Source organism: Sphaerisporangium sp. NPDC088356 (genome assembly GCF_040685555.1).
Lineage (GTDB): Bacteria > Actinomycetota > Actinomycetes > Streptosporangiales > Streptosporangiaceae > Sphaerisporangium.
Genome location: NZ_JBFBIK010000036.1, coordinates 1 through 57250 on the forward strand (window position 1 = coordinate 1; position 57250 = coordinate 57250).

Consider the following 57250-nt stretch of genomic DNA (forward strand, 5'->3'; position numbering starts at 1 on the left):
CGGTCGGCACCGGCGAGCCAGATAACGAGCCACTTCCCGGGTGACGAGCCACATCCCGGGTGACGATCCGCTCCCCAGGTGGGGGGTCAGAAGACCGGGCAGGGGGCCCCGGGCGTGGTCAGAGAGGCCCTGGCGTGGCTGACGATGACGTCGACCCCCGCCAGCGTGCGGACGTGGATGGCGTTGACGGCGATGCCGCCGGGGGCGGTCACCCGCTCGTTGATCACGACCTTGGCGACCTGCGGGAGGTCGATCGTCAGGCCGATCTCGGGGTCGGCGATCGGTACGCCGCTGACCTTGAGGCTGGTGAGGTCCACCCCGCCCGTGGTGGTCACGTGGCCGGACTCGTCATCACGGGCCCGCGCCGTGGAGGTGATCTCGTCGGCGGTGACCAGGCCACCGAGCAGGCTGACGCGAGCCGTCTTGGCCGTGGCCGTGGCGGTGCGGAGCCCGGCCGCGTCCACCTCACCCGACGCCTTGGTCGTGATCACCCCGAGCGAGCCGAGGGCGCCCAGCGTGGCGCGGGTAGGACGAGCACGGCGACGCCGGTCACCACCAAGGTCTTCGGGGCGCGAGGCGTCAGGCCGTGGCGGTGACCAGCCACGCGATGCCGAGCAGCACGACGACCGGGATCAGCCACATCACGGCCTCGACTGCGAAATCCTTGTACATCGTGAACTTCTCCCTCTGAGTGCCTGTCACGCCGCGAATGGCGCGCCATGCAGCTTAACGGGCTCCGAAGGCAGCCTTGACCAGTTAGAGAGTCCGCAAAGCGCTTCCCGGTCTACGCCTCGAACAGGTGCGCGTTGACCTCGCGCACCCGGGCGGCCAGGTCGGGGATCTCGACGACCTCGACGCCCGCCTCGCGCAGCGTCTCGGCGCCGGTGCAGTCGACGAAGACGTCCGGCTCGCGCCAGGCGAACACGACGCGGCGGATGCCGGCGGCCAGGATCAGCTCGGTGCAGCTGCGAGGACGCGACGCCCGCGTGGTGCAGGGTTCGAGGGAGCTGTAGATCGTCGCCGAGGCGAGCCGGGGTTCGTCGCGGGAGACCTTGGCCAGGGCCGCCTCTTCGGCGTGGTCGTGGGGATCACCCTCCCGCGAGTAGCCGGTCGCGAGGACCTGGCCACCGGCGTCCACGAGGACGGCGCCCACGGCGAACGCGGTGGCCGAGGTGGGGGAGAGGCGCGAGAGTTCGACGGTCCTGTCCAGCCACCGGCGGTCGACGTCAGTCATGGGACTCCTCCCTCCTCAGGCTCGCCCCGGGGAAGATAGCGCAGTAGCACCACATCACCGATCTGGCGGGCCTCGGCGAGGCGCATCGGGCTGGCCGGGCCGTACGGGAAGGCGCCCTCGCCGACGAATCGGGGGGCGGATGGGTCGCCGACGAAGAACGGGGCGACCACGAGGTGGAGCTCGTCGACGAGCCCGGAGGTGAGGAAGAGCGTATGGACGGCACCGCCGCCCTCGACCATGAGCCGCCGTACCCCGCGCGCCGAAAGGTCGGCGAGGACGCCGGGGAGGTCGAGCGGGTCACCGGCGTCGACCACGGTGGCCACCTCGGAAAGGCTCTTGCGAGCCCTGTCCGCGCAGGGGGCCGCCGCGTACACGATCTTCTCGACGTCGCCCAGGGTGAAGAAACGGGCGCTCGGATCGAGGTCGCCGCCGCTGGTCAGCGTGACCTTGAGCGGGGTCTCGCCGAGCCCGCGCCGCACGCGCTCCGCACGGCGGGTCGCGGAACGGACCAGGAGCCGAGGATCGTCCGCGCGGACGGTGCCCGCGCCGACCAGGATGGCGTCGCACCCGGCGCGCACCTCGTCGACACGGTCGAAGTCGGCCGCGTTGGACAGCGCGAGCGGTTCGCCGGAGGCGTCGTCAATGAAACCGTCGATCGACGTCGCGACCGACAGCAAGATGTACGGGCGCTCAGGCACGGAGGATCTCCATGACGTCAATCATGGACCCTCGACGCCCGGGCGCCGAGTTCGACCGGCGTCCGCCTCACGCGAAGAGCGAGAGGGGTTCCCCCGGGGTGGAACGGGCAGCCTGAGGCGGGGGCCGGGTTCACCTGGAGTCCGGGCCGCCTCGGGGGCCGCCCTGTCCGACCTCGGTTTCGGGCCGCCCGAGGGGGCGGTCCTGTTCATCCGCGGTTCAGGCCGCCTGCGGGGCGGCCTGTCGATCCGCGGTTCAGGCCGCCTGCGGGGCGGCCTTGTCGATCCAGACCTGTACGAGGCGCACGACCAGCGCCTCGACGAACATCACGGCCGCCTTGGCCAGCACAGAGGCAAAGAAGTTGTACACCGGAACCTCACAGTAGGGGTGTTTCGACTGATTTATACAGCATTGATGACCGATGTGACTATATGTCCAGATTGAAGTGTCCAAACAGTGAACGGTCAGTGACCGTTCCCTTCGGGCGGATTGATCAGCCGGCCCGCCACCCCGGCCGCGGTTCCGCTGCCCAGCCCGATGGTCCAGCCGAACGGCCCCACCGGTCGGCATCCGAAGAGCTGGCTGAGCCCCGGAGTGGAGACGACGACGAACAGGCACGCCAGTGACACCGAGGCGGCGGCCATGACCGTGCGGTCCCTGCCGCCGACCATCAGGGTCTGCACCAGCTGCGCCGACACCAGGCCGATCAGGCCCACGGTGTCCGCACGCGCCTGCGTGCCGGTGGAGCGCGCGAGCACCCAGGCGAGGGAGGCCGCCGCCGCCGTGGTGGCGGCGCGCCCGTAGATGTCCCTGGTCAGGGCATCGCCGAGCGACGCCTCCGGCCCCTCCGTCAGCAGCTTCTCCGGGCTCGTGGCGCTCGGCGGCCGGATGGCGATGGCCAGGGCGGGCAGCATGTCGGTGAGCAGGTTGACCAGCAGGAGCTGTCGTGCGTTCAGGGTGTTGCGGCCGGCGAACAAATTGGATCCGACCGTAAACACGATCTCCCCGAGGTTGCCGCCCAGCAGGATGCCGAGCGAGTCGCGGACGGAGCTCCACATCGCCCGTCCCTCGACGATGGCTTCGACGATGGTCTCGATGCGGTCGTCGGTCACCACCACGTCGGCCGCCGCGCGTGCCGCCGGGGTGGCCCGCGAGCCCAGCGCGACGCCTACGTCGGCGAGCCTGATGGCCGGGGCGTCGTTGGCGCCGTCACCGGTCACGGCCACCACCTTCCCCGCCCGCTGGAGGCCCGCGACGATGCGCGCCTTGTGCGCAGGGGTGACGCGTGCGAACACCGATACCTCCGGCAGCATGCCGGTCAGCGCCGCGTCGTCGATCGCGTCCAGCTCCGCCCCGGTCATGACCCGCAGGCCGTCGAGCACGTTCAGCTCGGCGGCGATGGCCTCGGCCGTGCTGGGATGGTCACCGGTGATCATGACGACCCGGACGCCCGCTCGTACGAGCCGGTCCACGCTGTGCGCCGCCGTGGGCCTGACCGAATCGGCCAGCCCGAGGAAGCCCAGGAAGCACAGCCCCTCGACGCGGGACTCGTCGAGGTCGCGCTGGCTCGCCGCCGAGCGCTCGGCCACGGCCAGCACGCGGAAACCCTGCTGGGCGAGCCGGTCGACCTCCTTGGTGAGCGCCTGGGCGGCGTCCTCGTCCAGGGGCGCGACCTCGCCGTCGTTCAGCATGGTGGTGCACCGGGTGAGCACCACCTCGGGAGCCCCCTTCACGCTGAGCAGGTGAGGGCCCCCGCCCCCGGGTACGGTCGTGACCGGCGTCCCCGGCGTGCCGAGCACCGCGTGGTAACCCCGGGCCGACTCGAAGGGCATCTCGTCGATCCGCAGCCAGGAGCCGAGCCCCTCGGAGGGGACCACCCCGAGCCTCTCGGCGCCCTCCACCACCGCGCGGTCGGTGAGGTGCGGGACGGCCCGCTCGCCGTCGAGCTGGGGGCCCGCCCGCAGCGCCGCCGCGAGGATCGGCCGGAAGTCCGCGGGCAGGCCCTCGACGGGATGCTCCAGGCGGCCGTCGGAGATCCGGCCCAGGCTGATGTGCCCCTCGGTGAGGGTGCCGGTCTTGTCGAAGCAGAGCACGTCGACCCGTCCGAGCGCCTCGATGGTCGACGGGTTGCGCACCAGCGTCTCGCGCGTGGAGAGCCGCCTGGCCGCCGCCAGCTCGGCCACCGTGGCGATGAACGGCAGGCCCTCGGGTACGGCGGCCACGGCGAGGCTCACGGCCGGGGCCAGCGCCGAGGCGAGCGTGGAGCGGCGCAGCAGGTTGGTGACCATCAGCATCGCGCCTGAGCCGAGGGCGACCGGCATGATCTGGCGGCTCAGGGCGCGCAGCCGCAGCTCCACACCGGTCGGCGGCGCCTCCCGCTTCCCGAGCTCGGCCGTTCGGCCCGCCTCGGTGGCCGTTCCGGTCGCCACCACCACGGCCAGGCAGTGGCCCGCCGCGATGGTGGTGCCCTGGTAGACCATGGAGGTGCGGTCGGCCACCGCCGGGGCGGCGGTGGGCTTGGGTGACTTGGTGACCAGCTGCGACTCGCCGGTGAGGGGCGCCTCGTCGACTTCCAGGGCACGTGCCTTGAGCACCCGGCAGTCGGCCGGCACGGCGTCTCCCGCCCGCAGCTCGATGATGTCTCCTCGTACGAGGTCGTCGGCGGTGGCGTCCACCGGCCCCTGCGGGCGGCGCAGCCGTACGGGGACGGCGGTGGCGTCGGTCAGCCGGGTGAGCGCCTGGTCGGCGTTGGTCCGCTGCGCCCCGCCGATGAGCCCGTTGACGACCAGGACCCCGCCGATCAAAACGGCGTCCAGGGCGGACCCCATGGCGGCGGACACGCCCGCGGCGGCGGCCAGCACCGGCGTGAGCGGGTTGGCCAGCTCCTCGGCCGTCGCCCGGAGCAGCGAGGCGCCCCTGGTCTCCCGCGGGCTCGCGACGGTCCTGCGGCGGGCGGCCTCCGCCTCGCTGAGCCCGGCCACCGTCGAGGACAGGCGGGCCAGGACGTCCTGTGTCGGCAGCGCGTGCCAGGGTGTGCGGTCGACCCGCTCGGGCAGCTCGCCGCGGCCGACGTCGCGGCCCGACCACGCTCCCGTGGCCAGCGTGACCAGCGACGTGCAGTCGCCGACGAGCTGCACCCGGCGCACCGAGCCCTCGGCGGGCCCGAAGACGGTGAGCGCGCCTCCGAGTACGGCCCCGGCGGCGGAGACCTTCACGCTGCGACCGCTGGTGGTCCTGGCCATGCGAAGGGACCTCAGCAGCAGGTGTGCCGCGTCGGGGCCGCCGATCACGTCCGCGTCCCACGGCGGCCGCCCCGAGCGGGTCAGCACGCCGATGCCCAGGTCCGCCTCGCGCAGCCCGCGACGGGAGCGCTGCGTCACCACGGCCACCGCACGCCCGTCGGCCTGCAGGGCCCTCACGGCCTGGGGGAGCCGGGCGCCCCCCGCGACCAGCCGCTCGGCGCCGAGCCGCCAGGCGAGGTCCGGGTCGCCGCCGGCCATGATCACCTCGCAGGCGTCACCGGCGGCTCCGACGAGCGCCTCGGCGAACGGATGCACCTCGCGGACGACGCCGACCAGCGCGACCGTCTCGCCCCGGTAGGTGACGGCGATGGGCCGGATCCCCTTCTCCCGCCAGTGCGCCGCCTGGACGGGGACGGCCGCCGGCGATTCGGCCGCCCATTCGCCGAGCTCGCGGCGTACGGTCGCGTCCGCGCCCTCAAGCAGGGCGTAGACGTGGGCGTGCAGGTCGCCGGGGTTCAGATCGGCGGCCGGGGCCAGGGCGACCACCTCGTGGACGGTCCAGGTGCCCATGGTCAGGGTGTCGGCGTCGAACACCACCGTGTCGACGCGGTCCATGCAGCGCATCGCGTCGCGGTCCAGGACCAAAGCGCCCCGTCGCGCGACGGCGATGCCCACGGCGCTGACGAAGGCGTCCCGTCCGAGCCTGGCCGCCTTGGGCGTCCCGGCGACGAGCATCGCGAGCCCCCGCTCCTGGTCGGGGCTGATGATCGAGGTCACGCCGTACGAGGCGAGCGCGCCGACGCTGACGGTGTCCGCGTAGCGCTCGATCGGCCCGTACGGCATGGGGCGCGGGCGCTCGGTGACGGCCGCCCTGATGTGCCGGTAGCCGCCCTTCCTCTCGGCGAACTCCTCTTCCCTCGCCGTCCACGCCCGGCGTGCCGCCGTGGCCTCGGCGAGGCGGCCGGCCGCCGCGAGCGAGTCGATGAACAGCCCAAGGGGGCGCAGCGCGAGCGTCTGGGCGGCGAAGCGCGTCGTGGCGAACACCATGTTGGCGGTCGGCCGCCCGACACGGCGCTCCACCTCGTGCCGCACCCGGGGGGTGGACTCCGCCAGCTGGAGGAGGGCGGGCAGCGCCGCCGGCGCCCTGGTCACGCGCGTCACCCGGCCGACCAGCGTCACGCCGGCGCCCACGAGCCCGGCGCCCAGCTCCACGAGCGCGCGGGCCTGGTTCTCCACCGCGTGACGGGCCACCTGTCCGTCGCCGGGCCGCTCCGCGACGTCGAGCTCGTCCACGATCCTGAGCAGCTTGCCGACGTCGACGGTGCCGGCGTCGCACTCGATGAAGACGAAGCCGAGCGCGCCGTTCACCTCCGCCCGGTCGACCCCGCCGAGGTCGACCAGACCCCGTTCGAGCGCACGGGCCTCGGGCGAGGTCGCCGGGCCGCCGATGTTCCACAGCTGGACGCGGACCCCTCCCGCGAACGTGTGGACCTGCCGGGGGCAGGGAAGCAGGCCGCGGACCGTCTCGGGCAGCAAGGACGTGATCAGGCCTACCGGTCCCCTGAGGTCGCGTAGCGAGAACAAAACGCCTCCAGGGAACCGGGTGCCGACAAGATGATCAGACCGCGCGGCGTGCGGTCTGATCATTCGACCCTAAGTATGCCCAGGTCAGGCGGTTGAACGCCTCTCTGCCGTAGTTGCCGCCGTCTGCGCCGATCCAGTCCGTGCGGGCGAGGATCCGGCGGCGCGTGACGTCGACCGCGTGGACGAGCTTCCGGCCGCGCGTGACGTCGACCGTGCGGGCGTCCGGGTGGACGTGGACGAGGTCGATCGCGCTGTCCGGGACGTCCTGGCGGACGCCGGAGTGGACGCACGTGATGTCGAGGCCCGTGGTGTCGCCGCCCGTGATGTCGACGCCCTGGAAGCGCGGGGCGTGGCCCTGCCGGTCGTGGCGGTGGACGCCCGCGCCCGCGACGGCCGCTCGGTGGCCCTGGACTCCTGCTCGGACTTCTGGGCGGAGGCGCAGGCCCGTGCCGCCAGCATGGTCCCGGCTCCGATGGCCGCGGCCACCGGCCACTCCATCAGCCCGATGGCCGCGAGCAGACCCAGCCCGCCGTAGTAGGCGATGCGCTCGGGCGGAGGGAGGAACGTCCTGGCGGTCTCCACCGCCCTGCCCATCTCCTGTCCCCGACTGCTGGACGTGCCGGGCATACGAGACATACCCGGCATGCGAGACATGCTTGGCATGCGAGGCATCCTTGGCATGTGCGGGCGGTGGACGTGGAGGCTGACGACAGGAGTGTCGAGCTGGATCAGATCGCCGTCGGAACTGGATGTCGGTCGTGTGCGATCTCGGCTCACGCGCGACGCCTGGGTCACGGTCATGGCCCCTCCTCGGGTGCGAAACAAGTCCTCATTTCACCCTTTGCCCACTTCAGAGGTCTCCGCTAGGGCCTTTCGTCCCGTCCTGACATGTCGTCTCGTGGCCACCGGACCGGTCCACCTCGCCGCTCATGGCGTGCGGGGGATGGTCACGCTGTCACGTTCGGGGACATGGGCGTAGGCTCACGGGGCGTGAGCATGGATCTGGACTTCGTCAGCGAGCACGCGGGCCGGCCCGCGGCCAGCCTGACCCGTCGGGATGTCGCCCGGGCATTGCTCGCGCTGCCGAGTGGCCAAGCGCTGGTGGCGATCCCCGATCTGCGCCGGGCGATGCTGGCGGCGGGCAACCCCCTGTCGGCCGCCTTCTGGGACTCCGCCAAGGCCACGCTCACCGGCATCGAGGCCGGCGTGGCGACGGTCGGGGACGTCCAGCGGTGGCTGGAGTCGACCGGCACCGAGCCGATCCTCATCACCCGCAGCTACTTCGTCTGGCCTGAGGAAGGCGAGCGCGGCCCGGTCGCGGCGGAGCTGTACGAGCGGCTCGTGACCCACCTGGAGCAGCACGTGACCGGCGGCGAGATCGACCCCGACCGGCTCGTGGCCGGCGACTCCGAGGCCCGCGAGGTGTACGAGGGGATCCAGGACCGCTGGCTCTCCACGGCGCTTCCTGACGGGCGGGTGCCCAGCATCGCGGTGGGCGACGAGCTCGACGAGGGCCTGTTCGCCTCCTGGGACGAGGAGGAGGCGTTCGCGCTCAGCGAGCTCCACCGCGTGCTCGCCGACCTGCCGGAGCCTCCGTGCCCCGAGGACGACCTGGAGACCGCCGTCCTGCGACTCCGCGCGGTCCTGGCGGAGCCCGGATATCCGGGCAGCGTGCTCAAGGCCTGCGCGGGCCTCGACGACGGCCCGTTTCCCGAGAGCGACACCGAGCTGTGGCTCATGGTGGCGGCGGGCATCGCCTCGCCGGTCTCCGACCTGCAGGACGAGGACGAGCACCAGTTCTGGGACCTGGAAGGCGAGCTCAGCCAGGAGGACGCCGCGCTGGCCGCCATCTGCACCATCCACCACGCCGACTGGCTCGCCGCGGTCATAGCGCTCGCCCGGCGCGGCCCCGGAGTGCTGGCCTCGCCCGAGCGCATCGCGAGGTTCGTCGCCGAGTCCGAGGACATCGACGTCGAGATGGACGACCCCGAAGACCTCGAGACCACCGAGGCGCTGTTCACGTCGGTCACGCCGTTGTGGCAGCGGCTCGGCATCGTGGACGAGAAGGCGATCCTCACCCCGCTCGGCTGGTGGGGCCTGCCGAAGGCGCTGGAGCGCGCGTGGGCGCCTGAGTGAGGCGTCAGCTGGAGGGTTGCGCCACGCCCGTGTGGTCGCCGGCGACGAGGTCGCGGTATTCGGGGTGGCGCTCGATGTAGCGGGCGACGAAGGGGCAGCGGGGGACGACCGGCACACCTTCGGCACGTGCCGCGTCGAGCGCGTCGTGGATCAGGCGACTGGCGAGCCCCTGACCCTCGAACTCCTCGCCCACCTCGGTGTGCGTGAAGACGAGCCGGCCGGTGAGCCGGTGGTACTCCGCGAACCCGGCGAGCCGGCCGTCGGCCGTGATCTCGAAGCGCTTGGCGTCCGGGTTGTCGGTCACCTCGACCTTGTGGTCCATGGGGGATTCCTCTCGTGGACCACAGCGCTCAGCGGGTCCCGTTGGGTCGTGGGTGGGCTTCCTGCTCACCGGCTCCAGGCTTGTCCAGATCGGCCTCGGGCCTGTCGAGAGGGGCTCCGGGCCTGTCCAGCTCGGCTTCGCGGGGAACCTCGATCTTGGAGATCTGCCTGTTCATCGACTTCACCAGGAAGTACAGCGCGACGCCGATCGCGGCGACCACGATGAAGCCGAGCAGGCCGGGGCCGACCGGAGTGGGCGGAGCGGCGGCTCCCGGCAGGGAGGCAACGGCGTGTGCGGTGAAATCAGTCACCTGTCAAGTCTGCCACCTGGGGGCCTCACCCCCTGCGGCGGCAGGCTGGTGGTCTGCCGCCCGGGGCGTCGCGTCAGTTGCGGGCGTGAGAGACCTCGCCCGCGTGGATCCCCGTGAACAGGTCGTCCTCGGGCAGCGCGGTGTCGACCAGCGACCGGGCGAGGTGGTAGTCCTCGGTGGGCCAGATCTCCCGCTGCAGGTCGCGCGGGCAGACGAAGAAGAAGCCGTCCGGGTCGATCTGGGTGGCGTGCGCGAGCAGCGCGAGGTCGCGCGTCTCGAAGTAGTCGCCGCACGGCACGCGCGTGGTGATCTCCCACTTCTGCGGGCGGTCCTCCCAGCGGGCGATCCAGTCGCCGTACGGCGAGCCGATCCCCCGGTCGGTCATGGCCTGGTGGAGGGCCTCGAACCGCTCCCGCGTGAAGCCCATGTGGTAGTAGAGCTTGAGTGGCTGCCACGGGTCTCCCATGCCCACGTAGCGGTCGGGGTCGCCGGCCGCCTCGAAGGCCTCGATGGAGATCTTGTTCGTCATGATGTGGTCGGGGTGCGGGTAGCCGCCGTCGTCGTCGTAGGTCAGGATCACGTGCGGCTTGAACGCGCGCACGGCGGCGACCAGCGGAGCCGCCGCCACTTCCAGCGGCTGGAGCGCGAAGCACCCCTCGGGCAGCGGCTCGCTCTCGTCCTCGGGAAGGCCGGAGTCGACGAAGCCGAGGAAGCTCTGCTCGACGCCGAGGATCTCGCGTGCCTTCTCCATCTCCTCGCGCCGGACCTGGGTGATGTTTTCCAGGATGTCGGGACGCTCCATCTTGGGGTTGAGGATGGAGCCGCGTTCACCACCGGTACACGTACAGACCAGCACGTCGACGCCCTCGGCCACGTAGCGCGCCATCGTGGCGGCTCCCTTGCTCGACTCGTCGTCAGGGTGCGCGTGTACGGCCATCAGCCTCAGCGGTGCACTCACGGCTCGGTTTCTCCTCAGGTGTCCAGGACAGCTCCCCGGAGAGGCTAGTTTCTCCTGGGGCGACGCGCAGGGCGGAGCCCCCGCAGGGGACAATTGTCTCGTGCAACGACGAGGGACCGCTGGGAGATTCCGCCATGACCGATAGTGGTGTCGGTTCGAACGCGGCTGGGCCGGTCCTCGGCACCCCGGAGTCCTTTCCGGACCGTCCGGGACGCTTCGGACGGGGTGGGAGATCCATCGCCTTCCTCATCATCGGGATCTTTATCGCGATCGCGATGGGCGGCTGGGGTTACGTCATGATGTCGGCCAAGGGAAATCCCGACGTGATGACCGAAGTGATCGCTTTCCAGGTGGGCGGGCCGAACTCCATCACGATAACCTTCCAGGCGCACAAGGCCGCCGACCGCGCGGCGGTGTGCAAGCTGCGGGCCACCGACACCGATCACGTCGAGGTGGGCACCCGCGACGTCACGCTCCCCGCCGGCCAGGCCGACATCCAGCTGACGGAGCGCCTTGAGACCAGCGCTCAGGCCACTTCGGGCCACGTGCAGTACTGCTATCTCGTACAATGAGACTTTTGGGAAAGCGTTCGGGCGGGTTAATTTGTTAGTCTCCCCGAATTCGAACGCTCGCAACTCTCACGAGTACGCAAGGAGAACCCGTGGTCGACTCCCGCGAAGAGAACGTCACCTGGTTGACGCAGGAGGCGTACGACCGCCTGAAGGCGGAGTTTGAGTATCTCTCGGGGCCCGGGCGTGTCGACATCGCCAAGAAGATCGAAGCCGCTCGCGAAGAGGGAGACCTCAAGGAGAACGGCGGGTATCACGCCGCCAAGGAGGAGCAGGGCAAGATGGAGGGCCGCATCCTCCAGCTCCGCCAGCTCCTCGACCAGGCGAGAGTGGGGGAAGCCCCGCGTGCCGAAGGCGTTGTCGGCCCCGGAATGACCGTGACCATACGGTTCGACGGTGACGATGACGACGAGGTGACCTTCCTGCTGGCCTCCCGCGAGGAGAGCGGCGCCCCGATCGACGTCTACTCACCCCGATCCCCGCTCGGTGCCGCGATCAACGGCAAGAAGATCGGAGAGAGGGCCACCTATACGCTGCCCAACGGCAGGCAGAACACCGTGGAGATCCTTGAGGCGGTGCCGTACATCGGCAACTGAGCATCGCGCTCGACACCCACGTCCGACCCCGTGACATGATCCGCCGGAGCGCCGCTTCGGCGGATCGAGGCTGATTAAGGGAGAATCGCCGGACACCGGGGGTCGAACTTCGGGACAATCAGGCACTGAAGGGGACGACGTACGCCTGGCGTGCGACAGCGCTCGATGTGAGATACCACGGCGAAAGGGGTGGAACGTGCTCGATCGGCGACCGCGTGGTACGACCGTCGTCCGAGAGAGTCTCACCCGGGGCCTGAGCGGTGTCCGCGCCTACCTGGGCGGCGCGCTGGCCGAGGCCCGTGAGGATCTGAGCTACCGTCCCCGCCCGCTGCCCCGGGCCGGGCGTCGCCGGCGCCCGCTGCCACGGCCGCTGCGCCGGGCCGTCCCGGTCATCGCCATCGGGCTCGTCACGGTGCTGGCGGCCGACCTCATGATCCTCGGCGAGCTGGGGCAGCAGCGGACGACGGTCACCGAGCCGGCTCTCCGCAGGCAGATCCCGCAGCGCGAGACCGGCTTCGTCGCTGCCACCAGAGACCTTCCCGCCCCCGCGGCTCAGGCGCAGGTCGCGCCGCTGGGCGAGCTGCGCAAGCCGCATCTTTTCGTGGTGGCGTCCCGCCCGCTCTCGGCCGTCGCCGTCCGGCGGGTCAAGGCCCGCAAGGGGGTCGAGGCGGTCGAGGTCGTCAGCGCCGCCGACGTCATGATGGACGGCAAGCGCGTGCAGACCATGGGGGTCGACCCCTCGACGTTCCGCGCGTACACCCCGCGCTCCACGGCACGCTCCGACGCCCTGTGGAACAGCGTCGCGGCGGGCGACATAGCGGTGTCCTTCACCCTCGGCAGCGACGGCGGCGTGGCGCTCGGCTCCACCATCAACGGAGGCGGCCAGAAGCTCCGCGTCGGCGCCTACGCGACGATGGGCATGGGGCTGATCAACGCCGTGGTCTCCCAGCAGGTCGCGAAGTCGCTCGGCATCCCCGAGCGCAACGCGCTGGTCGTGAGCGCCCCCGGCGTCGACTCCACGCGGCTCCGTCTCACGCTTCTGAAGATCCTGCCCAAGGGCAGCCAGGTCGCCCTGATCAACCCGGTGCTCACGCCCCCCGCCCAGGCGCGCACCACCTGGCCGGTCAGTTCGTTCATGTCGGCCGACCAGATGCGCGTCGCGCTCTCGGCGGCGGTGGGCAAGCTCGGCCGGCCGTACGTCTGGGGCGCCGAGGGGCCCGACTCATTTGACTGCTCAGGGCTCGTGCAGTGGGCGTTCGCCCAGGCCGGGGTGCGCATGCCGCGGGTGACGCACCAGCAGTGGGTCACCGGCCCCCAGGTTCCCCTCGCGCAGGCGCAGCCCGGCGATCTGCTGTTCTGGCGTAACGACCCGACCAACCCCGGCTATATCTCCCATGTGGCGATCTACTGGGGCGACGGCAAGATGTTGCACGCGCCCCACACGGGTGACGTCGTGAAGATCGCGCCCGTGTACACCAAGAACCTCGCCGGAGTCGTCCGGGTGAGCCCCTGGGTCGCCGCGCGCGTGCGCTGACCCGCGCCTTCGCCTTCCGGGCGCCGCCTCGGCCACCCGGGTACGGTGCCCGGCCAATCCGTCTTCCGGATGAGCGGCGGTCACCCGCGAGAGGGACGCCCCGCCCTGTCCCGCCCCCTTAAGTTCCTCTGGTGGGGAACGGCGCACAAGGGGTGCGCCGTACTACATAAAGGGTGGGACTCACATGAGCAAGACGCGTACTTCCTTCGACGACATCGCGGCCGTCGGCCCCGAGCTCGACGAGGCTCAGCTTCTCCAGGTCAGTGGTGGCGCGAAGAGCCAGGTCATCGTGATCCACGGTGACCACAGCCACACCTCGGGCGACTCCTGATCGGTGCGGGGGCGCGTCCGAGCGACGCGCCCCCGCGTGCCGGGGAGGCACAGAGATGATCCTTGTACTGACCTGCGACGGTGACGACCATGCCGACCGGGTCGTCGAGTTCCTCACGGCCGGCGGAGCCGACGTCGTCGTCTTCGATCCGTCCTTATATCCCACCGAAGCCCGCCTGGAGATCAGTCACACGGGTACCGGCTCGACGCGGCGGGTGCTCCACGCCGGTGGCCGCCAGGTCGTCCTCGACGAGCTCACGGCGTTCTGGTACCGGAGGCCGCTGAACCCGGTCGCGCATCCGGAGGTCGCGCCCTACGCCTACGCGGACTACATCCATGACGAGCTGCGCGCCGTGTCCGACAGCCTGTGGGACAGCCTCGACTGCCTCGGAGTCCCCGCGTCCAGGCCCGTCATCGACCGCGCCGCGCGCAAGCCGTACCAGCTCGAACGGGCCCGCCTGCTGGGCTTCGAGCTGCCCCCGACGCTGGTCACGACCGACCCCGAGACCTTCCTCGACTTCTACGACCGGCACGAGGGACGTGTGATCACCAAACCGGTCCACGGCAACCGGCTGGAAGGTCAGGGAGAGCGGTTCGGCCGCTTCGCCGCGCCCGTGTCCACGGCCGACACCGGATACGCCGACGCGCTGCGTTACTGCCCGGTCATCGTCCAGGCCTATGTGCCCAAGCGGGTCGAGGTGCGGGTGACCGTGGTGGGGACGGCGGTCTTCGCCGCCGAGATCCATTCACAGGTGAGCAACCACACCAAGTACGACTGGCGGCACTACGACCCGGGCGCCACGCCGATCCGGGTCCACGACCTGCCCGGCGAGGTCTCCCAGCGCTGCGTGGCGCTGGTCGGGCGGCTCGGGCTGACCTACGGCGCGATCGACCTGATCCTCACGCCGGACGGCCGCTATGTCTTTCTCGAGATCAATCCGAACGGGCAGTTCCTGTGGATCGAGGCCGCGACGGGCCTGCCCATCAGCGCCGCGATCGGTGACCTGCTCACCAGGGGAGAGAAGTGATGGTGGACGGGCGGACACTGGCCGACGCGGTCGGCCTGCTCAGCGGCGGCACGGCCGAGCGTGACCTGGAGGCGTTCCGGGCGGACCATCCGCACGTACGGGCGCGCCTGATCAGGCAGCGGGAGGAGTACGACGGTTCGCTGCACCACGCCCTGCTCGTCAAGGACGGGAGCGGTGCCACCGTCTCGCTGTCGTGGTGTCCAGGCACCGCCCTGCCGTGGCCGCTGCGCGGCGTCCACCGGGCCGCCGAGCACCTGCTGCTCCGGGTCAACGGCGTCGACACCCCGGTGACCAGGGCCATCGCGGCCCTGGACTTCATCTGGGACGAGTCCCGCCTGGCCGATCGCCTGGTCGGCGACAGCCTCGTACGGGAGGCCCTGGAGGAGTCGCCGGAACGCTTCACCGACGCGGAACTGCAGGACGCCATGAACGCGTTCCGCCGGGCACGCGGGCTGCTGACGGGGGAGGCGACGCGGGCATGGATGGACCGCAACGGCATCTCCCACCCGGAGCTGGAGGAGCTGGTCGCGACCGAGGCGTCGGTGGCGCGGCTGCGCGAGCGGGTGTCCGCGGGGCTGGTGGAGGAGTGGTTCGCCGAGCGTGGCCACGAGCTCGACATCGCACGGGTCGTGCGGGCGGCAGTGGACGCCGGCGCCGAGCCTCCGGCTGAGCGCGAGGACTTCCTGCGGGCCGCCGAGCGGGCGTTCGCGGCGGGCACGGCCATGGCTGGGCCGATCTTCGTCACGCTACGGCGTGGAGAGCTGAGCCCGGAGGCGGCCCGCCAGGTGTTCGGTGCCGAGCCTGGCACGGTCGTGGGGCCGGTCAGCACCGAAAACGGACTCATGCTGGTCAAGGTGCTGGCCATTGTGCCCGCCGTGCTCGACGACATCGTCCGTGAGCAGGTCCAGCGGCGGATCTTCGACGAGTGGATCGAGCGGCGCAGGAGCACCGCGAAGATCGAATGGTTCTGGGGCACCACCGACCGCACCGGCTCATGATGCCCCCGGCCCGTGGTGTGCCCGCGGGCTCAGGACAACGCGGACAGGTTTCCGCGTTGTCCTGGTGAGCAGCCGTTCCCTAGAGCGGCAGCCCTTCCTCCAGCAGGACCAGCGCCTCGTCCATCAGGCCGATGAGGCGTTCCTCGCCGTCGGAGCGGACCCAGCGCTCGACGGCCGCGATCCAGCCGCCCACGACGGCTCCGGTGAAGACCCGTACCGCGAAATCGTCGGTGGGCCGGCCGGTGCGCTCGGCGATGGCGGCCGTCAGCATCGTCATCGTGGCGATCTGCCCCTCCATCTGCCGCGCGCGCAGCGACGGGATAGCCCAGACGAGCTGGATGCGCCGCAAAATCGTCTGCTCGTCGTAGGCCAGCACCTCGCCGTACACCAGGCGGACGGCCTCACGCAGCGCGGCGAGCGGCGGCAGCGACGCCGGCTGCTCCAGGAAGGCCGAGGCGAGCAGCGGGTCGTAGTCGTCCTGGATGACGACGTCCTCCTTGGTCGGGAAGTAGCGGAAGAACGTGCTCGGCGAGACCTCCGCGGCCTCCGCGATCTGCTCGATCGTCGTGTTCTCGTACCCCTGCTCGACGAACAGCCGCATGGCGTGCTCCCGGATGGACAGCCGGGTCTTGGCCTTCTTGCGCTCGCGTAGACCGCACTGCTGTTCGATGCGCGCAGGTGTGCTCATCTTCTGATTCTCGCGTGCCGAACGGCGTACGGTCTCGCTTCGCGCGGGCCGAGTTCACGGTTCGCCGGCGCGCCCGCGGGCTCTTTTCGACGGGGACGGCTTTACCCCATTGAAGCTTCGACGTATGGGTGTAATCTCAATTACATGGAAACAGATGAAGCAGTGATCATCTCCTGGTTCACCGGCCGCCTGCCGCAGGAGTGGTTCTCCGGGCAGCACGAGTTCGTCCTCGACCGCGAGGAGATCGCGGTGGTCGGCACGCTTCGGATCCCGGACGCGCCTGAGGACGCCTCGGGCGCTGAGAGGGCCGCGCTGCTGGACGGCCTCATCCAGCGCTTCAGGGAAGAGACGCGCGAGCGCCGCATCGAGATCGCCCGCGAGGCCGAGCACCGGTTCCGCCGTAAGGTCTCCTGGGGCGTGTCCGTGGGCGGCGAGACAGTGATGTTCACCACGCTTTCGATCCCGGTCATGACCCGCCTGCGCCAGCAGGAGCGGCGCGTGCTCGACACGCTGGTCGCGGCGGGCGTCGCGCGCAGCCGCAGCGACGCGCTCGCGTGGTGCGTCCGCCTGGTCGGCAGCCACACCGACACCTGGCTCGCTGACCTGCGCGATGCGCTCCAGCACGTCGACCGCGTGCGTTCCGAGGGCCCGGAGATGAATGCGTAAATTGGCCTAAACCAATTCTTTAACAGGCCTAGACCATTCGAATTGGCCTATACCAATGTTCGCTCGGCGCCAGGCGGGTAGCGGGTCCGCCGGCCGGGGGGCACCCTTTTATCTCGGTCAAGTGTGGGTAAACTCCCACGAACCATCGCGGTCCCTGCCTGCCGTGACGTCGTACGCACGGGCAGCGGACAGGGGCCACGGCGGCGCACCGAATTCACGAGCGTGAAACAGCGGTGAAATGGGAAGAGCGGATCTTCTGACTTTAGAAGTTCTTGTGCTTCTGTTTCATCGACTGGTCTACGCCAATTGGATTCGGGGCGGTTTGTCGTTAATGATGTTGGCCTGAGAGTAAGGAGCCGGCCCCGTGTCAGTTTCCATAGAAATGACCACTCCGACGACTCACGCCGAGCTGGTCGCGTGGGTCAGGGAGATCGCCGAGCTGACCGGTCCCGACCGTGTCGAGTGGTGCGACGGTTCGGAGGCCGAGTGGACGCGCCTCACGAACCTGCTGGTCAAGCAGGGCACCTTCACCCGTCTCACCAAGCGGCCCAACAGCTTCCACGCGGCCTCGGACCCCACGGACGTGGCGAGGGTCGAAGACCGCACCTTCATCTGCTCTGAGAGCCCCGAGGACGCCGGCCCGACCAACAACTGGGTGGCCCCGAAGGAAATGCGCGAGACCTTCGACGGGCTCTTCAACGGCTGCATGCGCGGGCGCACGATGTACGTCGTGCCCTTCTGCATGGGCCCGCTCGGCGGTGAGATCTCCCAGCTCGGGGTCGAGATCACCGACTCTCCGTACGTCGTCGTCTCCATGCGCGTGATGACCCGCATGGGCGAGGAGGCGTTGCGGCTGATCGAGGAGAGGGGCGACTTCGTCAAAGCGGTCCACTCCGTGGGGGCCCCGCTGGCGCCCGGCCAGGAGGACGTCCCCTGGCCGTGCAGCTCCACCAAGTACATCAGCCACTTCCCCGAGACCCGTGAGATCTGGTCATACGGCTCCGGCTACGGCGGCAACGCCCTGCTCGGCAAGAAGTGCTACGCGCTGCGCATCGCCAGCGTGATGGCCCGCGACGAGGGCTGGCTGGCCGAGCACATGCTCATCCTGAAGCTCACCCCGCCGACCGGCGAGACGCGCTACGTCGCCGCTGCCTTCCCGTCCGCCTGCGGCAAGACCAACCTGGCGATGCTCCAGCCGACCATTCCGGGGTGGAAGGTCGAGACGGTCGGAGACGACATCGCCTGGATGCGCTTCGGCCGGGACGGCAGGCTCCACGCCATCAACCCCGAGGCCGGGTTCTTCGGCGTGGCGCCGGGCACCGGCGAGTCCACCAACGCCAACGCCATCAAGACGCTCTGGGGCAACAGCATCTTCACCAACGTCGCGCTGACCGACGACGGCGACGTGTGGTGGGAGGGGCTGACCGACGAGCCTCCGGCGCACCTCACCGACTGGAGGGGCCGCGACTGGACGCCCGCCTCCGGCGAGCCCGCCGCCCATCCGAACGCCCGCTTCACGACCCCGGCGGCCCAGTGCCCGACGATCGCCCCCGAGTGGCGCGACCCCGAGGGCGTGCCGATCTCGGCGATCCTGTTCGGCGGGCGCCGCGCGACGGCCGTGCCGCTGGTCACCGAGTCGCTCAGCTGGCAGCACGGTGTCTTCCTCGGCGCCAACGTGGCGTCGGAGAAGACCGCCGCGGCCGAGGGCAAGGTGGGCGAGCTGCGCCGCGACCCGTTCGCGATGCTGCCCTTCTGCGGCTACAACATGGGCGACTACTTCGCCCACTGGATCAAGATCGGCAAGACGGGCGCGGACGGCATGCTGCCCCGGCTCTACTACGTCAACTGGTTCCGCAAGGACGCCTCGGGCCGGTTCCTGTGGCCCGGGTTCGGCGAGAACAGCCGTGTGCTCAAGTGGATCGTCGAGCGCCTGAACGGCGAGGCCGAGGCCGTGGAGACGCCGATCGGCCTGCTGCCCGCCGAGGGAGCGCTCGACACCGAGGGCCTCGACGTGTCCGAGGCCGACATGGCGACCCTGATGTCGGTCGACCGCGAGGTGTGGAAGGAAGAGGCCGCACTGATCCCCGGGCACCTGGAGACCTTCGGCACCCGTATGCCCAAGGAGCTGTGGGACGAGTACCACTCCCTCGTGAGCCGTCTGGGCTGACCCTTCCGGCCGGGTCCGGGGCACCCTTGCCGCCCGCACCGGTACTGATCGGTAACCGAAGCGGGGGCGGGCAGGGGTCCGCGCGCGTGATAATTGCGTGTTGTCAACGCCCCGAAGCGGACGGGCGGCGAACGGGAGGTCTCCATGGGCGTGCGCGATCTCGTGTACCGGCTGTACGAGCGCCGGCTCGGGACGAGGCTGTCCTCCGACCAGATACCCCGGCATGTGGGCGTCATCGTCGACGGGAACCGCCGCTGGGCGAGGGCCATGGGCCTGCGCGACGTCAGGCACGGCCACCAGAAGGGCGCGGACAAGATCTCCGAGCTCCTCGTCTGGTGCCGCGAGGCGGGCGTGGAGGTGGTCACGGTGTGGCTGCTCTCCAGCGACAACCTCTCCCGGCCCAAAGAAGAGCTCGACCCGCTCATGGAGATCATCGAGGACACCGTCCAGGGGCTGGTGGCCGGAGGCTGGCACGTCAACACGATGGGTGCGCTGGACCTTTTGCCCGATCGCACGGCCCGCATCCTTAAAGATGCAAAAGAAGCGACATCACGCCGACCTGGGCTGATTGTGAACGTTGCAGTTGGGTATGGAGGAAGACGTGAGATCGCTGATGCGGTGCGCTCCCTCCTCCAGGAGCACGCCAGCAAGGGCGCGAGCATCGAGGAGCTTGTCGAGGTCCTCGATGTCGAGCACATCGCGGAGCATCTCTACACGCGCGGCCTCCCCGACCCGGATCTTCTCATCCGGACCTCGGGAGAGCAGCGGCTCTCCGGATTCCTGCTCTGGCAGAGCGCCCACTCGGAGTTCTACTTCTGCGAGGCCTACTGGCCTGACTTCCGCAGGGTCGACTTCTTGCGGGCGCTGCGGTCGTACGCCGCGCGGCACCGACGGTACGGAAACTGAAACACCCCGTGAACCCCCCCTATCAGCCCTGGTTGAGCTGTTGGGTAGGGGGCGTGCACGACGTACCGTAGTTGGTAGGCAGTCCATACGGCCTACTTCGGGAGAGGGTCCGCCCTTGCGTCGCCTTTTGACGAGGAGGGCCGGTATCCGGCCGCGCCTCGCGCATCTGGGGGCGCACCACCGGACCCGGTCCGTTCACCACCTCATCTGGCAGGGTGCTTACTCCTGGCGCCCGGGGGAGAACGCGTGGCAGTGTCCTCGAGCAACCCGTCCACTACCTCCAGTAGCACGACGCCGTCCAGGCGTACCTACATTGTGGACACCTCAGTCCTCCTAGCCGACCCTGCGGCGATGAGCCGCTTCGCCGAGCACGAGGTAGTTCTACCTATCGTCGTCATCACCGAGCTGGAGGCCAAGCGGCATCATCCTGAGCTCGGCTACTTCGCCCGCAAGGCGCTGCGCGTACTTGATGACCTACGGGTGAAGTACGGGAGGCTGGACGAGCCCATGCCGATCGGCGAGGGCACGATACGGGTTGAGCTCAACCACAGCGACCCCGCGATCCTGCCGGCCGGTTTCCGGCTCGGCGACAACGACACCCGCATCCTCACCGTCGCTCGTTCTCTCGCCGCCGAGGGCTGCGACGTGGTGCTGGTGTCCAAGGACCTTCCCATGCGGGTCAAGGCCGCCTCGATCGGGCTCGCCGCGGAGGAATACCGCGCCGACCTGGTCGTGGAGTCCGGCTGGACCGGCATGGCCGAGCTCCAGGTGACCACCGAGGACGTCGAGTCGCTCTTCGAGCACGGCACGCTCGACCTGGAAGAGGCACGTGAGCTGCCCGCCCACACCGGCCTGCGGCTGCTCTCCACCAGGGGCTCCGCGCTCGGACGGGTGCAGGCCGACAAGTCCGTGCGGCTGGTGCGCGGCGACCGGGAGGTGTTCGGGCTGCACGGCCGCTCGGCCGAGCAGCGCATCGCCCTCGACCTGCTCATGGACCCCGAGGTCGGCATCGTCTCGCTCGGTGGCCGCGCGGGCACGGGCAAGTCGGCCCTCGCCCTGTGCGCGGGGCTGGAAGCGGTGCTTGAGCGCCGCCAGCACCGCAAGGTCATCGTCTTCCGCCCGCTGTACGCCGTGGGCGGCCAGGAGCTCGGCTACCTGCCGGGATCCGAGAACGAGAAGATGGGCCCGTGGGCGCAGGCGGTGTACGACACGCTCGGAGCCGTCACGACGCCCGAGGTGATCGAGGAGGTCCTCGACCGCGGGATGCTGGAGGTCCTTCCGCTCACGCACATCCGCGGCCGCTCCCTGCACGACGCCTTCGTCATCGTGGACGAGGCCCAGTCACTGGAGCGGGGCGTCCTGCTGACCGTGCTGTCGCGCATCGGCGCGAACTCGCGGGTCGTGCTGACCCACGACATCGCCCAGCGCGACAACCTCAGGGTCGGACGGCACGACGGCGTGGTGGCCGTCGTCGAGAAGCTCAAGGGGCACCCGCTGTTCGCCCACGTCACGCTGACGCGGTCCGAGCGCTCGCCCATCGCCGCCCTGGTGACCGAGATGCTGGAGGACATCACGGTCTGATCCGGTAGCGGACCACGTCACCCTCGCCGTGACCGGCGTCACGGCGGGAGGTTGACGTTGGCCGCCGCGAGATCGTGGTACTCGCGGCAGGTGTGCTCGCCCAGCGCCAGCGGCCCCTTGGGCGTGGTCTGAGTGATCTTCACGGCCCAGATCTCCTCGCGCAGCCGCGCTGTGCAGGTGATCTGGGCGATCGCCGTCCTGCCGAGACGGCCGGGGCCGTTCACTATCACGTGCAGCCGCAGGCCCACGGGGTTCTCCGGGTCGTTGCGGATGCCGCTGTCCACCCCGTACCGCCCGAGGACCGTCTGTTCGAGCCGGAACCCCCGCAGGCCGGTCCCGAGGCCGTCCCCCGACCGTTTGCCCACCTCGAACAGCGCCGTGATGACGTCTTGCGCCGCCGCGGAGGCGGTGGCGACGTTCTTGGGCGCGAGCCGCCCGTCACGGAGCAGGTAGACGGTCGCGGCGGCGCCTCGGGCGCTGATCACCGGAGCCGGCCCGGCGTCGACGACGCCCGTCGGGTCCACCCCGCACGCCGCCGCCAGCATCACGACCAGGGCCGGTACGGCGAGGCGTGCCAGGCGACCGCCGCGTCGCGCGGGGACGCCACCGCGGGGACTCGGTGGTGGTCTCATGGGTGAGGTATCCACAGCGTGAACTGGGTCCCCGGGTCGCACAGCTCCACCGTGATGGTGCCGCCGTGCAGCTCGGCGTTGGCCTTGGCGATCGCGAGGCCGAGCCCGCTGCCCTCGCTGCGCGCCCGGCCCGCGCCCACCTTGTAGAAACGCTCGAAGACGTGGGGCAGCGCCTGCTGGGGGATGCCCTTCCCCCGGTCGCGCACCTTCACCTGCAGGCCGCTGCGGAGCGCACGCGCGGTCGCCGTCACCGGGGGCGCGCCGTGGTACAGGGCGTTGCCCATCAGGTTGGCCACGATCACGTCGAAGCGCCGGGGGTCGAGCGAGAACGACAGGCCGCGCGGGACGTCCAGGCGTACCCGGCCCGTCCATCCCCTGATCTCCAGGCAGTCGGCCAGCGCCTCGCCGACCTCGATGTTCTCCCTGGTCAGCACGGCGGCGCCGGAGTCCAGCCTGCTGGCCTCGATGAGGTGCTCCACCAGGATCCGCAGCCTGTTGATCTCGCGGACCACCAGGTCCACGGCCTTGCCCGCGTCGGGGGGAAGCCGTTCCGCCTCCTCGGTGAGCATGTCGGTCACGGCGGTCATCGCGGTCAAAGGAGTGCGCAGCTCGTGGGAGACGTCGGCCACGAACCGCCGGGACATCGCCTCAAGGGCGCGCAGCTCCGACACCGTCTGCTCCAGGGCGGAGGCCGTGTCGTTGAACGTCGCGGTCAGCCCGGCAAGCTCGTCGCGGCCGTGCACGGGCAGGCGGGTGTCCAGGCGTCCGGCTCCGAGCGCCCGGGCGGCGTCGCCGAGCCTGCGTACCGGCAGCAGGACGCTGCGCGCGGAAACCAGCGCGACGGTGAGCGCGATCGCCAGCGTGATCCCCGAGGCCTGGGCGAGCGCGGTGCGCAGCCGGGCGAGGACGCCGTCCTCCTCCTTCAGGGAGACGAACACGAAGACCGTCATGCCGGTCGGGCGGACCGCCCCTGTACGGGTGAGCCGGTGGACCTGGGTGCCGATCAGCAGCCAGGGCTGCTCCCTGATCAGCAGCCGCTCGCGGACCATGCGCGACGCGGCCTGCCTGCGGAGCTCGATCGGGACGTCGCCGAGCGCGAGGCTCGTGCCCGTGCTCAGCCGTTCCTGGTCGCCGTACCTCAGGATCACCTGGCGGTCGGGGCCCCCGAGCGACTCGGCGAGGCTGGTGAGATCGCCCTCGGTGACCACCGAGTCGGTCGGCCAGAGCAGGTCGCTCGTGCCGATGGGCAGCGAGATCCGCTGGAGGACGTCGCGGACGTCGACGGTAGCGCTGCCCTCGACACGGTCGAGCAGCGCGCGGCGGACGAGCTGGTAGCCGATGCCCGCCACCAGGGCCGAGGCGGTCACCGCGACGAGGATGAAGGTGATGACCAGCCGGCCGCGCAGTCCGGTGGGACGACGGCGGCCGAGGTTCACGGGGGACTGAAGCGGTACCCGAAGCCCCGCACGGTGTGGATGAACACCGGCTCGGCCGGCACTGGCTCGATCTTGGCGCGGATGCGCTGCACGCAGGCGTCCACCAGGCGGGAGTCGGCCACGTGGTTGTGGTCCCACACCGCCCGCAGCAGGTACCGCCGGTTGAGCACCTGGCCGGGGTGACGTACCAGTTCGAGCAGCAGGCGCAGCTCGGTCGGCGTGAGGTGGATCTCGCGGTTGGCCAGGGTCACCTTCAGCGCTCCACGGTCGACCACGAGGTCCCCGAAGCTGATCCGGTCGGCCGAGGCGGACTCCAGGCGGCGCAGGACGGCCCGGATGCGGGCGTCGAGCACGCGCGGCTCCACGGGCTTGACCACGTAGTCGTCCGCGCCGGCCTCCAGCCCGACCACCATGTCGAGGTCGTCGCCGCGAGCTGTGAGCAGGATGATCGGCAGGGAGTCGAGCCTGCGGATGCGGCGGCACACCTCCACGCCGTCGATTCCGGGCAGCATCACATCGAGGATGACGATTTCGGGACGCCGGGCGCGCACATGGTCAAGGGCCTCCTCGCCGGTCGCGTAAGCGGTGACGGAGTGGCCCTGCCGCGTGAGTGCCAGCTCGAGCCCCGTCCTGACGGAGGGATCGTCTTCAACGAGAAGGATGCCGGCCACCCGGACATTATTGCCGAAACTCCGTTATCGCCTTCTCTGTCACAGAACTGTGACGTGGCGCCGACGCAACCCCGACAGTAACTAAGCAGCCTGAGGGGGTCCGCTCCCGAGCCAGGGTTCCCGCGACGCCTCTGCTGCCGTGCCGGCCCGAGGGGCCGGGGGATCCGCGCCTCGTCCGCGGACGCGCCTCCCGGATGGCTCGCCATCCGGCCGCCCTCCGGTGCGGGGGTCCGGAGGGCGGACCCTGGGGTGGTGGTGTGACGAGAATCACACTGAGGTGGATAAGCGCACGTTACTCGCGGGTTAGGTCATGAGACCTTCAAGGAATTTTGCCGTTTGGGTTGCGAACCACCCCCTATGTCACGGCAAGCTCATAGGCCGTGAGCTCAGGTCAGCAGTTGCAGGACAGGCGAGGCGGGCGGGACGACGACTACGCCCCGGCGCCGCGTGGCCGTGCACGTAAGCGGGGCGCACGCGGGTCGTGGCTGACGACCAAGCGGGTGATCGGCGTCGGGATGTCCCTGGCGGTGGTCGCGGCGCTCGGCGTCTTCGTCGTCAAGACCATCCAGGAGAACGAGGCCGCCCCGGCCACGCCGCTGACCCTCGGCGAGCTGACCCGCGGGCTGAACGACCCCTTCGCGCCCGACGCCGAGACCGACGCGCTCAAGGCCGTCGCCGCGCAGGCGCAGCGGGCGTACGACATCAAGAACGCCCGCAAGAAGGGCGCGGCCGGCTTCGACCCCGTGAAGATCGTGCGGAAGGCGCCCGGAGGCGACGGCTTCACGGCGCAGGCCTTCCCGCCCGGCTCCAAGCCCAACCCCGGCAGCAACAAGGCGCTCGGCCAGAAGATGGCCGCCGCGCGCGGCTGGTCAGGCGAGTGGGGCTGCCTGGAGAAGCTCTGGGACAGGGAAAGCCACTGGAACGAGCGGGCCATGAACCGCAGCAGCGGCGCCTACGGCATCCCGCAGGCCCTGCCCGGCAGCAAGATGGCGAGCGCGGGCGGCGACTGGCAGGTCAGCGCGGCGACGCAGATCGAGTGGGGCCTCGGCTACATCGCGGCCCGCTACAAGACCCCCTGCGGCGCCTGGGGGCACTCCCAGGCCACCGGCTGGTACTGAGTTCACGCCCCTGACCGATACTGAACAGCGCGAACTCTTAGTCAGGGTTGTTTGACGTTTCGGCAAGCCTGGCTGCGTCGCGGCGGCGCGCGCCGCACGCTGACCTCCATGGGTGTGAAGGTCAGCGTGGTGGTGCCGGTATCAGAGCCAGGCCCGGACGATGACGCGTTCGACGCGTGCGTACGTTCGCTGCTGGAGCAGTCGATGCCGTCGGACGAGTACGAAGTGATCTTCGCGGACGACAGGTCGGGGGACGGCACGCGCGAACGCCTCGACGCCGTCGCCGCCGTGCGGCCCAACGTCAGGGTCCTCCACCTGGAACACACCGGCTCGCCCGCTCGCGGGCGCAACGTGGGCCTGGCCGTGGCCCGGGGCGAGTACGTCTACCTGCTCAGCCAGCGCGACCGGCTCGAACGCGTGGCGCTGGAGATGATGTACCGCACCGCCGTGGAGACCGACGCCGACGTGCTGATCGGCCGGCTGGTCACCGGCGACAACCCGCCGCCGAGGGCCTTCACCCGCAACCGCGAGCGCGCCGACGTGCTGCGCGACCGCCTACTGGGGTTGCCGACGGCGCACAAGCTGTTCCGCCGAGCCTTCCTCGACACCCGCGAGATCCGCTTCTCCGACCTCGATCCCGAGCTGTCGGAGCAGGCGTTCGTCATCAAGGCGTACCTGACCGCCAAGGTCATCGCGATCCTCGCCGACCACATCTGCTGCCACGTGGGCCCGGTGCCCGACCGTCCGCTGGATCCGGGCGCCCACGCCTCGGGGATCCGGGCGATCCTCGACATCATCGACGCCTACAGCGACCCGGGGGACCAGCACGACCGGCTGTACGCCCACTGGTTCCGCACGGGCGTGCTGCGCATGCTGGGCGGGCGCCGCCTCCTTTCGGCACGCCAGGACCGGCGTGCCGCGCTCTTCGCGGTGCTGCGCGAGCTGACCGCCGAGCGCTTCGGTGAGGGGCTGGATCGCCATCTGCCGGTCCACCTGCGCGCCCGGGCGGTTCTGCTCCGATCCGGGGAGCTGGGGCGCCTGGTGGCCCTCAGCGACGCTTCCAGGGGTACGTCCGTGCGTGCTGAGCTCCGTGACGTGCGCTGGGAGGACGGCATCCTGCTCATGGACCTGGCCGTGGAGATCGTCGACGCCGAAGGGGCGCCGATGACCTTCAGGGCCGAGGGCGATCGTCTCCACTGGACGCCTCCGCTCGACGGCCTGGCCCTGCCGCCGGAGCTGACCGACGTGACCGAGGCGGTGGCCCGGGCCCGCATGGAGGTCTACATCCGCCACATGGACAACGGGCTGATCTTCTTCCTCCCGGTGGCCGGCGAGGTGTGCCGATCGCAGGAAGGCGACAGGGTGCGCGTCTGGGCCGTCGGACGGGCCCGGCTGGACGTGAGCACGGCCGCGCTGGGGCGTTCCCTGCGTCCGGGCGAGTGGGAGGTGCACGTCCGCATGCACAGCGGCGCGCAGCAGGCTCGCACACGGGTCGCGGGGCACCGGGGCGACCAGCTGAGCTGCGTCGGCGTGCTCGCCGGCCATCCGCGCAAGCTGATCATCCCCTGCTGGTCGGACCAGCGGGAGCTGAGCGTGTGCGTGGAGCCCCGGTCGTTCTCCGAGTCGATCGTGCTCGTCTCGCCGGGGGCCTCCGTCACCCACAGGGAAGGCACCGTGTTCGTCGTCCTGCCCGTCCCGTACGTCCCGCCGAGCGGTGGGCCCCCGGCGGAGCTGGTGCTGCGGCAGATCGCGAGCCGGGGGCGGGTCACCGCGGTCCCCGCGCTCGTCGAACCCGGGGTGCCGGGCCGTTTCCCCGGCCAGCTCGTCGCCAAGGTCGCGGTACGCCGGTTCCCCGGTGAGGGGCACATCGGCCCCGGCCTCTGGGCGCCGCGCCTGCGCGTCGAGGGCAAGGAGGTCGACCTGCGGTTCGTCCTGGAGATGGGCAGGGGAGGAAGGGCGAGGATCCAGGCCGGGGGAGAGCCGGGCATGCTCTCGGCCCGGCGCTCGATCCTCGGCAGAATCGCCTCCCACGTCCCGGGCGGCCGCTACGCCGTCCGCCTGGCCCACGCCGTCCAGGAGCGTTACCTCCCCTCGACCCCTTCCACCTAGGAAATGCCTCCAGCAACCGCGTCCCACCAGGCAGCGAAGTTATTTCGACCTGTCCCGGCGGCGGACGATGCCCCGCCGGCATCGGTGGGGGTCACCGTCCGCTGCCCTGGGTGCTGTCAGCGCGACGTATCGGGATCTTCGGGTTGTTCGGGTGGGGAGGTCATGGCGAGGACGTCCAGGGCGGCGTCCAGTTGCTCTTCTGTGAGCTTGCCGGAGGCCACGTGGCCGCGTTCGATCACGACCTCCTTGATGGTCTTGCGCTCCTTGAGCGACTGCTTGGCGATGCTCGCCGCCTCCTCGTACCCGAGGGTGCGGTTGAGCGGGGTCACGATCGAGGGGGAGGACTCGGCGTACTCGCGCAGCCGGTCGGCGTTGGCGGTGACCCGGTGGACGCACTTGTCGGCGAGCAGCCGTGACACGCTGGCCAGCAGACGGATCGACTCCAGCACGTTGCGCGCGATGACCGGCATCATCACGTTGAGCTCGAAGCTCCCGGACGCCCCTGCGAAGGTCACCGCCGCGTCGTTCCCGATCACCTGGGCCGCCACCATGGTGGCCGCTTCGGGGACGACCGGGTTCACCTTCCCCGGCATGATCGAGGAGCCGGGCTGGAGGTCGGGAAGGTTGATCTCGCCCAGACCGGCCCTCGGTCCCGACCCCATCCAGCGCAGGTCGTTGGCGATCTTGTTGATGGACACGGCGATCACGCGGAGCTGGCCGGACAGTTCAACGAGCGCGTCACGGGCGCCCTGGGCCTCGAAGTGGTCGCGGGCCTCGGTGAACGGCAGCTCGGTGGCCTCCCTGAGCTTCTGGACGACCCCCTGCGCGAACCCGGGCGGCGTGTTGATCCCCGTGCCCACCGCCGTGCCGCCCAGGGGCAGCTCGGCGAGCCGGGGCACCGTCGCCCGCAGCCGCGCGATGCCGTTCTCCACCTGTGTGGCGTAGCCGCCGAACTCCTGGCCGAGCGTCACCGGCGTGGCGTCCATCAGGTGGGTGCGCCCCGCCTTGACCGTCTTCGCGAACACGTCGGCCTTCTGGCGCAGCGAGATGGACAGGTGCTCCAGCGCCGGGATCAGCTCGTACGCCACATCGACCATCGCCGCCACGTGGATCGACGACGGGAACACGTCGTTGGACGACTGCGACGCGTTGACGTGGTCGTTCGGGTGCACCGGGCGGCCGAGTCGCTTCTCGGCGAGCGTGGCGATCACCTCGTTGGCGTTCATGTTGGACGAGGTGCCCGAGCCGGTCTGGAAGACGTCGATCGGGAACTCGTCGTTCCACTCGCCCTCGGCGACGTCGGTGGCGGCCTCGGAGATGGCCTCCGCCATGTCGGCGGGAAGGACGCCCAGCTCGCCGTTGACCTCGGCGGCCACTGCCTTGATCAGCCCGAGCGCCGCTATGTGGGCGGGTTCGAGCCCGCGCCCCGATATCGGGAAGTTCTCTACGGCGCGTTGCGTCTGCGCCCGCCACTTGGCCGACGCGGGAACGCGTACGTCGCCCATCGAGTCATGTTCGATCCGGAAATCCTGCATGACTCCAGTTTTGCCCTACGAGCCGCCTGATGCGTCCCTGCGGGCGGGCTGGAATGAGGAGAGCACCGTTCCGAGCTGTGACCGGTGGGACTTCCAGCCGGTCTCCGGCGTAGACCAGTAGATCGCGTACCTGTCGCCGCCGGGCACGGCCACCCAGCGGGAGAGCACGTGGGCGGGGCCGGAGCTCGCGGTGTAGGTGAACTCCCAGTCGGCCACGTCGGTGCCGGGATACGGCGCTGGGCGGGTCACGGCCAGCCGGATGAGCTTGTACCCGGGGTAGGTGCCCGCCGCGATGGCCCGCGCCTCCGCGGCCCTCGCCGCGCGGAGGACGTCCGCGGTGCCGTTCGCCGAGCGGCTGATCCGCACCGTACGGACCTCGCCCTCCGCGCTGAACCCGACGCTGCCGCCCTTCGCGACGCCGCGCAGCTTGGCCGGCAGGTCGATGATGAAGCCGCTCTTGTCGATGTAGCGGCGGAGCCCGGACGCGGGCGGTGTGGCCGTGCCCGTACCGGCATCGAGGGTCGTGCTCGCGCCGGCGTCCACGGTGGAGGCGGTGGTGCTCCCGCCGGACCGTGCGCCGCCCAGGGCCTTCGCCCCCGCCGGATCGGTGGAGCCGCTGCTCGACACCGCGGCGGCTACGAGCATCACGATGGCCGCCAGCCCGAGCAGGGCCACGGCGACCAGGATGATCATGCCGGTGGGGCTGCTGCCCCGGGGCGGCGCCGTGCCCTGGAACGCGAACAGGTCGGGGCCGAGCCCGTTCTCGGGCGTGGCCGGGTCGGCCCGGTCGCCGGGCATGTCGTGTGCCGTCGCCTGAAGGCCGTTCGCCGTCCCCTGATCCGCCGTTCCCCGAGAGGAGAGAGTTCCAGGGGCGAGCACGGGCGCCGCGGCGGCGGCCCCCTGAGGCCCCGGCCTGCGGGCGTCCGAGGACCCCGACGTCCGATCCTCCGAGGATTCAGGCCTCCGGGCGTCCGAGGATGCCGGTCTGCGGGCCCCCGGTGGCGCCTGGATCCCGGCCGTGGCGCGGGGGGCGGTGGTTTCGAGGCTCGCGGACCGTCCCGGTCCTGGCTTCGTCACGACCTCGGTGGGGTCGCCGGCGGATCCGGAGTACGGCCGAGGCTTGCCGTACGGCCGCACGGGCGCCGCCGGCGACGAGGGAGGCGCCGGGGGCGTGGGGGTCGCTTTCGGCGCGGGAAGCCGCCCTACCGTGGTCGCCTGCCCGTCCTCGTCGGCGGGGGCGTCGGTTGAGGGATGGACTCCGGGGATGGCGTCGGTTGAGGGATGGACTCCGGGGATGCGCAGGCCGCCCTTCGGACGGATGACCATCATCGTCTGGTTCGGATCGACGTCCTGCTCAGAATCGACGTCCTGCTCGGAATCGGCGTTCGGTGAGGGCCGCGCCGCCGAAGCGGCGGCGACGTCCGGCGTTCGAGCTTTGCTCGGTCTGGGAGGGGTGACGGGCTCGGAGGTGCCGCCGGTTTCCCGAGCGGTGGCGGGTTTCCCGGCGTTGGCGGCCTGGGCCTTCACCGCCGGGGCGGCCGGAGTGGCTTTCGAGGGCTGGGGCTTCTCGGCCGGGGCGGCTGGGGTGGCTTTGGAGGGCTGGGGCTTCTCGGTCGCGGCGGTCTTGGAGGCGGAGGTTCTGGCGACCGCGCGGAGCCTGGAGACGGCCTGGGCGTGCGTGAGCCGCTTGGTGTGGTCCTTCTCCAGCAGCGCTTCGAGCGCCGGTCGGAGCGGCCCGGCCTGGGTGGCGGGGTCGGCCTGCTCGGTCATCAGCGCGGCCAGCGTCTCGCTCACCGAGTTGCGCTCGTACGCGGGCCGTCCCTCGACCGCGAAGTACAGCGTCGCGCCGAGCGACCACAGGTCGGACTCGGGGCCGGTGTGGTCTCCCCGGGCCCGCTCGGGCGCCGTGTAACCGGGGGAGCCGATCACCATGCCCGTCTTGGTGATGTTGCTGTCGCCCGCCGCCTTCGCGATGCCGAAGTCGGTGAGCACCACGCGGCCGGTGTCGGTCAGGAGCACGTTGCCGGGCTTGACGTCACGGTGCAGGATGCCCTGCTCGTGCGCGGCGCCGAGCGCTCCGAGCAGGTCGAGGCCGATCTCGGCGACCAGCCGGGGCGGCAAGGGGCCCTCCTCGTCGATCACCTGCTCCAGGGACCTGGCCTCGACCAGCTCCATGATGATCCACGGGCTTCCGTCGACCACGATGGCGTCGTGAACGGTCGCCACGGACGGATGGACGATCTTGGCAGCGGTGCGACCCTCGCGGATCATGCGTTCCCGCAGCTCGTCGCGTTGCTCCTTGCTCAACCCCGAGTCCTGGCGGATCTCCTTGACGGCCACGTCACGGCCGAGGAGGCGGTCGTGGGCGCGCCAGACAGTGCCCATCGTTCCCCGGCCTAAGGGGGTGATCAGCTCATATCTGTCGGCGAGCAGCCGCCTCTGCTGTTCCGGCATGAGTAAGAAGATAGCGATAGTGACTTGAGAAATGCTTTCGCATCACTAACGCATATTTTTTGGCCAGAAGCGGCGCGGCAGGACCATGCGCACGATATCGGACAGCTGGCGCATCACCTGGCTCACCTCAGGGTTCGCGGGAGCCCGGCGGCGACCCGGTGCCGGGTCCGACGGCTTGCGGTGCACCCCTTCGGTGGGCCTGCGGGGCATGCGGGGCGGCGGCACGGGGCCAGGGTCGCGCGGCGGGATGTAGACCGGGCGGGCGTCGGGCCGCGCGTCGGCCCGGTGCTGGCCCCGGTGGGACGGCCTGCTGCGGGGCGAAGGGGACGCGGGGGACACCGGAGAGGAGGACAGGGCGCCCATCGTGGCGTACGGCGGGGGCGGCATGCCGCCCATCGCGCTCGGGTTCATGGGCTGCTGGCGGGTCGCGGTGCGGTGGGCGGGGCCTCCGAGCGGCTCCTCCGCCGAGCCGCCCGCCGCCACCCGGGCGAGCATGAGGGAGGCGCGCATGCCGTCGAGCCGGGCGTCGGGGTCGATCTGGAGCAGGCCGCGCAGGATGGGGGCGAGCGGGCCTGCCTTGTCCATCGGGATCGGCTCACCGCTGGTGAGCGCGGCCAGCGCCGCCGCGGCCGTACGCCTGCCGTGCAGGCCCCGGCCCTCGACGGCGGTGTACAGGGTGGCGCCGAACGACCACAGGTCGGCGCCGGGGCTGGCCTTGTCGCCGAGGACGCGCTCGGGGGCGATGTATCCGGCGGAGCCGAGCACGATGCCGGCCTGCGTGATCGACGCGTCGCCTTCGAGGGCGGCGAGGCCGAAGTCGGTGAGCACCGCGCGGTCCTCGGTCACCAGCACGTTGCTCGGCTTCACGTCGCGGTGCAGGATGCCCTTGGCGTGCACGGCCCGCAGTGCGCCGAGCACCTGGCGGCCGATCTCGGCCACGCGGCGCGGAGGAAGCGGCCCCTCCTCCTTGACCAGATCTTCCAGCGATCGGGCGTGGAGGAGCTCCATGACGATCCAGGGGCGGTCGTCCTCGGTGACGACGTCGAAGACGGTGATCACCGAAGGGTGGGCCACCATGGCGGTCGCCCGCGCCTCGCGCTCGGTGCGGGCGCAGAGCTCGGCCCGCAACTCCTCGTCGAGGACCAGCGGGAGGCGCACCTCCTTGACAGCCACGTCACGGTCGAGAAGGTCGTCGTGCGCACGCCAGACGGTGCCCATGCCGCCGCGGCCGACCGGCTCTACGAGCCGGTAACGCGAGGCTAGCTCGTATCCGGACGGGGCGCGCATGGGTGGCAGCTTACCTATTTGTTTATCGCCCCCTGTAGAGGCCATGCCGATTCTCTGTTGAGATCTTCCGTCAGATTTTGTCAGATTCGGCGACCGATAGTGAGCACGGGACCACTCGTGTCCTCGAAGAAGTCGGCGCCCTTGTCGTCGACCACGATGAACGCGGGGAAGTCCTCGACTTCGATCTTCCAGACGGCCTCCATGCCGAGCTCCGCGTATTCGAGGACCTCGACCTTCCTGATGCAGTCCTGCGCGAGGCGGGCCGCCGGGCCGCCGATCGAGCCGAGGTAGAAGCCGCCGTACTTCTGGCAGGCCTCGGTGACCTGCTTGGAGCGGTTGCCCTTGGCCAGCATGAGCAGGGACCCTCCCTCGGCCTGGAAGCGCTCGACGTAGGAGTCCATGCGGCCGGCGGTCGTCGGGCCGAAGGACCCGGAGGCGTACCCCTCGGGCGTCTTGGCCGGTCCGGCGTAGTAGACGGCGTGGTCCTTCAGGTACTGCGGCATCTCCTCGCCGGCGTCGAGCCGTTCGGCGATCTTGGCGTGGGCGATGTCACGGGCGACGACGAGCGGGCCGGTCAGCGAGAGCCGGGTCTTCACGGGGTAGCGCGTGAGCTCGGCGAGGATCTCGCTCATCGGCCGGTTGAGGTCGATGGAGACCACGTCGTCCGAAAGGTGCTCGTCGGTCGTCTCGGGCAGGAAGCGCGCCGGGTCGGTCTCCAGCTTCTCCAGGAAGACGCCCTCGGGAGTGATCTTGGCGAGGGCCTGCCGGTCGGCGCTGCACGAGACGGCGATCGCCACCGGGCAGGAGGCGCCGTGCCTGGGGAGCCGGATCACCCGTACGTCGTGGCAGAAGTACTTCCCGCCGAACTGCGCTCCGATGCCGAGCTTCTGGGTGAGCTCGAAGACCTTCTTCTCCAGCTCCAGGTCGCGGAAGCCATGCCCAGAGGGGGAGCCCTCGGTGGGGATCGCGTCGAGGTAGCGCGCGGAGGCGTACTTGGCGGTCTTCAGCGCGAACTCGGCGCTGGTGCCGCCCACGACCACGGCCAGGTGGTACGGCGGGCACGCGGCGGTGCCGAGGGAGCGGATCTTCTCCTCCAGGAACTGGAGCATCCGCTTCTCGTTGAGCACGGCCTTGGTCTCCTGGTACAGGAAGGACTTGTTGGCGCTGCCGCCGCCCTTGGCCATGAACAGCAGCTTGTACTCGTCGGGGTGGCCGTGCGGGTCCTCGGCGTAGAGCTCGATCTGGGCCGGGAGGTTGCTGCCGGTGTTCTTCTCGTCCCACATGGTCAGCGGGGCCATCTGGGAGTAGCGGAGGTTCAGCTCGGTGTAGGCGTCGTAGACGCCGCGCGAGATGTGCTCGGGGTCGGCGCCGTCGGTCAGCACGTGGCGTCCGCGCTTGCCCATCACGATCGCGGTGCCGGTGTCCTGGCACATGGGGAGCACGCCGCCCGCCGAGATGCTCGCGTTCTTGAGCAGGTCGAGCGCCACGAACCTGTCGTTGCCGCTCGACTCGGGGTCATCGATGATCTTGCGGAGCTGGGCGAGGTGGGACGACCGCAGATAGTGCGAAATATCGTGAATCGCGGTCTTGGTCAGGAGGCGCAGCGCCTCCGGGTCCACTTCCAGGAACGTACGGCCCGCCGCCTCGACCTTCCGCACCCCCTCAGCCGTGATCAGACGGTATTCCGTCTCATCGGGGCCCATCGGAAGCAGGTCGGTGTAGTCGAACTCGGGCATCGCCTGTGCTCCTCCGTATTCATGGCGCTCGCCGCCGTCCTGAGCAGGGTACGGCTCCCCATGGCGTCCTCCTGACGCGGGGCTGTACACGGTTGACCGAAGCTTGAGCCAGAGGTGGCGTCCCTGGGTCGCGCAAGAGTCGAAGCCGTTTATATGCGCGTTCGATAATGAAAGTACGCGCGACATCCGAGATCGGGGGAAATCATGGATCCTGGCTACATCGTGGTGGTGGTCCTCGGAGTGATAGTCGTCGCGTCCGCCCTGGGAGTGGCGCTCGTCACCATCGTTCTTTGCGGCATAAGGGGCGAGCACGCCCAATGGCCGGTGACTCCCGACACGCGGCAAGCCCCGCACGGCCCCGAGCTCACCGCCGCGGAAGCGCGCGCAGCCGGGATCGAGGGTCCCCGTGGGGGAGAGCACCCCGAGTGGACGAGCCGCGAGCTGGCGGGCGACGACCTCCGGCCGGTCGGCACCCACGAGGAGAAGCACGCCGTGCCGGGACGGGCGCGGTGGTGGTGACCGACCTCCTGTCCGCACGAGCCCGGATCTTCCCGTCAGCCAGGAACGTCCGGGCTTTCGCTTGTCGGGCCCATCTCCGCGAAACTCCTGGCAGGGCCGGCGGCTCACGACGTCGCCAAGGCCATGGTTCGTCTGAATGTCAGGACAAATTCTTGACTCCCGGCATTCTGATACCTAGAACTGTGGACGGGTCGTGATGAGCTGATCGAGCCGCGGAGGCAGTATGCGTGTGGGTCTGTTGGGTCTTGGCCGCATCGGGGGGTTCCACGCGACGACGCTCGCCGCCCATCCCCAAGTGGATGAGCTGATCGTCTCGGACGCGGACGAGGTGCGGGCGAAGGAGGTGGCAGGCCGGGTCGGCGCGCTGGTCGGAGACGCGTTCCAGGCCGACGCCGTGGTCGTGGCCACTCCCACCTCGACCCACGCGGAGCTGATCCTGCGGGCCTGCGACGCCGGGATCCCGGTGTTCTGCGAGAAACCCGTCGCGCCGGGCATCGAGGAGACCGCGCGCGTCGTCGAGGCCGCCGACCGCAGTGGCACTCTCGTCCACATCGGCTTCCAGCGGCGCTTCGACGCCGGGTACGCCGCCGCGCGCCGGGCACTCCGGAGCGGTCAGGTGGGCGACCTGCACCGGGTCCACATGCTGACCGCCGACCCCCGCCCCCCGGCCGCCGCCTACATCCCCCTCTCCGGGGGCATCTTCCGCGACTGCCACATCCACGACTTCGACATCCTCCGCTGGGTGACCGGCCGCGAGGTCGAGTCGGTGTACGCCACCGGGGCCAACCGGGGGGCCGCGTTCTTCGCGGAGGCGGGCGACGTGGACACCAGCGCCGCGCTGCTGACCCTCGACGACGGGACTCTGGTGACGATGCAGGGGTCGCGTTACAACGGCGCGGGGTACGACGTGCGGATGGAGCTCGCAGGGACACGTGACACGGTGGTCGTGGGGCTCGACGACCGCGTGCCTCTCACCTCGGCCGAGCCCGCCGTGAAGTTCCCCGGTGGCGAGGCCTGGCCCGACTTCGGCACCCGCTTCGAGGCGGCCTACGTCACCGAGATCGGGGCCTTCCTCGACAGCGTGCGCGACGGCGGGCCGAGCCCCTGCACCGTCCATGACGCCCTCGCCGCCCTGCGCGTCGCCGAGGCCGCCGAGCTGTCCCGCGGCACCGGACGCCCCGTGAGGGTCGAGGAGGTGACCGTATGAGCGCCCCGGCCGGCTCCGGCTCAGGCGCCGTGACCGGCCCGGTGAGGATCGCCGCCGCACCGATCTCGTGGGGGGTGTGCGAGGTGCCCGGCTGGGGCCACCAGCTCGATCGCGACCGCGTCCTCGGCGAGATGCGCGCACTCGGCCTCACCGCGACCGAGCTCGGCCCCGACGGCTTCCTGCCACCCTCTCCTGAACACCGCCGTACGCTCCTGGAGTCGTACGGCCTGAGCGGCATCGGGGGTTTCGTCCCCGTGGTGCTGCACGATCCCGCGTACGACCCGGTGCCGGAGGCGCAGGCGACGCTGCGGGCGTTCGCCGACGGTGACGTGGGGACGGTCGTGCTCGCGGCCGCGACCGGCGCGGACGGCTACGACGAGAGGCCCGTGCTCGACGCCGAGGGATGGAAGACGCTCCTGGCCAATCTCGGGCGCGTGCTGGAGGCGGCGGAGCGGTTCGAGCGGGCCGTCACGCTGCACCCGCACGTCGGCACCATGATCGAAACGCGTGACGAGGTCGGCCGGGTGCTCGACGGCTCCGAGATGCCGCTCTGCCTGGACACCGGCCACCTTCTGATCGGGGGCACCGACCCGCTCGACCTGGTGTCCAGGGCAGCAGCCAGAGTCGCACACGTACACCTCAAAGACGTGGACGCCACGCTCGCCGAGCAGGTCCGCGCGGGCAGGCTCACCTACACCGACGCGGTGCGCGCCGGGATCTACCGACCCCTCGGCCGGGGCGACGTGGACGTGGCGGGCATCGTCACCCGGCTGGGCGAGGCCGGTTACCAGGGCTGGTACGTCATGGAGCAGGACGTCGTCCTCGACGGGGAGCCACCGGAAGGCCAGGGGCCCGAGGCCTCGGTCCGCGAGAGCCTGGCGTACCTGTCCGCTCTCTCGCACCCCGCACCGGAAGCGCGGCCGGGATCCGGTCTGCCCGGGCGCGGCCCGGAAGGCGACGCATGACCGAGGTGCTCACGATCGGTAGGGTGGGTGTCGACATCTACCCACTCCAGGTCGGCGTCTCGCTGCGCGAGGTGGAGACCTTCGGCAAGTACCTCGGCGGCAGCCCCACCAACGTGGCGGTCGCCGCGGCCAGGCTTGGCCGCGGGTCCGCCGTGATCACCCGCACCGGTGCCGATCCGTTCGGCGAGTTCGTCCACGACGCGCTGCGCTCGTACGGCGTGGACGACCGCCATGTCACCGAGGTGCGGGGGCTGCCGACACCCGTGACCTTCTGCGAGATCCGCCCGCCGGAGGACTTCCCGCTGTACTTCTACCGCTATCCCAAGGCCCCGGACCTGGAGATCCACCCTGAGGAGCTCGACCTCGCCGCGATCAGGGACGCGCGCCTGTTCTGGGCGACGGTCACCGGGCTGTCCGAGGACCCGTCCAGGAGCGCCCACTTCGCCGCCTGGGAGGCCAGGGGCCGCGCGCCGCTGACCGTCCTCGACCTCGACTACCGCCCCATGTTCTGGGCGTCGCCGCAAGCGGCACGAGAATGGGTACGCAAGGCTCTGCCGCATGTCACCGTGGCGGTGGGAAACCTCGACGAGTGCGAGGTGGCCACAGGCACGCGCGAGCCGTACGAGGCCGCCAGGGCGCTGCTCGACCAGGGCGTCGAGCTGGCGGTCGTGAAGCAGGGATCCGGAGGCGTTCTGGGCATGACGGCCGATGAGACCGTGGAGGTGCCACCGGTGCCGGTAGAGGTGGTGAACGGGCTCGGCGCGGGCGACGCGTTCGGCGGCGCCCTGTGCGACGGCCTGCTGGCCGGCCGGAGCCTTGAGGAGACCCTGCGCTTCGCCAACGCGGCGGGGGCGATCGTCGCCGGACGGCTCGCCTGCGCGCCGGCCATGCCCACGGTCAAAGAGGTCGAGGCCGTGCTCTCGGGGGAAGCCCATGCGTGACGAGGACCGCAGGAGGCTGGCCGAGTACCGCGCCAGGTATCCCGAGAAGATCGCCCAGGCCGCGGCCGAGCGCCGGCGCAGGCCGCTGCTGGGCGACCGCGACCAGCTCCTGATGATCGCGGCCGATCACCCGGCCAGGGGCGCGCTCGGCGTGCGCGGGCGGCCGATGGCCATGGCCAGCCGCATCGACCTGCTCGACCGGGTGTGCGTGGCGCTCGCACGGCCCGGGGTCGACGGCCTGCTCGCCACCCCCGACATCGTGGAGGACCTGCTGCTGCTCGGCGCGCTCCACGGCAAGGTGGTGGTCGGCTCGATGAACCGGGGCGGCATCCACGGCACGGCGTTCGAGTTCGACGACCGTTTCACGGCCTACGACACCGAGTCGATCGTCCGGATGCGGCTCGACGGGGGCAAGATGCTCTGCCGCATCGGCCTGCGGTCGGCCGAGACGGCGGACACGCTGGAGTCCTGCTCGCGTGCCGTGACCAGCCTGGCCAGGCAGGGCCTGGTCTCCATGGTCGAGCCGTTCTGGTCCCACCGGGACGAGGGCGTCGTCCACCACGACCTGTCCCCGGAAGGCGTGATCCGCGCCATGCACGTCGCCCAGGGGCTCGGCGCGACCTCGGCGTACACCTGGCTGAAGATCCCGGTCATCGACGAGATGGAGCGGGTCATGGAGGCGACCACCCTTCCCACCCTGCTGCTCGGCGGCGACCCGACCGTGCACCCCGACCAGGTGTACTCCTCGTGGAGCAAAGCGCTGCGGCTTCCCGGCGTGCGGGGTCTCATGGTCGGGCGCGCGCTGCTCTACCCTCCCGACGACGATGTGGCCGCGGCCGTGGACACCGCCGCCGCGCTGCTGGAGGTGTCTTGATGTCGTACATCCCCGCCGGCTCCACCGCCGAGGCACCCTGGGCGCTGCGGATCTCGCCCGAGACCGCCGGCTGGACCTATGCCGGGCTCCGGGCGCTCAACCTCTCGGGCGAGACGGTCGAGTTCGGCACCGGGGGCGAGGAGATGCTGGTCGTCCCGCTGTCCGGGTCCTGCGCCGTCGAGTGCGACGGGGTACGCCTCGACCTGCACGGCCGCGAGTCGGTCTTCGGCGGCGTGACGGACTTCGCCTACCTGCCCATCGGGTCGAGCGTCCGGCTGAGCGGGCAGGGCCGCTTCGCCCTGCCGTCCGCCGTCGCGACGCGGCGGCTCCCGGTGCGGTACGGGCCGGCCGAGGACGTCCCCGTGGAGGTACGCGGAGCCGGGCAGGCCAGCCGCCAGGTCAACAACTTCTGCGCCCCGGACGCCTTCGAGTGCGACAAGCTCGTCGCCGTCGAGGTGCTGACGCCGGAGGGCAACTGGTCGTCCTATCCTCCGCACAAGCACGACACGCCGGCCGACGGGGAGGCCGTGCTGGAGGAGATCTACTACTTCGAGGGCGGTCCCGGGTACCAGCGGGTGTACGGCTCGCCGGGCAGGCCCATCGAGGTGCTGGCGGAGGTGAGCTGCGGCGACGTGGTGCTGGTGCCGCACGGGTACCACGGGCCCTCGATGGCGGCTCCCGGATACGACCTGTACTACCTGAACGTGCTCGCCGGGCCCGCGGAGAAGCGTTCCATGGCCTTCTGCGACGACCCCCGGCACGCCTGGATCCGCTCCACCTGGCAAGGCCAGGCCGTGGACCCCCGCGTCCCCATGACCCGCGAGCCGGGCTCCGGGGGGCGCGAGCCGTCTCCCGCGTACGACCGGTCGTCCGCCGCGAACGGCGAGCTGGAGGCGATGGCATGACGACGATCCGGCTCACCGTGGCCCAGGCGCTGGTGCGGTTCCTCGGCGAGCAGTGGAGCGAGCGCGACGGGGTCGAGCAGCGGCTCATCGAGGGCTGCTTCGGCATCTTCGGCCACGGGAACGTCGCCGGCATCGGCCAGGCGCTCGCGGAGCGCGGAGCCGGCCTCGGTGATCCGCTGCCGTACTACCTGGCGAGGAACGAGCAGGCCATGGTCCACACGGCCGTGGGCTTCGCCAGGACGCGCAACCGCCTCTCGACGTTCGCCTGCACGACGTCGATCGGCCCTGGCGCCACCAACATGGTGACGGGGGCGGCGCTCGCGACGATCAACAGGATCCCGGTGCTCCTTCTGCCCGGCGACATCTTCGCCACCCGTGCCGCCGGGGCCGTCCTGCAGGAGCTTGAGGACCCACGCTCGTACGACGTCAGCGTCAACGACTGCCTGCGGCCGGTGTCGCGTTTCTTCGACCGGATCAACCGGCCAGAGCAGCTCCCCTCGGCCCTGATGGCGGCCATGCGGGTGCTCACCGACCCCGCCGAGACGGGCGCGGTGACGCTCGCGCTGCCCCAGGACGTGCAGGCCGAGGCGTACGACTGGCCCGCCGAGCTGTTCGCCCGCAGGGTGTGGCATGTGGCGAGGCCCATCCCCGACTCCGCCGCCGTGGAACGGGCCCTGGAGGCGATCAAGTACTCCCGGCGCCCGCTGATCGTCGCGGGCGGCGGCGTGATCTACAGCGAGGCGTGGGAGGAGCTCACCGCCTTCGCCGAGGCCCACGGCGTGCCCGTCGGGGAGACGCAGGCGGGCAAGGGCGTCCTGCCGTACGACCACCCGTGCGCGCTCGGCGCGATCGGGCACACAGGCACGGCCGCCGCCAACGCGATCGCCCGCGAGGCCGACCTGGTCATCGGGGTCGGCACCCGCTACACCGACTTCACGACCGCCTCGCGCACGCTCTTCGGCGACCCCCGCTTCGTGAACCTCAACGTCACGGCCTTCGACGCGGCCAAGCACGCCGGGATCATGCTGGTGGGCGACGCCCGCGAAGGGCTCGCGCTGCTCGACCTGGACGGCTGGAAGGCCGACCCGTCCTGGACCGCACGGGCCACCCAGCTGAGCCATGCCTGGCACGACAAGGTCTCGGCGCTGTACACCGGGGACGCGCTGACGCAGCCTGTGGTGCTGGGCGTGCTGAACGAGGTCGCCGGATCGAACGGCGTGGTGGTCAACGCCGCCGGATCGATGCCAGGTGACCTGCACAAACTGTGGCGAGCCTCGGACCCGAAGGCGTACCACGTCGAGTACGGCTACTCCTGCATGGGATACGAGATCGCGGGCGGCCTCGGCGTGAAGCTGGCGGCGCCCGATCGCGAGGTGTTCGTGCTGGTCGGCGACGGGTCGTACCTCATGATGGCCCAGGAGATCGCCACCGCCGTGCAGGAGGGTGTCAAGCTGATCGTCGTGATCGTGGACAACCACGGCTTCGCGTCGATCGGCGGGCTGTCGGAGTCCGTGGGCGCGCGGCGGCTCGGCACGGCCTACCGCGGGCGCTCGCCGGGCGGCGGGCTGGACGGCCCGTTCCTGCCGGTCGACCTCGCCGCCAACGCTGCGAGCCTCGGAGCCGACGTCCTGCGCGCAGAAGACCCCGAGTCCTTGCGCGTCGCCCTCACCAAGGCCCGGGAGTCCACCACCACGACGGTCGTCTACCTGGAAACCGTCCCTGGCCCGTCGCCCGAGACCACCGCCTGGTGGGACGTCCCCATCGCGGAGGTCTCCGCCACCCCCGAAATTCACCGAACCTACGAACACCACAAACAAGCCCAACGCCCCTACCTGTGACCTCCACCGTTCGCGGGCGGGGTCAGGCCTCGCTGAGCTGGGGGGGCGTTGAGGTTCGTCTTGGGCTGGAAGCCTCGGGCCAGCAGGATGATGGCCGCCGCGAGGACGAGGGGGGCCGCGAACGCCACCTGGTAGTCCGCCGCGTCGGCGATGCCGCCGACCAGGGCCGCTCCCACGATGAAGCCCACGTAGTTGAACATGTTGACGCGCGCGATCGCCACGCCCGTACCGGCAGGGTCGAGCCGCCCGGCCGCCGAGAACGACTGGGGGGCGACGACCGACAGGCCGATCCCGGTCAGGCCGAAGGCGACGATGGCGAGAGGCTCGTTGGGCGCGGCGACGATCCCGGCGAAACCGAGTGCGGCGAGCGCCCCGCCGACGCGGACGATCGCGGCGGGGCCGTACTTGCGGACGGCGAGGTCACCACCCACCCTGACGACGAAGGTCGTCGCCTGATAGGCCCCGAGCGCCAGCGGGATGACCGCCGCCGACGCCTGCATGATCTTGTCCATGTAGACGGACCCGAAGTTGGAGATCGACGCGTCGCCGACGTAGAGGAAGGCCATCGCGAGGCACAGCGGCAGGATCGGCCGCCACGGGAAACGACCTCCAGCCGGTACGGCCTCACCAGATACGGCCGTGCCTGGTGCGGCCGCCGCTGGGAGGGTCTGGCCCGGGGTGGGCTGTACGTGTTCTTCCTCGGGGGCGCACAGGGCCGGGCCGGCGAAGACGGCGATGGCGACGCCGGCGACCATGGCGACGGCGAAGGTGGCGGGGAGGTTCAGCCCCATGCCTCCGGCGACCGAGGCCCAGACCGCGCCGATGACGGCCGCCGCGCTCCACAGGGCGTGGAACCCGGTGAGGATCGCCCTGCCGTACCTCCGCTCGACCGTCACCGCCTGCATGTTCATGCCCGCGTCCACCGAGCCGAGGCACAGCCCGAACAGCACGTTCGCGGCGACCAGCTCGGGCACGTTGGCCGCGAGTCCCGCGAGCACGACCGCGAGACCGGCCAGGGGCTGGGCGACCCGGAGCACCACCCGGCTGCCGTACCGCTTGGCGATCTCGCCCGCGAGAACGCTGCCGGCACCCGCGATCACCGGGACGACCAGGAGCAGGATGGAAAGCTCGCCGTCGCTGAGCCCGTGCTTGTTCTGCAGGGCCGCCACCTGGGTGAGCAGGGTGGCGAACGTCAGCCCCTGGACGAAGAAGACGGCGAAGGTGGCGAGGCGCGCGCGCCGGTCACGTGGGGTAGGCACCGCGGCCTCCGGGAATTTTGAAACATGAGGCTAATTCAGGTTTCGCCAGAGTACGATCGCGCCCCACGCCGGTCAATGGCCCCGCGAAACCAAGCATGCCGCTCGCCGGCGGAAGAGGCAGGGCTTAAGGCCACACTTTCTCGCTGCTCGGGACGTCGGGGGAGGGCGACAGGCGTACCGCTCGGGTGTCCTGCACGGTGAAGGTGTCCACCACGTGCCGGTTGTGGACCAGGAAGCCGATGACCCCGGCGACGGCCTGCCCGCCCCCCGCGGCGTTCGCGTGGCCGGTCAGAAGGTATATGTGCGGAGCGGACAGCTTGTCCAGCAGGAACCGGCGGCCGTGGCGGTGGACGTCCTGAAGGGCCTTGACCGGGATCGGCTGGTCGGAGGTGAACCACACGGCGACGTCCCAGACGGGCAGGTCAGGGTCCGGATCGGCCGACTCCTCGTAGCAGCTGACGCAGCCGTGGCGGGCATCCTGCCCGTGGGGGCACGCCCAGAAGGCGGCATCGTCCCGGTAGCTCAAGCGGTCGGCTCCTTCTCGCACAGCTCGGCGATCATCGCGGCGGCCTCCGGTGAGCAGGGCAGCCGTAACGGCCGAGTCTGATAATTCTGACGGATCTTCTGTCCTGATGTGCTTCGTACCTGGTGGTATTCCGCCAAGTAGTGGTGGTAGGGGTGCGTCACGGGTCGCTTCGCGAGTTAATGTCGAGGCGTGGAAGCCCGACGCGGACCGCGTTATGACCGCTGGAACGACCGCTGGAGCCGGCAGGGGGCGCCGGCCTTGCGGCAGTTCGTGGCGGGCATGCTCAACGGCGTGGCGGCCGACCGCGAGGGGCCGGCTCCCCACGAGCTGAGGGCTTCCGACTCCGATCGTGAGCACGTGGTCGCCGTGCTGGCCGAGGCCGTGGCGGACGGCAGGCTCACCCATGCGGAGCACGAGGAGCGTGTCGAGGCCGTCTACGCCGCCCGCACCTTCGGCGAGCTGGCCTCCCTCACCTCCGACCTGCTGCCCGAGCACCTCCAGCCGCTGCGCGCCGACGGGCGGCCGGTCATGGCCCTGTTCCGCTCAGAGCATCGCGAGGGCCGCTGGGTGGTGCCCTCGAGCTACTCGGTCACGGCCGTCGGCACCGGCGTCACGCTCGACCTGCGCGACGCGCTGCTCCAGAGCAACCACATCACCGTGCAGGCCACCGTGGTCGGCGCGACGCTCACGCTGATCGTCCCTGAGGGCGTACGCGTGGACATCCCGGCGTCGGCGGTGCTCGGAGGGAAGAAGAACCGGGTACCGGCCTTCGCCCCTCCGGACGCGCCCGTCATCGAGATCACCGGCGTGATCATGATGGGCAACGTGGTGGCGAAGGCCCCGAAGCCCCCGAAACGGGGCTGGCCCCGGCGCCGCAAGCCCTGACCGAGACCCGTCCGCAGAGCGCGATCGTCCCGTCACGGGACCGTCCGCGTCCAGCACCGGCCGCATCACAGGACCGCCCGGTGAGAGGGCGGTCCGGGTCACAGAGCCGTCTGTGTCGCAGGGCCCATCCGTTCCCCACGGCCGGTGGTGTCAGGTGGCGGTGTCGAAGTTGATCGCGCTGTAGGCCCGGAGCTTCCACAGCTGGTGCTCGCTCTCCACCTTGCGCACGGTGCCGGAACGGCCGCGCATGACCAGGGAGTGGGTGACCGCCGCCCCGCTGCGGTAGCGGACGCCGCCCATGAGCTCCCCGTCGGTGATCCCCGAGGCGGCGAAGAACACGTCGTCGGAGGTCACCAGGTCGTCGGTGGTGAGCACGCGGTCGAGGTCGTGCCCCGCGTCCAGGGCGCGGCGGCGCTCGTCGTCGTCACGCGGCCACAGCTTGCCCTGGATCACGCCTCCGAGACACTTGAGGGCGCAGGCCGCGATGATGCCCTCAGGAGTGCCGCCGACGCCGAGCATGAGGTCGATGCCGGTGTCCGGGCGAGCCGCCATGATCGCGCCGGCCACGTCGCCGTCGGTGATGAACTTGATGCGCGCCCCCGTCTCACGGATCTCCTTGACGAGCCGCTCGTGGCGGGGGCGGTCGAGGACGACCACCATGACGTCGGACGGCGAGCATCCCTTGGCCCGGGCCACGGCGGAGATGTTGGCCGCCACGGGCGCGTTGATGTCGACGGCGTCCGCCGCCTCCGGGCCGGTCGCCAGCTTGTCCATGTAGAAGACGGCCGAGGGGTCGTACATCGAGCCGCGCGGGCTCACGGCGATCACGGAGATGGCGTTGGGCATGCCGAGCGCGGTCAGGCGGGTGCCGTCGATCGGGTCCACGGCCACGTCGCACTCGGGACCGCTGCCGTCACCGACGCGCTCGCCGTTGTAGAGCATGGGGGCGTTGTCCTTCTCGCCCTCGCCGATCACCACGACACCGTCCATCGAGACCGTGTTGATCAGCTGGCGCATGGCGTTGACCGCCGAGCCGTCGGCGCCGTTCTTGTCGCCCCGGCCCACCCAGCGCGCCGCGGCCATCGACGCCGCCTCGGTGACGCGGACCAACTCCAGGGCGAGGTTGCGATCGGGCGCGCGCTCTTCTGTGGCCAGCGCGGGCGGTACGGACGTCTGCTCCGACATAGTTTACAAGCCCCTCTAAATCGTACGATCGGCGATCGGGACGCCCTGTACTGGACCTACCAGGTTCCCCGCTTTCTAATCCAGCCGACTCCAACGATCGTAGTTGTCTCACTTCTTCGGCCGACGGAGGGATACTGTCACCTGCATGAGCAGCGACACCGAACGACCGGTGACCGTGCGCACCTCAGAACGCGGCGCCGCCACGCGGGGTGCCCTCTTGGACGCCGCCAGGGAGACATTCGTCACACGCGGCTTCGCCGAGGCCGGGGTCACCGACGTCGTCTCCCGCGCGGGGGCCAGCGTCGGCAGCCTTTATCACCATTTCTCCGGCAAGGCCGACCTCTACCTCACGCTCTTCGACGAGTTCCAGACCCGTCAGACGCAGCGCACCAAGCAGGCCGTCCAGGCGGTGCGCGCCGAGGGCGAGTCCGACCCGATGCGCCTGTTCATCGCCGGTGCCCGCGCCTACCTCGAAGGATGCTTCGACGAGCGCGAGCTGGCCGCGCTGTTCCTGCGCGGAGACGGTCCCCCCGGCTTCGAGGTGATCATGCGCGACCGCATGCGCCAGTGGGCGCGGCGCAACGCCGCCCTGTTCGAGGACGACAGGGGAGCGCTCGTCGTGGTCGTGACGGGAGCGCTGGCCGCCGCCGTGTCCGAGGTGGCGCTGTCGGATGACGTGACCGCCTCCAGGAGGCTCGCCGAGGACGTTCTCACGATCATCGCGCGGATCCGGCGCCCGTAGGCGCGCGTCCCCGGCCGCCCTGCCTGGCCGGTATTCTCGCTGGTTGTGCGTCGATTCACAGAGGGCTTCTTCGGATACGCGTTCGCCGTGCTCTTCTGCCTGGCGATCGTCGGAGTCTTCCTGCTGATCGCGCCGCAGAGCCGCGAGGAGCACATCCCCAGGGTCGACTACTCGATCACCCTCGCCAACCTGCGCCGCGTCGCGCCGTACGAGGTGCGGGTGCCCGACCCCGTCCCCGCGAACTGGGTGCCCAACAGCTCCACCGCCGAGGAGAAGCCCTACGTCACCTGGCGGCTGGGATTCGCGACGGCCAAGCGCTCACACGCCATGCTCGCCCAGAGCGGCCAGCCAGGCCAGGACTTCGCCAACCGGCTCGCCAACAGCGACAAGGTCACGGGAACCCGGCAGATCAACGGGCAGACCTGGCAGGAGCGCTTCCGCCCGGACAAGAACCAGCGCTCGCTGGTCAGCTTCCAGCCCGGCGTCACGATCGTCGTCACCGGCCTCGCCGACTGGGACGAGCTGGCGCGGCTCGCGGGCTCCCTGAAGGCCCAGCCCAGGGGAAGCTCCACGGTCGAGCCCACCCAGCCGTCGACGGCGAGCCCCATCCCGTCGTGAACTCCGGGCGGGGACGGGCCCCGCACGGCCGCTAGAAGGGCGCGTTCTCCGGCTCGGCGCCCGGCTCCTCGCGGCGGGCCATCGCCGCCGCCAGCCTGACGCGGGCTCCCTGGAGCCACTCCTCGCAGATGGAGGCGAGCTTCTCGCCACGCTCCCAGAGCTCGATCGACTGCTCCAGGGTGAGGCCGCCCGTCTCCAGCCGCCGGACCACCTCGGTCAGCTCCTCGCGGGCCTGCTCGTACGACGGGGTCTCCGCTTTCTCCTCAGCCACGCCACCCACCCTATTGGCAGCCACGCTCAGGTCGAGGGCTTCGCCACCGTGACGTCGACGCGGTCGTCGGAGAAGCGCACGCTCAGCTCCTCGCCGGCGGTGACGCTCGACGCGAGCCGTACGACCTCGCCGGAGGGCAGCTGCACGATGGCGTACCCGCGTTCGAGGGTGGCCGCCGGCGACAGCGTGACCAGGCGGGCGCGCACGTGCTCCAGGGAGTCCTCCGCGCGGTCCAGCGACGAGGTCAGGCAGCGGCGGGCCCTGTCGCGAAGGCTCTCGGCCTGCTCCGCCCGCCGCTCGATCTCGCGGACGGGGTCCGCCAGAGAGGGCCGGGAGCGTACCGCCGCCACCCAGGACGCCTCGCGGTCGAGCCGGCCGACCACCACGCGCCGTCCTCGGTCGCGCAGCTGGCGGACCAGGGCGAGCTGCTCGCCGACGTCGGGGACGACCTTCTTGGCCGCGTCCGTCGGCGTCGAGGCGCGGACGTCGGCGACCAGGTCGAGCAGCGGGTTGTCCTGCTCATGGCCGATGGCGCTGACCACCGGGGTACGGCAGGCCGAGACGGCGCGCACCAGCGACTCGTCGGAGAACGGCAGCAGATCCTCCAGGGAGCCGCCGCCCCTGGCGATGACGATCACGTCGACCTCGCGGTCGGTGTCGAGCCTGTGGAGGGCGTCGGTGACCTCGCCCACGGCGTACGGCCCCTGGACGGCCACGGTCTCGACCTTGAAGCGCACGGCGGGCCAGCGACGGCGGGCGTTCTCAAGGACGTCGCGCTCGGCGGCCGAGTCGCGCCCGCAGATCAGGCCGATCGTGCCCGGCAGGAACGGCAGCCGGCGCTTGCGATCGGCGTTGGCCAGCCCCTCGGCGACGATGATCTGGCGGAGCCGCTCCAGCCTGGCCAGCAGCTCGCCGATGCCCACCGGACGGATCTCCAGGGCGGTGAAGGCGAAGGAGCCCCTGTTCACCCAGAAGTCCGGCTTGACCAGCACGACCACGCGTGCGCCGTCCACGGGCCGGGGCACCGTCGCCTCGTACACGTTGCGCGGGCAGGTGACGCGGGCGGACACGTTGGCGACCGGATCGCGCAGCGTCAGGAACACCGTGCCGCCACGAGAGGACAGGTCGGTGATCTGCCCCTCGGCCCAGACGGTGCCGAGCTTCCCGATCCACTGCGCCACCATCTGCAACACCGAGCGGATGGGCAGTGGCTGCTCCGGTGAGGTCTTGGCCGTCATGCCGGCAGCCTACAAAGCATGCGCGGCTATTCCCCTGATTCGAGCTTGGTGAGGCGCTTGGCGTACATCTGGACGATGTCGTGCCTGTCGGAGGTCTGGCGCTCGTACTCGATGAGCGACCGGATCTGGTCCGCGGACTTGCCCCGCAGCCGGGCGCGCAGCGATGCCATGGTGAGGTCGGAGTAGCCGGGGAGGGGCTCGGCGAGCGTCGAGGTGGTGCCGGCGGGGGAGGGCGCGGGTCCCGCGGCCGGCGTGCTCACGACGGACGGCGTGGCCGCGGGGGCCGTCGCTTCGGGAGCGGTGTCGTTCCGTACGGCGTCGGCCAGCTTGCCCGCCGTGGCCCTGGGCTTTCTCGTCCGGGGCTTCGGCTCCGCGGCGCCCGCCTTGGCCTTGGGCTTCGGCGGCGCGGCGGCTTCGGGCTGCGCGGCGGGAGCGGCTTCGGGCTGCGCGGCGGGTGCGGGCCTCATGTCGGGGGCCGGCGCCGTGGGCGGGACGGTCACGGTGGACTCGGTCTTCGGCGTGGAACCGTTGAGGCTGTCCCCCGGCGTGCTCGGACGGGGAGCGAAGATGACCGGCTCGCGCCTCGCCGGCTTCTCCTCGCGGTCCTCTTCCACGACCGGCGACGCCGCCGGGCCACCGGCCTGGACCTCCGAGGCCGCCCTGTCGTCCTCGCTCAGCAGCCGCTTGATCCCCGTGCGGATGCGGTCGCCCAGCATCAGCGCCTGACCGACCCCCGTGAGCGCGGTCTGCAGGACGTTGAGGGGCAGATCCTTCGCCTTCTCTTTCAGCTCGCTCGGATGTGTGACGGTCTTGGCTATGGTGCGGACGATGTCGGTCACTGACATGCCGGCTCCCTAGAGGGTCTGATATTGGACGACCAGTCTGACCAGACTGTGCCGCATGAGGACAAGAGGAGGACGGACGGGGCCGTCCCACACTCCCTCAAGCATAGGAAAGCAGATAAACGGTGCGTGTTTACGGATGCCGAGCATGAGGCTGGCAAGGAATCCACGAGCGCATAGCATTGAGGACATGATTCCGGAGACCTCCACGCCCCGTCGTGTCCTGGTGGCCAAGCCGCGTGGTTACTGCGCGGGCGTCGACCGAGCCGTCCAGGCGGTCGAGAAGGCTCTGGAGCGGTACGGCGCGCCGATCTACGTTCGTAAGCAGATCGTCCACAACACCCACGTGGTCAAGACACTGGAGGAGCGCGGCGCGATCTTCGTCGAGGAGACCGGCGAGGTGCCCGAGGGCGCGATCGTCGTCTTCTCCGCCCACGGAGTCGCCCCCGCCGTCCACGACGAGGCGGCCCGCCGGTCCCTGAAGACCATCGACGCCACCTGCCCGCTGGTCACCAAGGTGCACAACGAGGCCAAGCGCTTCGCCGCAAGCGACTACGACATCCTGCTCATCGGCCACGAGGGCCATGAGGAGGTCGAGGGCACCGCCGGCGAGGCCCCCGAGAACATCCAGCTCGTCGATGGTCTCGACGGTGTCGGCGCCGTCCAGGTGCGCGACCCCGAGCGGCTCGTCTGGCTCTCCCAGACCACGCTGTCGGTCGACGAGACCAACGAGACGGTCACGCGGCTCAGGGAGCGTTTCCCCAACCTCATCGACCCGCCGAGCGACGACATCTGCTACGCCACCCAGAACCGCCAGATCGCGGTGAAGGAGATCGCCCGCGAGTCGCAGCTCGTCATCGTCGTCGGCTCCACCAACTCCTCCAACTCCAAGCGCCTCGTCGAGGTCGCGAAGGACGCCGGGGCCGACGCGTCCTACCTCGTCGACAACGCCACCTTCATCCAGGACGAGTGGCTCGACGGCGTCACCACGGTGGGCGTGACCAGCGGCGCCTCGGTGCCCGAGGAGCTCGTCGACGCGGTGCTCGCCCGTCTGGCCGGGCACGGCTTCCGCGACGTCGAGGAGGTCGAGTCGGTGGCCGAGAGCGTGCGCTTCGCCCTGCCCCACGAGCTCCGCCGCGACCTGCGCGCCGCCACCCGCTGATCCCGCCACCCGCTGATCCCGCCACCCGCTGACCCCCGCCGCCGGTCGGGGAACGCCGGTCGAGGTCAGCCCCCCGTGCGCTCCAGGGCCGCCTCGGGTCCGGTGTCGATGACGGCGTCGGCGCGCGCCCGTACGCCGTCGGTGGCGAAGTAGGCCCGCTCCTGGCGTGCCCATCGCTCCCAGTGCGGGCGGTAGGTCTCGCCGTCCCGGCTCAGCGCCCTCGCCTTCCGTACGGCGAGCGGCGCCTCGGTCCAGACCAGGAACGACGTGTACGGCGCCGCGGCCAACGCTCCTGACCCGACCCCCTCGATGATCACGACGTCCGCGGGGGGCAGCTCGCGCCATCCGGCGTACGCCCCGAGCGTCCAGTCGTAGCGGCGCCAGCGGGCGGGCCTCCCATCGGCGAGCGGGCGCAGGATCCACTCCACGAGCCGGTCGGCGCCGGCCCGCAGGCCGTTCCAGCCGGGGTACAGGTCGTCCATGTGGACCAGGGGCGCCTCCAGCTCGCCCGCGAGCGCGCCGCCCAGCGTCGTCTTGCCGGACCCGGACGGCCCGTCGACGGCGATCACCCGGGCCCGCGCCGCGCGCAGCCGTACGGCGAGCTCCGCCACGCACACGGGCATGTGGCCCTTCGGGGTGTCCTGAGCCGGGGTCTGCAACTCCATCTTCGGCTCCACGCTCGGTATCACGGGTCTACTCGGACTCGGCGGCGGCCCACTGGGGGCGTCAGTCGTTCTGCTCCCTGGGGGACCCGTACACGCGGGGCTCGAAGTAGCCCTCGGGCTCCGGGGCGAAGGCCTGGTCGTCGCCCGGCTGCCTGCGCTTGGGCGCGGGGGCCGGGCGGCTCGCGCGCAGGTCGGCGCGGAGGTCGCTGACGTTCGCCGGCAGGCCGCGGAACCAGGCGGCGGCCAGCACGAGCGCCGCGCCTCCGAATAGCCAGGGCGCCGCCGCCGACAGCTTCGTGAACAGGCCGAGGCCCAGCGCCTGCACCATCGACGGCGCCCCGAACGCGCCGGCCACGGCGCTGACGAAGGTCGCGGCGAAGAAGATCAGAGGCGGCGTCACCACGAGGGACAGCAGATCGCGTGGCTGCACGAGGAAGACGGCGGCCAGGCATGCGGCGGAGAAGACCAGGCCGACGACCACCGTCGACCCGGTCACCTCGGACAGGAGCGTGATCACGAAAATGAGCGCCATGGCACCCCGGGCGGTCAGCCTGACTCCCGGTCGCGCTTGCTCCTTTGTTACCACTGTCGCCCCCTCCGAGCCTGGTCGGCGGCCACACGGCCGGCAGGCTGGCCCTACGACAAGTCTTGCGCCAACTTACCGTTCGGAGGCGGGGCCGGGAACGGGCTTGCCGTCTCTTCACCCTGCGGTTGCGGGGTCTCTGCCCCCGGCGGGCCCTGCGGCTCCCGACGGGGTGTCCCGCCGTCTTCGGGCGCCGCCTCAGGCTCCTCCGGGTCCTCTCCCACCAGCTCGGGCATGGAGGGCCGCCGGGGCAGATCCTCGACGAGCTCCGGCTGGAGAAGCGGCCCGTCCACCAGGCCGAGGTCGTTGAGCTTGCGCGCGCTCACGAGCACGCGGCTCTCCAGCGACCCGACGGTCTTGTTGTAGGCCATGACGGCCCGGCTCAGCGCCTTGCCCACCGCGTCGACGTTGCGGCCCATGGCGCCGAGCCGCTCGTACAGCTCCTTGCCGAGGTCGAAGACCGCGCGGGCGTTCTCGCTCAGCGCCTCTTGCTGCCAGGCGTACTGGGCCGTGCGCAGCATGGTGATCAGCGTGGTGGGGGTGGCGATGTGGACGCGCTTGTTCATGGCGTACTCCAGCAGTGCCGGGTCGCGCTCCAGCGCGGGGGCGAGGAACGCCTCCCCGGGGATGAACAGCACCACGAACTCGGGTGCCGGGCTGAACGCCTGCCAGTACGCCTTGGCGGCCAGCCGGTCGACGTGGTCGCGCACGTGGCGGGCGTGGGCGTCGAGCCGCGCCTCCTGCATGTCGGTCTCGCCGGCCTCGGCGGCCTCCAGGTACGCCGCGAGCGACACCTTGGAGTCCACGATGATGTTCTTGCCGCCCGCGAGGCGGACCACCATGTCGGGCCGTACGACCCCGTCGGGGGTCATCGCGCTCGCCTGCTCGTCGAAGTCGCAGAACCTCGCCATGCCCGCGATCTCGGCGACCCTGCGGAGCTGGAGCTCTCCCCAGCGCCCGCGCGCCTCCGGCCGCCGCAGCGCCCTGACCAGGGTCGTCGTCTGGGTCTTGAGCTGCTCGGAGCTGTGGCGTACGAACTCCATCTGCTTGCCCAGCTCGGCCTGCGCGACGCGGTTGCCCGTCTCGCTGTCGCGAAGCTGGTCCTGCACCTTGGCCAGGGTCTCCCTCAGTGGGGCGACGAGGTTCTCCACGGCCTGCCTGCGCTGCTCCAGGTCGCCCGCCGCGTCGGCGCGGGAGGCGGCGAACCGGCTCTCGGCCAGTTCGAGGAAGCGCAGGTTGTTGACGTCCAGGGCCCGCGTCGACAGGGACTGGAAGTGCCGGGTCATCTGCTCCTCGACGTAGGCGACCTTGTCCTCGGCGGCCTGGGCCCGGGCCTCGGCCAGCGCGACCCTGCCCTCGGCCAGGGCGACCCTGCCCTCGGCCTCCGCCGCCCGGGCCAGCGCGCGCGCCCGGCCGAGGACGAAGCCGATGACCAGCCCCGCGGCCAGCCCCACAGCGAGTTGGAAGGCGAGTGCCATGACGTCCACCTCCCGCATGATTCCAGTCGCGCGGCCCCCGCGCGTGTCCGGCGTACGGCCGGGGCACCGTAAACTCGGCGAACGTGAGCCTGAGCATCGGCATCGTCGGCCTGCCCAACGTCGGCAAGTCCACGCTTTTCAACGCGTTGACCAAGAGCGGTAACGCTCTCGCGGCGAACTACCCGTTCGCCACCATCGAGCCCAACGTGGGGATCGTCGGCGTGCCCGACTCCCGGCTGGGCAAGCTGGCCGAGATCTTCGGTTCCGCCAAGATCCTTCCGGCGAAGGTCGAGTTCGTCGACATCGCCGGCCTGGTCAAGGGCGCCTCCGAGGGGCAGGGGCGGGGCAACCAGTTCCTGGCCAACATCCGCGAGACCGACGCGATCTGCCAGGTGATCCGGGTCTTCACCGACCCCGACGTCACCCACGTCGACGGTGAGATCTCCCCTCGGCGCGACATCGAGACGATCAACACCGAGCTCATCCTCGCCGACCTCCAGACGGTCGAGAAGGCGCTGCCGCGGCTCGCCAAGGAGTCGAAGTTCAACAAGGACCGCAAGGTCGTGCTGGAAGCGACGGAGGCGGCCTCCAAGGTGCTCGACGGCGGCACCACGCTCTACGCCTCAGGTCTCGACCTCACGCACCTGCGCGAGCTGCACCTGCTGACGGCCAAGCCTTTCCTGTACGTCTTCAACCTCGACGCGGACGAGCTCATCGACGAGGGCCTGCGCACCCGGCTGTCCGAGCTGGTCGCCCCGGCCGAGGCCGTGTTCCTGGACGCCAAGATCGAGTCCGAGCTGGTCGAGCTTCCGGACGACGAGGCGCTGGAGCTGCTCCAGTCGGTCGGCCAGGAGGAGTCGGGCCTGACCCAGCTGGCCCGGGTGGGCTTCGAGACCCTCGGCCTGCAGACCTACCTCACGGCCGGTCCCAAGGAGAGCAGGGCCTGGACCATCCGCAAGGGCGCCACGGCCCCTGAGGCGGCGGGCGTCATCCACACCGACTTCCAGCGCGGCTTCATCAAGGCGGAGGTCACCTCCTTCCACGACCTGGTGGAGGCGGGCTCGCTGGCGGCGGCGAGGTCGGCCGGCAAGGCCCGCATCGAAGGCAAGGACTACGTGATGCGCGACGGCGACGTCGTGGAGTTCCGCTTCAACGTCTGACCTACGCCACGCCACGCCACGCCACGCCACGCCACGGCCGCGCCGGGCCGCCTGTCACGAAACACGCCCGCCGGTGCGTGATCTTGTCACCTGCGGATAGCAATGCCTGGCCGTCAGGTAATCGAGCATGGCTTCCCGCCGCGCGTAGTCTCCAGTGTTTGGGTCGGTTGTGTGCCCCCGGCGTCGACGGCCGTTGACGTGGCCGCCGTGCGCCGACTCGCACGAGCAGCCTGGCGGAAGGGAGGCCGGTGCGTGCCGATGGTTCGCTGCCTCCCGGCCGAGCCTGACGCCCTCATCTGCATCGAGAGGTCTTCGCGGGCCGGCGCGTGCGGTCCGTTCACCTGCGTGAGCAGGGATCTTCCCTCCTCCGCAAGCGGTTTCCTACCTGGTGCGAGCTTTGTCCTTAATGCGCGTTTTGTCGCGCAGGTGACTGATGGCTCACCGGTGAACAGGGGCCCTGTGTCCTGCGTGAACTCGGCGGGCACGTTTCTGAAACCGGAGGAAGACCGACTTGGTCTGCTACGTGGATGCCTGCAGCATGGGCGTGGCTTTCCTGGAACAATTGGTGAGGCCGCTAAAGTGAATACTTCACCATGGATAACAGGATCGACAGTAAGACGACAGCGCGTCAGCCGGGGGGATCGGCGCGGGCGGAGGCGTGATGGCTCGCAGGTCAAACGTCCAGCACGGTCTTCGGACCTCTGGCGAACCCGAGCATTCGACGTACCCTCCGTCGCCCTACGATCCGGACCCTGAGCACATGCCGGCCAGGGGTCGCAACACACCCCGTCGCGGCGGATGGTCCGGTGGGGGCGGGCGTTGGCTCGTCTGGACGGGCAGGGCCGTGCTGTGGGCGGTGATCATCGTCATCGTGGTCAACGGCGTCCGCGCGCCCATCGAGCGCATGGCCCAGGGGAGCGAGCCCACGGGCGCGTCCGCGAGCCCCACGGCCACCGGGTTCCCCACGGCCGACGCCGCGGCGTTCGCCGGCCAGTTCGCGGCGGCCTATTTGAGTTTCGACGGTTCCAAGCCCGACGACAGGGCCGAGCGTCTGAAGCCATTTCTCCCCGAGGGCTCCGAGCGCCAGTTCGGCTGGAATGGCTTCGGCCGCATGTCATCTGGTGCTTACCAGTTCTCCGGCATCGAGGTGACTGACGCACAAAATGCCATTGTGACCGTTTTCGCCCAATCTGGTGCGCAGCGCTGGAAGCTTTCCGTGCCGGTTTACTACTCCAATGGCAAGTTCGTGGTCTCCGGCCAGCCTGCTCTGCTGCCGGCCGGAGGTCCCGCGGGCCTGCCCCAGCTCCCGCAGCCGGAGCACGACGACACCGCCGAGAGCGAGCTACGACCGCAGCTCGAAGGCTTCTTCAAGGCGTACGCCGCGGGGGACGCCACACAGCTGCAGCGTTACGTCGCCCAAGGTGTGACGCTCGACGGCTTCGACGGCAACGTCACGCTGGCCGAGCTGAAGAGCGTCAGTGCTCCCCCCGGTGGCACCAGCCGAGAGATCACCGCCGTGGTCGTGTGGGGCATCCCCACGGGCGCCACCCCGTCCCCCGCCGCCACGAACACCGACCCCGCCGCCCAGGCGGCCGGGCTGGAGCAGGCTTACCGGCTCCTCGTGGAGAAGCAGGGCGACAACTGGTACATCAAGAGCATCCGCGGTGCGACCCGGTCCGCGGGGTGAGGCCGGGCGGCGATGGGAGCGAGGGAGCGGCAAAGGGAGCGCGACAACCCGGACCGGTCCGTGGACCGGCCAGCGCGACCATGAGCAGGAGGACGAAAGTTGATTCTGAAAACCATCGTGGAGCACTCGCTGGAGCTGGTGACGCCGTCGGCGCCGCCGTCCGGCGGGGTGAACACCGCGGGCCTCGCGGACTTCCTGCGGAAGTTCTTCGCGCCCCTGTTCCTTGTCGTTGTCTCCGTCGTCGCGATCTTCTTCCTCTTCACGCGGGAGATCACCAGATTCGTGCAGTTCATCATTCTGGCGGTGGCGATCGGTGTGATCTTCTATGTGCCCAACGTCATCGAGGTGACGGCCAGGGCGATCGCGGGGGCGCTCGGCATCAAGTGAGCGCAACCGGAAGGCCGTGACAGGGAGAGGAGGATCGGGTGGACCTGCCTACCTATACCAATATCTGGCGGATTGAGAAGCGGCTCTACAAGCTGTACGACCTCCGGCTGCCGATGCCGCTTCCGATCGTCTGGATCGGTGTGTTCGTGGGCGTGCTGGTCCCGTGGTCGATCCTTCTATGGCTCGTCCGGATCCCGTTCGACGCGCCGTGGCACGTGGTCTACCTCGTGCCGCCGGGCATCGTGACGTGGCTGTCGACGCGGCCGGTGATCGAGAGCAAGCGGCTAAACGAGCTGCTCCAGTCCCAGCTCCGCTACCTCGGCGAGCCCAAGGCCTGGTGCCGCCTGGCGCCGGTCGACGAGCCCGACGAGATCACGTTCTCCGCGCGGGTGTGGCGCACGGCTCCACAGGCCGCGCTTCTCGTGTCCGCCGACACCGCGAAGTCCGCGTCCAGGGCGCGGCGCGGCACCAGGGCGAAGCCCAGGCACACCGCGCCCCGGCGAAGGCCGCTGGAGGCGTGGAGTCCCTCGCGGCAGCTCCCGTCCGTCAAGACGGGCTCCCGCAGGGGCGCGGTCGTCCCGGGCGAGGTACGGCCCGCGGTGGCCGCCGCCGCGGCGGCCGTGACCACGCTGCCCGCGGCGGAGACCCCGGTCCGCGTGACCGAGCGGTCGCGCCTCACCTGGGGCGGTGTGGCCACCCAGTCCGTCCCCGGGCTGCCGCCCGTCACCTCGGCCGACGCCTCCATGCCCGCTCCCGCCCGAGCCCTCGAACCCCCACGGCCCGACCCCGG

Annotated in this window: 52 protein-coding genes and 1 pseudogene (1 of these 53 cut by a window edge); 29 read left to right on the forward strand and 24 right to left on the reverse strand. The window is 70.7% G+C overall.

Features of this window, described 5'->3' with window-relative positions:
* Positions 1-86 precede the first annotated feature (86 nt).
* The 4 genes and pseudogenes from AB0O34_RS15925 to AB0O34_RS15940 all read right to left on the reverse strand — a co-directional run.
* Positions 87-542, reverse strand: a pseudogene (locus tag AB0O34_RS15925) (choice-of-anchor P family protein); the annotation flags it as partial.
* Positions 543-784: 242 nt separating this feature from the next.
* Complete coding sequence (locus AB0O34_RS15930) at positions 785-1234, reverse strand: deaminase (protein WP_363916131.1); 450 nt, start codon at positions 1232-1234, stop codon at positions 785-787.
* Positions 1231-1932 (reverse strand): dihydrofolate reductase family protein, encoded by a 702-nt coding sequence (locus AB0O34_RS15935; protein WP_363916132.1) that lies wholly within the window; start codon positions 1930-1932, stop codon positions 1231-1233. Before AB0O34_RS15935 ends, AB0O34_RS15930 begins: the two co-directional genes overlap by 4 nt.
* Positions 1933-2394: 462 nt before the next feature.
* Positions 2395-6756 carry an HAD-IC family P-type ATPase gene (locus AB0O34_RS15940; protein ID WP_363916133.1) on the reverse strand — a complete coding sequence of 1454 codons (4362 nt, stop codon included), beginning with the start codon at positions 6754-6756 and terminating at the stop codon, positions 2395-2397.
* Positions 6757-6934: 178 nt separating this feature from the next.
* Between AB0O34_RS15940 and AB0O34_RS15945 the strand changes: the two genes are divergently transcribed.
* Both AB0O34_RS15945 and AB0O34_RS15950 read left to right on the forward strand, forming a co-directional pair.
* Entirely contained in the window at positions 6935-7291 is a 357-nt protein-coding gene (locus tag AB0O34_RS15945) for a hypothetical protein (RefSeq protein ID WP_363916134.1), read from the forward strand.
* A 461-nt stretch (positions 7292-7752) separates the two neighbouring features.
* A complete protein-coding gene (locus tag AB0O34_RS15950) occupies positions 7753-8892 on the forward strand; it encodes a hypothetical protein (RefSeq protein WP_363916180.1) in 1140 nt (379 codons plus the stop codon).
* A 4-nt stretch (positions 8893-8896) separates the two neighbouring features.
* Here the strand turns inward: AB0O34_RS15950 and AB0O34_RS15955 are convergent, their stop codons facing one another.
* The 3 genes from AB0O34_RS15955 to mca form a co-directional block, all read right to left on the reverse strand.
* Complete coding sequence (locus AB0O34_RS15955) at positions 8897-9214, reverse strand: GNAT family N-acetyltransferase (protein WP_363916135.1); 318 nt, start codon at positions 9212-9214, stop codon at positions 8897-8899.
* 28 nt (positions 9215-9242) lie between these two features.
* Positions 9243-9524: a hypothetical protein gene (locus AB0O34_RS15960; RefSeq protein ID WP_363916136.1), complete on the reverse strand. Its 282-nt coding sequence runs from the start codon at positions 9522-9524 to the stop codon at positions 9243-9245.
* 73 nt (positions 9525-9597) lie between these two features.
* Entirely contained in the window at positions 9598-10482 is an 885-nt protein-coding gene (gene mca, locus AB0O34_RS15965) for a mycothiol conjugate amidase Mca (RefSeq protein ID WP_363916137.1), read from the reverse strand.
* A gap of 134 nt (positions 10483-10616) precedes the next feature.
* Here mca and AB0O34_RS15970 point away from each other — a divergent pair, with 134 nt between their 5' ends.
* From AB0O34_RS15970 to AB0O34_RS15995, 6 genes are all read left to right on the forward strand, one after another.
* On the forward strand, positions 10617-11054 hold the full coding sequence (locus AB0O34_RS15970) for a DUF4307 domain-containing protein (RefSeq protein ID WP_363916138.1): 438 nt from the start codon (positions 10617-10619) through the stop codon (positions 11052-11054).
* An 89-nt stretch (positions 11055-11143) separates the two neighbouring features.
* Complete coding sequence (greA, locus tag AB0O34_RS15975) at positions 11144-11647, forward strand: transcription elongation factor GreA (RefSeq protein WP_363916139.1); 504 nt, start codon at positions 11144-11146, stop codon at positions 11645-11647.
* Between the two features lie 196 nt (positions 11648-11843).
* Positions 11844-13181, forward strand: coding sequence for a C40 family peptidase (locus tag AB0O34_RS15980; protein WP_363916140.1), 1338 nt, complete (start codon positions 11844-11846; stop codon positions 13179-13181).
* 184 nt (positions 13182-13365) lie between these two features.
* The gene (locus AB0O34_RS15985) at positions 13366-13512 is read left to right on the forward strand and encodes a hypothetical protein (protein ID WP_363916141.1); all 147 of its coding nucleotides are present in this window, start codon (positions 13366-13368) and stop codon (positions 13510-13512) included.
* Positions 13513-13567: 55 nt separating this feature from the next.
* Positions 13568-14539, forward strand: coding sequence for an MvdC/MvdD family ATP grasp protein (locus AB0O34_RS15990; protein WP_363916142.1), 972 nt, complete (start codon positions 13568-13570; stop codon positions 14537-14539).
* The gene (locus AB0O34_RS15995; protein WP_363916143.1) at positions 14539-15537 is read left to right on the forward strand and encodes a TIGR04500 family putative peptide maturation system protein; all 999 of its coding nucleotides are present in this window, start codon (positions 14539-14541) and stop codon (positions 15535-15537) included. The genes AB0O34_RS15990 and AB0O34_RS15995 overlap by 1 nt, the downstream gene beginning before the upstream one ends.
* Before the next feature lie 79 nt (positions 15538-15616).
* On the opposite strand, the gene AB0O34_RS16000 is transcribed toward AB0O34_RS15995, so the two are convergent.
* Positions 15617-16225 (reverse strand): TetR family transcriptional regulator, encoded by a 609-nt coding sequence (locus AB0O34_RS16000; RefSeq protein ID WP_363916144.1) that lies wholly within the window; start codon positions 16223-16225, stop codon positions 15617-15619.
* A 144-nt stretch (positions 16226-16369) separates the two neighbouring features.
* On the opposite strand from AB0O34_RS16000, the gene AB0O34_RS16005 reads away from it, so the two are divergent.
* The 4 genes from AB0O34_RS16005 to AB0O34_RS16020 all read left to right on the forward strand — a co-directional run bounded on the left by AB0O34_RS16005 (position 16370) and on the right by AB0O34_RS16020 (position 21545).
* Positions 16370-16891 (forward strand): hypothetical protein, encoded by a 522-nt coding sequence (locus tag AB0O34_RS16005; RefSeq protein ID WP_363916145.1) that lies wholly within the window; start codon positions 16370-16372, stop codon positions 16889-16891.
* Positions 16892-17273: 382 nt separating this feature from the next.
* Positions 17274-19058, forward strand: coding sequence for a phosphoenolpyruvate carboxykinase (GTP) (locus AB0O34_RS16010; RefSeq protein WP_363916181.1), 1785 nt, complete (start codon positions 17274-17276; stop codon positions 19056-19058).
* 144 nt (positions 19059-19202) lie between these two features.
* Positions 19203-19964: an isoprenyl transferase gene (locus AB0O34_RS16015; RefSeq protein WP_363916146.1), complete on the forward strand. Its 762-nt coding sequence runs from the start codon at positions 19203-19205 to the stop codon at positions 19962-19964.
* A gap of 252 nt (positions 19965-20216) precedes the next feature.
* Positions 20217-21545: a PhoH family protein gene (locus AB0O34_RS16020; RefSeq protein ID WP_363916182.1), complete on the forward strand. Its 1329-nt coding sequence runs from the start codon at positions 20217-20219 to the stop codon at positions 21543-21545.
* Positions 21546-21583: 38 nt separating this feature from the next.
* Here AB0O34_RS16020 and AB0O34_RS16025 read toward each other — a convergent pair whose 3' ends face one another.
* From AB0O34_RS16025 to AB0O34_RS16035, 3 genes are read right to left on the reverse strand one after another with little or no spacing between them, the layout of a single operon-like run.
* Entirely contained in the window at positions 21584-22177 is a 594-nt protein-coding gene (locus tag AB0O34_RS16025) for a hypothetical protein (protein ID WP_363916147.1), read from the reverse strand.
* Positions 22174-23613 (reverse strand): ATP-binding protein, encoded by a 1440-nt coding sequence (locus tag AB0O34_RS16030; RefSeq protein ID WP_363916148.1) that lies wholly within the window; start codon positions 23611-23613, stop codon positions 22174-22176. The genes AB0O34_RS16025 and AB0O34_RS16030 overlap by 4 nt, the downstream gene beginning before the upstream one ends.
* Positions 23610-24284, reverse strand: coding sequence for a response regulator transcription factor (locus AB0O34_RS16035; protein WP_248961623.1), 675 nt, complete (start codon positions 24282-24284; stop codon positions 23610-23612). The genes AB0O34_RS16030 and AB0O34_RS16035 overlap by 4 nt, the downstream gene beginning before the upstream one ends.
* Positions 24285-24664: 380 nt before the next feature.
* On the opposite strand from AB0O34_RS16035, the gene AB0O34_RS16040 reads away from it, so the two are divergent.
* A complete protein-coding gene (locus tag AB0O34_RS16040) occupies positions 24665-25402 on the forward strand; it encodes a lytic transglycosylase domain-containing protein (RefSeq protein ID WP_363916149.1) in 738 nt (245 codons plus the stop codon).
* 51 nt (positions 25403-25453) lie between these two features.
* On the forward strand, positions 25454-27511 hold the full coding sequence (locus AB0O34_RS16045; RefSeq protein WP_363916150.1) for a glycosyltransferase family 2 protein: 2058 nt from the start codon (positions 25454-25456) through the stop codon (positions 27509-27511).
* A 116-nt stretch (positions 27512-27627) separates the two neighbouring features.
* Here the strand turns inward: AB0O34_RS16045 and AB0O34_RS16050 are convergent, their stop codons facing one another.
* The 4 genes from AB0O34_RS16050 to AB0O34_RS16065 form a co-directional block, all read right to left on the reverse strand.
* Entirely contained in the window at positions 27628-29046 is a 1419-nt protein-coding gene (locus AB0O34_RS16050) for a class II fumarate hydratase (RefSeq protein ID WP_363916151.1), read from the reverse strand.
* A gap of 15 nt (positions 29047-29061) precedes the next feature.
* The gene (locus AB0O34_RS16055; RefSeq protein WP_363916152.1) at positions 29062-31500 is read right to left on the reverse strand and encodes a protein kinase; all 2439 of its coding nucleotides are present in this window, start codon (positions 31498-31500) and stop codon (positions 29062-29064) included.
* A 45-nt stretch (positions 31501-31545) separates the two neighbouring features.
* Entirely contained in the window at positions 31546-32787 is a 1242-nt protein-coding gene (locus AB0O34_RS16060; RefSeq protein WP_363916153.1) for a serine/threonine-protein kinase, read from the reverse strand.
* 80 nt (positions 32788-32867) lie between these two features.
* A complete protein-coding gene (locus tag AB0O34_RS16065; RefSeq protein WP_363916154.1) occupies positions 32868-34523 on the reverse strand; it encodes a fumarate hydratase in 1656 nt (551 codons plus the stop codon).
* Between the two features lie 204 nt (positions 34524-34727).
* On the opposite strand from AB0O34_RS16065, the gene AB0O34_RS16070 reads away from it, so the two are divergent.
* The 7 genes from AB0O34_RS16070 (at position 34728) to iolD (ending at position 41772) form a co-directional block, all read left to right on the forward strand.
* Entirely contained in the window at positions 34728-35042 is a 315-nt protein-coding gene (locus AB0O34_RS16070; protein ID WP_363916155.1) for a hypothetical protein, read from the forward strand.
* 223 nt (positions 35043-35265) lie between these two features.
* Positions 35266-36249, forward strand: coding sequence for a Gfo/Idh/MocA family oxidoreductase (locus AB0O34_RS16075; protein WP_363916156.1), 984 nt, complete (start codon positions 35266-35268; stop codon positions 36247-36249).
* Positions 36246-37214, forward strand: a complete 969-nt coding sequence (locus AB0O34_RS16080; protein WP_363916157.1) for a TIM barrel protein — start codon at positions 36246-36248, stop codon at positions 37212-37214. The genes AB0O34_RS16075 and AB0O34_RS16080 overlap by 4 nt, the downstream gene beginning before the upstream one ends.
* Positions 37211-38155, forward strand: coding sequence for a 5-dehydro-2-deoxygluconokinase (gene iolC / locus AB0O34_RS16085; RefSeq protein ID WP_363916158.1), 945 nt, complete (start codon positions 37211-37213; stop codon positions 38153-38155). The genes AB0O34_RS16080 and iolC overlap by 4 nt, the downstream gene beginning before the upstream one ends.
* Positions 38148-39029, forward strand: coding sequence for a deoxyribose-phosphate aldolase (locus AB0O34_RS16090; protein WP_363916159.1), 882 nt, complete (start codon positions 38148-38150; stop codon positions 39027-39029). The genes iolC and AB0O34_RS16090 overlap by 8 nt, the downstream gene beginning before the upstream one ends.
* The gene (iolB, locus tag AB0O34_RS16095; protein WP_363916160.1) at positions 39029-39934 is read left to right on the forward strand and encodes a 5-deoxy-glucuronate isomerase; all 906 of its coding nucleotides are present in this window, start codon (positions 39029-39031) and stop codon (positions 39932-39934) included. The genes AB0O34_RS16090 and iolB overlap by 1 nt, the downstream gene beginning before the upstream one ends.
* Entirely contained in the window at positions 39931-41772 is a 1842-nt protein-coding gene (gene iolD, locus AB0O34_RS16100) for a 3D-(3,5/4)-trihydroxycyclohexane-1,2-dione acylhydrolase (decyclizing) (RefSeq protein WP_363916161.1), read from the forward strand. The genes iolB and iolD overlap by 4 nt, the downstream gene beginning before the upstream one ends.
* On the opposite strand, the gene AB0O34_RS16105 is transcribed toward iolD, so the two are convergent.
* A complete protein-coding gene (locus AB0O34_RS16105; protein ID WP_363916162.1) occupies positions 41763-43031 on the reverse strand; it encodes an MFS transporter in 1269 nt (422 codons plus the stop codon). The genes iolD and AB0O34_RS16105 overlap by 10 nt on opposite strands.
* Before the next feature lie 124 nt (positions 43032-43155).
* A complete protein-coding gene (locus AB0O34_RS16110; protein WP_363916163.1) occupies positions 43156-43557 on the reverse strand; it encodes a hypothetical protein in 402 nt (133 codons plus the stop codon).
* A gap of 189 nt (positions 43558-43746) precedes the next feature.
* Between AB0O34_RS16110 and AB0O34_RS16115 the strand changes: the two genes are divergently transcribed.
* Positions 43747-44442, forward strand: coding sequence for a DUF1707 domain-containing protein (locus AB0O34_RS16115; RefSeq protein WP_363916164.1), 696 nt, complete (start codon positions 43747-43749; stop codon positions 44440-44442).
* 150 nt (positions 44443-44592) lie between these two features.
* Here AB0O34_RS16115 and glpX read toward each other — a convergent pair whose 3' ends face one another.
* Positions 44593-45627 (reverse strand): class II fructose-bisphosphatase, encoded by a 1035-nt coding sequence (glpX, locus tag AB0O34_RS16120; RefSeq protein ID WP_363916165.1) that lies wholly within the window; start codon positions 45625-45627, stop codon positions 44593-44595.
* Positions 45628-45772: 145 nt separating this feature from the next.
* Between glpX and AB0O34_RS16125 the strand changes: the two genes are divergently transcribed.
* The gene (locus AB0O34_RS16125; protein WP_363916166.1) at positions 45773-46369 is read left to right on the forward strand and encodes a TetR/AcrR family transcriptional regulator; all 597 of its coding nucleotides are present in this window, start codon (positions 45773-45775) and stop codon (positions 46367-46369) included.
* Positions 46370-46414: 45 nt separating this feature from the next.
* The gene (locus AB0O34_RS16130) at positions 46415-46987 is read left to right on the forward strand and encodes a DUF4245 domain-containing protein (RefSeq protein WP_363916167.1); all 573 of its coding nucleotides are present in this window, start codon (positions 46415-46417) and stop codon (positions 46985-46987) included.
* Positions 46988-47018: 31 nt separating this feature from the next.
* On the opposite strand, the gene AB0O34_RS16135 is transcribed toward AB0O34_RS16130, so the two are convergent.
* Genes AB0O34_RS16135 through AB0O34_RS16145 form a run of 3 tightly spaced genes read right to left on the reverse strand, consistent with a single transcriptional unit; the run spans position 47019 to position 49341 of the window.
* Entirely contained in the window at positions 47019-47258 is a 240-nt protein-coding gene (locus AB0O34_RS16135) for an exodeoxyribonuclease VII small subunit (RefSeq protein WP_363916168.1), read from the reverse strand.
* A 26-nt stretch (positions 47259-47284) separates the two neighbouring features.
* A complete protein-coding gene (gene xseA, locus AB0O34_RS16140) occupies positions 47285-48496 on the reverse strand; it encodes an exodeoxyribonuclease VII large subunit (protein ID WP_363916169.1) in 1212 nt (403 codons plus the stop codon).
* A 26-nt stretch (positions 48497-48522) separates the two neighbouring features.
* Positions 48523-49341 (reverse strand): hypothetical protein, encoded by an 819-nt coding sequence (locus AB0O34_RS16145; RefSeq protein WP_363916170.1) that lies wholly within the window; start codon positions 49339-49341, stop codon positions 48523-48525.
* A 187-nt stretch (positions 49342-49528) separates the two neighbouring features.
* Here AB0O34_RS16145 and AB0O34_RS16150 point away from each other — a divergent pair, with 187 nt between their 5' ends.
* A complete protein-coding gene (locus tag AB0O34_RS16150; protein WP_363916171.1) occupies positions 49529-50500 on the forward strand; it encodes a 4-hydroxy-3-methylbut-2-enyl diphosphate reductase in 972 nt (323 codons plus the stop codon).
* A 65-nt stretch (positions 50501-50565) separates the two neighbouring features.
* On the opposite strand, the gene AB0O34_RS16155 is transcribed toward AB0O34_RS16150, so the two are convergent.
* From AB0O34_RS16155 to rmuC, 3 genes are all read right to left on the reverse strand, one after another.
* Positions 50566-51165 carry a hypothetical protein gene (locus AB0O34_RS16155; protein WP_363916172.1) on the reverse strand — a complete coding sequence of 200 codons (600 nt, stop codon included), beginning with the start codon at positions 51163-51165 and terminating at the stop codon, positions 50566-50568.
* A gap of 61 nt (positions 51166-51226) precedes the next feature.
* A complete protein-coding gene (locus AB0O34_RS16160; protein ID WP_363916173.1) occupies positions 51227-51751 on the reverse strand; it encodes a DUF6542 domain-containing protein in 525 nt (174 codons plus the stop codon).
* 50 nt (positions 51752-51801) lie between these two features.
* The gene (gene rmuC, locus AB0O34_RS16165) at positions 51802-53226 is read right to left on the reverse strand and encodes a DNA recombination protein RmuC (protein ID WP_363916174.1); all 1425 of its coding nucleotides are present in this window, start codon (positions 53224-53226) and stop codon (positions 51802-51804) included.
* An 83-nt stretch (positions 53227-53309) separates the two neighbouring features.
* Here rmuC and ychF point away from each other — a divergent pair, with 83 nt between their 5' ends.
* The 4 genes from ychF to AB0O34_RS16185 all read left to right on the forward strand — a co-directional run.
* Positions 53310-54386, forward strand: a complete 1077-nt coding sequence (ychF, locus tag AB0O34_RS16170) for a redox-regulated ATPase YchF (RefSeq protein WP_363916175.1) — start codon at positions 53310-53312, stop codon at positions 54384-54386.
* Positions 54387-55230: 844 nt separating this feature from the next.
* Positions 55231-56073: a conjugal transfer protein gene (locus AB0O34_RS16175; protein ID WP_363916176.1), complete on the forward strand. Its 843-nt coding sequence runs from the start codon at positions 55231-55233 to the stop codon at positions 56071-56073.
* Between the two features lie 129 nt (positions 56074-56202).
* Positions 56203-56460, forward strand: a complete 258-nt coding sequence (locus tag AB0O34_RS16180) for a hypothetical protein (RefSeq protein ID WP_363916183.1) — start codon at positions 56203-56205, stop codon at positions 56458-56460.
* A 38-nt stretch (positions 56461-56498) separates the two neighbouring features.
* On the forward strand, positions 56499-57250 hold the 5' portion of the coding sequence (locus AB0O34_RS16185; protein ID WP_363916177.1) for a TcpE family conjugal transfer membrane protein. Its footprint extends 2236 nt past the window's final position; only the first 752 of its 2988 coding nucleotides appear in the window; its start codon is at positions 56499-56501; its stop codon lies beyond the right edge, outside the window.

Coding starts and splice junctions, on each gene's coding strand:
- AB0O34_RS15930 (WP_363916131.1), bottom strand. CDS start 1,234: ATGACTGACGTCGACCGCCGGTGGCTGGACAGGACCGTCGAACTCTCG.
- AB0O34_RS15950 (WP_363916180.1), top strand. CDS start 7,753: ATGGATCTGGACTTCGTCAGCGAGCACGCGGGCCGGCCCGCGGCCAGC.
- AB0O34_RS15955 (WP_363916135.1), bottom strand. CDS start 9,214: ATGGACCACAAGGTCGAGGTGACCGACAACCCGGACGCCAAGCGCTTC.
- AB0O34_RS15970 (WP_363916138.1), top strand. CDS start 10,617: ATGACCGATAGTGGTGTCGGTTCGAACGCGGCTGGGCCGGTCCTCGGC.
- AB0O34_RS15985 (WP_363916141.1), top strand. CDS start 13,366: ATGAGCAAGACGCGTACTTCCTTCGACGACATCGCGGCCGTCGGCCCC.
- AB0O34_RS15990 (WP_363916142.1), top strand. CDS start 13,568: ATGATCCTTGTACTGACCTGCGACGGTGACGACCATGCCGACCGGGTC.
- AB0O34_RS15995 (WP_363916143.1), top strand. CDS start 14,539: ATGGTGGACGGGCGGACACTGGCCGACGCGGTCGGCCTGCTCAGCGGC.
- AB0O34_RS16000 (WP_363916144.1), bottom strand. CDS start 16,225: ATGAGCACACCTGCGCGCATCGAACAGCAGTGCGGTCTACGCGAGCGC.
- AB0O34_RS16005 (WP_363916145.1), top strand. CDS start 16,370: ATGGAAACAGATGAAGCAGTGATCATCTCCTGGTTCACCGGCCGCCTG.
- AB0O34_RS16010 (WP_363916181.1), top strand. CDS start 17,274: ATGACCACTCCGACGACTCACGCCGAGCTGGTCGCGTGGGTCAGGGAG.
- AB0O34_RS16015 (WP_363916146.1), top strand. CDS start 19,203: ATGGGCGTGCGCGATCTCGTGTACCGGCTGTACGAGCGCCGGCTCGGG.
- AB0O34_RS16025 (WP_363916147.1), bottom strand. CDS start 22,177: ATGAGACCACCACCGAGTCCCCGCGGTGGCGTCCCCGCGCGACGCGGC.
- AB0O34_RS16050 (WP_363916151.1), bottom strand. CDS start 29,046: ATGCAGGATTTCCGGATCGAACATGACTCGATGGGCGACGTACGCGTT.
- AB0O34_RS16055 (WP_363916152.1), bottom strand. CDS start 31,500: ATGCCGGAACAGCAGAGGCGGCTGCTCGCCGACAGATATGAGCTGATC.
- AB0O34_RS16060 (WP_363916153.1), bottom strand. CDS start 32,787: ATGCGCGCCCCGTCCGGATACGAGCTAGCCTCGCGTTACCGGCTCGTA.
- AB0O34_RS16065 (WP_363916154.1), bottom strand. CDS start 34,523: ATGCCCGAGTTCGACTACACCGACCTGCTTCCGATGGGCCCCGATGAG.
- AB0O34_RS16070 (WP_363916155.1), top strand. CDS start 34,728: ATGGATCCTGGCTACATCGTGGTGGTGGTCCTCGGAGTGATAGTCGTC.
- AB0O34_RS16075 (WP_363916156.1), top strand. CDS start 35,266: ATGCGTGTGGGTCTGTTGGGTCTTGGCCGCATCGGGGGGTTCCACGCG.
- AB0O34_RS16080 (WP_363916157.1), top strand. CDS start 36,246: ATGAGCGCCCCGGCCGGCTCCGGCTCAGGCGCCGTGACCGGCCCGGTG.
- iolC (WP_363916158.1), top strand. CDS start 37,211: ATGACCGAGGTGCTCACGATCGGTAGGGTGGGTGTCGACATCTACCCA.
- AB0O34_RS16090 (WP_363916159.1), top strand. CDS start 38,148: ATGCGTGACGAGGACCGCAGGAGGCTGGCCGAGTACCGCGCCAGGTAT.
- iolB (WP_363916160.1), top strand. CDS start 39,029: ATGTCGTACATCCCCGCCGGCTCCACCGCCGAGGCACCCTGGGCGCTG.
- iolD (WP_363916161.1), top strand. CDS start 39,931: ATGACGACGATCCGGCTCACCGTGGCCCAGGCGCTGGTGCGGTTCCTC.
- glpX (WP_363916165.1), bottom strand. CDS start 45,627: ATGTCGGAGCAGACGTCCGTACCGCCCGCGCTGGCCACAGAAGAGCGC.
- AB0O34_RS16125 (WP_363916166.1), top strand. CDS start 45,773: ATGAGCAGCGACACCGAACGACCGGTGACCGTGCGCACCTCAGAACGC.
- xseA (WP_363916169.1), bottom strand. CDS start 48,496: ATGACGGCCAAGACCTCACCGGAGCAGCCACTGCCCATCCGCTCGGTG.
- AB0O34_RS16145 (WP_363916170.1), bottom strand. CDS start 49,341: ATGTCAGTGACCGACATCGTCCGCACCATAGCCAAGACCGTCACACAT.
- AB0O34_RS16150 (WP_363916171.1), top strand. CDS start 49,529: ATGATTCCGGAGACCTCCACGCCCCGTCGTGTCCTGGTGGCCAAGCCG.
- AB0O34_RS16155 (WP_363916172.1), bottom strand. CDS start 51,165: ATGGAGTTGCAGACCCCGGCTCAGGACACCCCGAAGGGCCACATGCCC.
- rmuC (WP_363916174.1), bottom strand. CDS start 53,226: ATGGCACTCGCCTTCCAACTCGCTGTGGGGCTGGCCGCGGGGCTGGTC.